Annotated in this window: 58 protein-coding genes and 1 riboswitch (1 of these 59 only partly in view); of the genes, 15 read left to right on the top strand and 43 right to left on the bottom strand. The window is 50.0% G+C overall.

From position 1 onward, the window contains the following. From ACR9FF_RS26765 to ACR9FF_RS26795, 7 genes are all read right to left on the bottom strand, one after another. Window positions 1–1290, bottom strand: the 5' portion of a protein-coding gene (locus tag ACR9FF_RS26765) for a spore germination protein (protein ID WP_435166683.1). The gene continues 261 nt to the left of window position 1, outside the view; the window shows 1290 of its 1551 coding nt (coding positions 1–1290); it begins with the start codon at window positions 1288–1290; the stop codon falls past the left edge of the window. Between the two features lie 175 nt (window positions 1291–1465). Beyond that, window positions 1466–1867 (bottom strand): hypothetical protein, encoded by a 402-nt coding sequence (locus tag ACR9FF_RS26770; RefSeq protein ID WP_435166686.1) that lies wholly within the window; start codon window positions 1865–1867, stop codon window positions 1466–1468. Between the two features lie 115 nt (window positions 1868–1982). After that, a complete protein-coding gene (locus ACR9FF_RS26775; RefSeq protein WP_435166689.1) occupies window positions 1983–2357 on the bottom strand; it encodes a VOC family protein in 375 nt (124 codons plus the stop codon). An 82-nt stretch (window positions 2358–2439) separates the two neighbouring features. After that, on the bottom strand, window positions 2440–2862 hold the full coding sequence (locus ACR9FF_RS26780; protein ID WP_435166692.1) for a YciI family protein: 423 nt from the start codon (window positions 2860–2862) through the stop codon (window positions 2440–2442). Then, window positions 2862–4130: an RNA polymerase sigma factor gene (locus ACR9FF_RS26785; RefSeq protein WP_435166694.1), complete on the bottom strand. Its 1269-nt coding sequence runs from the start codon at window positions 4128–4130 to the stop codon at window positions 2862–2864. The genes ACR9FF_RS26780 and ACR9FF_RS26785 overlap by 1 nt, the downstream gene beginning before the upstream one ends. Continuing rightward, window positions 4127–4561, bottom strand: coding sequence for a YciI family protein (locus tag ACR9FF_RS26790; protein WP_317981154.1), 435 nt, complete (start codon window positions 4559–4561; stop codon window positions 4127–4129). Before ACR9FF_RS26790 ends, ACR9FF_RS26785 begins: the two co-directional genes overlap by 4 nt. Before the next feature lie 71 nt (window positions 4562–4632). Beyond that, a complete protein-coding gene (locus tag ACR9FF_RS26795; protein ID WP_435166698.1) occupies window positions 4633–5439 on the bottom strand; it encodes an alpha/beta fold hydrolase in 807 nt (268 codons plus the stop codon). A gap of 150 nt (window positions 5440–5589) precedes the next feature. Between ACR9FF_RS26795 and ACR9FF_RS26800 the strand changes: the two genes are divergently transcribed. Continuing rightward, a complete protein-coding gene (locus ACR9FF_RS26800; protein WP_435166701.1) occupies window positions 5590–6009 on the top strand; it encodes a GNAT family N-acetyltransferase in 420 nt (139 codons plus the stop codon). A 3-nt stretch (window positions 6010–6012) separates the two neighbouring features. Here ACR9FF_RS26800 and ACR9FF_RS26805 read toward each other — a convergent pair whose 3' ends face one another. The 7 genes from ACR9FF_RS26805 to ACR9FF_RS26835 all read right to left on the bottom strand — a co-directional run bounded on the left by ACR9FF_RS26805 (window position 6013) and on the right by ACR9FF_RS26835 (window position 19713). After that, window positions 6013–6474: a hypothetical protein gene (locus ACR9FF_RS26805; protein ID WP_435166704.1), complete on the bottom strand. Its 462-nt coding sequence runs from the start codon at window positions 6472–6474 to the stop codon at window positions 6013–6015. A gap of 70 nt (window positions 6475–6544) precedes the next feature. After that, window positions 6545–7018 carry a Cys-tRNA(Pro) deacylase gene (gene ybaK / locus ACR9FF_RS26810; RefSeq protein ID WP_435166707.1) on the bottom strand — a complete coding sequence of 158 codons (474 nt, stop codon included), beginning with the start codon at window positions 7016–7018 and terminating at the stop codon, window positions 6545–6547. 518 nt (window positions 7019–7536) lie between these two features. Then, a complete protein-coding gene (locus ACR9FF_RS26815; protein ID WP_435166710.1) occupies window positions 7537–7794 on the bottom strand; it encodes a hypothetical protein in 258 nt (85 codons plus the stop codon). 373 nt (window positions 7795–8167) lie between these two features. Next, window positions 8168–8854, bottom strand: a complete 687-nt coding sequence (locus ACR9FF_RS26820; RefSeq protein ID WP_435166713.1) for a hypothetical protein — start codon at window positions 8852–8854, stop codon at window positions 8168–8170. Between the two features lie 88 nt (window positions 8855–8942). Next, on the bottom strand, window positions 8943–9392 hold the full coding sequence (locus tag ACR9FF_RS26825) for an SMI1/KNR4 family protein (RefSeq protein WP_435166716.1): 450 nt from the start codon (window positions 9390–9392) through the stop codon (window positions 8943–8945). Between the two features lie 9 nt (window positions 9393–9401). After that, the gene (locus ACR9FF_RS26830) at window positions 9402–17681 is read right to left on the bottom strand and encodes an RHS repeat-associated core domain-containing protein (protein WP_435166719.1); all 8280 of its coding nucleotides are present in this window, start codon (window positions 17679–17681) and stop codon (window positions 9402–9404) included. A 93-nt stretch (window positions 17682–17774) separates the two neighbouring features. Continuing rightward, window positions 17775–17850, bottom strand: a riboswitch (cyclic di-GMP riboswitch). A 210-nt stretch (window positions 17851–18060) separates the two neighbouring features. Then, a complete protein-coding gene (locus ACR9FF_RS26835) occupies window positions 18061–19713 on the bottom strand; it encodes a fibronectin type III domain-containing protein (RefSeq protein ID WP_435166722.1) in 1653 nt (550 codons plus the stop codon). Between the two features lie 333 nt (window positions 19714–20046). Between ACR9FF_RS26835 and ACR9FF_RS26840 the strand changes: the two genes are divergently transcribed. Genes ACR9FF_RS26840 through ACR9FF_RS26850 form a run of 3 tightly spaced genes read left to right on the top strand, consistent with a single transcriptional unit; the run spans window position 20047 to window position 22007 of the window. Further along, window positions 20047–20775, top strand: a complete 729-nt coding sequence (locus tag ACR9FF_RS26840) for a hypothetical protein (RefSeq protein WP_435166725.1) — start codon at window positions 20047–20049, stop codon at window positions 20773–20775. A gap of 3 nt (window positions 20776–20778) precedes the next feature. Further along, a complete protein-coding gene (locus ACR9FF_RS26845) occupies window positions 20779–21552 on the top strand; it encodes a hypothetical protein (protein WP_435166728.1) in 774 nt (257 codons plus the stop codon). After that, a complete protein-coding gene (locus ACR9FF_RS26850) occupies window positions 21549–22007 on the top strand; it encodes a hypothetical protein (protein ID WP_435166731.1) in 459 nt (152 codons plus the stop codon). Before ACR9FF_RS26845 ends, ACR9FF_RS26850 begins: the two co-directional genes overlap by 4 nt. A gap of 50 nt (window positions 22008–22057) precedes the next feature. Here ACR9FF_RS26850 and ACR9FF_RS26855 read toward each other — a convergent pair whose 3' ends face one another. Continuing rightward, window positions 22058–23842 (bottom strand): ABC transporter substrate-binding protein, encoded by a 1785-nt coding sequence (locus tag ACR9FF_RS26855; protein WP_435166734.1) that lies wholly within the window; start codon window positions 23840–23842, stop codon window positions 22058–22060. 123 nt (window positions 23843–23965) lie between these two features. Here ACR9FF_RS26855 and ACR9FF_RS26860 point away from each other — a divergent pair, with 123 nt between their 5' ends. Beyond that, window positions 23966–24154 (top strand): hypothetical protein, encoded by a 189-nt coding sequence (locus ACR9FF_RS26860; protein WP_435166737.1) that lies wholly within the window; start codon window positions 23966–23968, stop codon window positions 24152–24154. 29 nt (window positions 24155–24183) lie between these two features. Here the strand turns inward: ACR9FF_RS26860 and ACR9FF_RS26865 are convergent, their stop codons facing one another. Further along, window positions 24184–24891 (bottom strand): phosphatase PAP2 family protein, encoded by a 708-nt coding sequence (locus ACR9FF_RS26865; RefSeq protein ID WP_435166740.1) that lies wholly within the window; start codon window positions 24889–24891, stop codon window positions 24184–24186. Window positions 24892–24999: 108 nt separating this feature from the next. Further along, entirely contained in the window at window positions 25000–25419 is a 420-nt protein-coding gene (locus ACR9FF_RS26870; protein WP_435166743.1) for a hypothetical protein, read from the bottom strand. 159 nt (window positions 25420–25578) lie between these two features. Here ACR9FF_RS26870 and ACR9FF_RS26875 point away from each other — a divergent pair, with 159 nt between their 5' ends. The 3 genes from ACR9FF_RS26875 (at window position 25579) to ACR9FF_RS26885 (ending at window position 26995) form a co-directional block, all read left to right on the top strand. Further along, on the top strand, window positions 25579–25959 hold the full coding sequence (locus ACR9FF_RS26875; protein WP_127492598.1) for an ArsR/SmtB family transcription factor: 381 nt from the start codon (window positions 25579–25581) through the stop codon (window positions 25957–25959). Continuing rightward, window positions 25956–26471, top strand: a complete 516-nt coding sequence (locus ACR9FF_RS26880) for an SRPBCC domain-containing protein (RefSeq protein WP_201007774.1) — start codon at window positions 25956–25958, stop codon at window positions 26469–26471. The genes ACR9FF_RS26875 and ACR9FF_RS26880 overlap by 4 nt, the downstream gene beginning before the upstream one ends. Before the next feature lie 140 nt (window positions 26472–26611). Continuing rightward, the gene (locus ACR9FF_RS26885) at window positions 26612–26995 is read left to right on the top strand and encodes a hypothetical protein (RefSeq protein ID WP_435166748.1); all 384 of its coding nucleotides are present in this window, start codon (window positions 26612–26614) and stop codon (window positions 26993–26995) included. A gap of 325 nt (window positions 26996–27320) precedes the next feature. On the opposite strand, the gene ACR9FF_RS26890 is transcribed toward ACR9FF_RS26885, so the two are convergent. Beyond that, on the bottom strand, window positions 27321–27740 hold the full coding sequence (locus tag ACR9FF_RS26890) for an organic hydroperoxide resistance protein (RefSeq protein WP_435166751.1): 420 nt from the start codon (window positions 27738–27740) through the stop codon (window positions 27321–27323). A 143-nt stretch (window positions 27741–27883) separates the two neighbouring features. Here ACR9FF_RS26890 and ACR9FF_RS26895 point away from each other — a divergent pair, with 143 nt between their 5' ends. Together ACR9FF_RS26895 and ACR9FF_RS26900 are read left to right on the top strand one after the other, a co-directional pair. Further along, window positions 27884–29098 (top strand): low temperature requirement protein A, encoded by a 1215-nt coding sequence (locus ACR9FF_RS26895; protein WP_435166754.1) that lies wholly within the window; start codon window positions 27884–27886, stop codon window positions 29096–29098. A 429-nt stretch (window positions 29099–29527) separates the two neighbouring features. Continuing rightward, the gene (locus ACR9FF_RS26900; protein WP_435166757.1) at window positions 29528–30322 is read left to right on the top strand and encodes a hypothetical protein; all 795 of its coding nucleotides are present in this window, start codon (window positions 29528–29530) and stop codon (window positions 30320–30322) included. A 59-nt stretch (window positions 30323–30381) separates the two neighbouring features. Here the strand turns inward: ACR9FF_RS26900 and ACR9FF_RS26905 are convergent, their stop codons facing one another. Further along, window positions 30382–30831, bottom strand: coding sequence for a YdeI/OmpD-associated family protein (locus tag ACR9FF_RS26905; protein ID WP_435166760.1), 450 nt, complete (start codon window positions 30829–30831; stop codon window positions 30382–30384). Between the two features lie 5 nt (window positions 30832–30836). Continuing rightward, window positions 30837–31223: a hypothetical protein gene (locus ACR9FF_RS26910; RefSeq protein WP_317981372.1), complete on the bottom strand. Its 387-nt coding sequence runs from the start codon at window positions 31221–31223 to the stop codon at window positions 30837–30839. Window positions 31224–31422: 199 nt separating this feature from the next. On the opposite strand from ACR9FF_RS26910, the gene ACR9FF_RS26915 reads away from it, so the two are divergent. Next, window positions 31423–32585, top strand: a protein-coding gene (locus ACR9FF_RS26915; protein WP_435166763.1) for an IS3 family transposase whose coding sequence is annotated in 2 segments (ribosomal slippage) — window positions 31423–31699 and window positions 31699–32585 — 1164 coding nt in all. Because the reading frame shifts where the segments join, the coding sequence is not laid out codon by codon here. 73 nt (window positions 32586–32658) lie between these two features. On the opposite strand, the gene ACR9FF_RS26920 is transcribed toward ACR9FF_RS26915, so the two are convergent. The 6 genes from ACR9FF_RS26920 to ACR9FF_RS26945 all read right to left on the bottom strand — a co-directional run bounded on the left by ACR9FF_RS26920 (window position 32659) and on the right by ACR9FF_RS26945 (window position 37596). Then, window positions 32659–32892, bottom strand: coding sequence for a helix-turn-helix domain-containing protein (locus tag ACR9FF_RS26920; protein ID WP_201007781.1), 234 nt, complete (start codon window positions 32890–32892; stop codon window positions 32659–32661). A gap of 11 nt (window positions 32893–32903) precedes the next feature. Continuing rightward, a complete protein-coding gene (locus ACR9FF_RS26925) occupies window positions 32904–33380 on the bottom strand; it encodes a DUF2975 domain-containing protein (protein ID WP_201007782.1) in 477 nt (158 codons plus the stop codon). Between the two features lie 169 nt (window positions 33381–33549). Beyond that, complete coding sequence (locus tag ACR9FF_RS26930; RefSeq protein WP_435166767.1) at window positions 33550–34662, bottom strand: WG repeat-containing protein; 1113 nt, start codon at window positions 34660–34662, stop codon at window positions 33550–33552. Window positions 34663–34785: 123 nt separating this feature from the next. Continuing rightward, complete coding sequence (locus tag ACR9FF_RS26935; RefSeq protein ID WP_201007783.1) at window positions 34786–34989, bottom strand: zinc ribbon domain-containing protein; 204 nt, start codon at window positions 34987–34989, stop codon at window positions 34786–34788. Between the two features lie 347 nt (window positions 34990–35336). Next, entirely contained in the window at window positions 35337–36761 is a 1425-nt protein-coding gene (locus ACR9FF_RS26940) for an aldehyde dehydrogenase family protein (protein ID WP_435166770.1), read from the bottom strand. A gap of 25 nt (window positions 36762–36786) precedes the next feature. Further along, the gene (locus ACR9FF_RS26945; RefSeq protein WP_435166773.1) at window positions 36787–37596 is read right to left on the bottom strand and encodes an AraC family transcriptional regulator; all 810 of its coding nucleotides are present in this window, start codon (window positions 37594–37596) and stop codon (window positions 36787–36789) included. 123 nt (window positions 37597–37719) lie between these two features. Between ACR9FF_RS26945 and ACR9FF_RS26950 the strand changes: the two genes are divergently transcribed. Further along, window positions 37720–38169, top strand: a complete 450-nt coding sequence (locus tag ACR9FF_RS26950) for an SRPBCC family protein (RefSeq protein WP_435166776.1) — start codon at window positions 37720–37722, stop codon at window positions 38167–38169. 94 nt (window positions 38170–38263) lie between these two features. Here the strand turns inward: ACR9FF_RS26950 and ACR9FF_RS26955 are convergent, their stop codons facing one another. From ACR9FF_RS26955 to ACR9FF_RS26975, 5 genes are all read right to left on the bottom strand, one after another. Further along, entirely contained in the window at window positions 38264–38647 is a 384-nt protein-coding gene (locus tag ACR9FF_RS26955; protein ID WP_435166779.1) for a rhodanese-like domain-containing protein, read from the bottom strand. Next, window positions 38647–38958, bottom strand: a complete 312-nt coding sequence (locus tag ACR9FF_RS26960) for a rhodanese-like domain-containing protein (RefSeq protein ID WP_435166782.1) — start codon at window positions 38956–38958, stop codon at window positions 38647–38649. Before ACR9FF_RS26960 ends, ACR9FF_RS26955 begins: the two co-directional genes overlap by 1 nt. A gap of 36 nt (window positions 38959–38994) precedes the next feature. Then, the gene (locus ACR9FF_RS26965) at window positions 38995–39264 is read right to left on the bottom strand and encodes a metal-sensitive transcriptional regulator (RefSeq protein WP_127492559.1); all 270 of its coding nucleotides are present in this window, start codon (window positions 39262–39264) and stop codon (window positions 38995–38997) included. Between the two features lie 71 nt (window positions 39265–39335). After that, complete coding sequence (locus tag ACR9FF_RS26970; RefSeq protein WP_127492556.1) at window positions 39336–39809, bottom strand: DsrE/DsrF/DrsH-like family protein; 474 nt, start codon at window positions 39807–39809, stop codon at window positions 39336–39338. A gap of 120 nt (window positions 39810–39929) precedes the next feature. After that, window positions 39930–40718, bottom strand: coding sequence for a sulfite exporter TauE/SafE family protein (locus tag ACR9FF_RS26975; protein WP_435166786.1), 789 nt, complete (start codon window positions 40716–40718; stop codon window positions 39930–39932). A gap of 106 nt (window positions 40719–40824) precedes the next feature. On the opposite strand from ACR9FF_RS26975, the gene ACR9FF_RS26980 reads away from it, so the two are divergent. Next, on the top strand, window positions 40825–40998 hold the full coding sequence (locus tag ACR9FF_RS26980) for a hypothetical protein (protein WP_317981363.1): 174 nt from the start codon (window positions 40825–40827) through the stop codon (window positions 40996–40998). A gap of 38 nt (window positions 40999–41036) precedes the next feature. Here the strand turns inward: ACR9FF_RS26980 and ACR9FF_RS26985 are convergent, their stop codons facing one another. The 5 genes from ACR9FF_RS26985 to ACR9FF_RS27005 all read right to left on the bottom strand — a co-directional run bounded on the left by ACR9FF_RS26985 (window position 41037) and on the right by ACR9FF_RS27005 (window position 44714). Continuing rightward, window positions 41037–41264, bottom strand: coding sequence for a sulfurtransferase TusA family protein (locus ACR9FF_RS26985; protein ID WP_201007791.1), 228 nt, complete (start codon window positions 41262–41264; stop codon window positions 41037–41039). A gap of 35 nt (window positions 41265–41299) precedes the next feature. After that, window positions 41300–42445: an MBL fold metallo-hydrolase gene (locus ACR9FF_RS26990; RefSeq protein ID WP_435166790.1), complete on the bottom strand. Its 1146-nt coding sequence runs from the start codon at window positions 42443–42445 to the stop codon at window positions 41300–41302. 42 nt (window positions 42446–42487) lie between these two features. Continuing rightward, window positions 42488–42883 carry a DsrE/DsrF/DrsH-like family protein gene (locus ACR9FF_RS26995; protein WP_127492548.1) on the bottom strand — a complete coding sequence of 132 codons (396 nt, stop codon included), beginning with the start codon at window positions 42881–42883 and terminating at the stop codon, window positions 42488–42490. A 49-nt stretch (window positions 42884–42932) separates the two neighbouring features. Continuing rightward, entirely contained in the window at window positions 42933–43505 is a 573-nt protein-coding gene (locus tag ACR9FF_RS27000) for a sulfurtransferase TusA family protein (RefSeq protein WP_435166794.1), read from the bottom strand. Between the two features lie 264 nt (window positions 43506–43769). Next, complete coding sequence (locus ACR9FF_RS27005) at window positions 43770–44714, bottom strand: hypothetical protein (RefSeq protein WP_435166797.1); 945 nt, start codon at window positions 44712–44714, stop codon at window positions 43770–43772. Window positions 44715–44955: 241 nt separating this feature from the next. On the opposite strand from ACR9FF_RS27005, the gene ACR9FF_RS27010 reads away from it, so the two are divergent. Next, the gene (locus tag ACR9FF_RS27010) at window positions 44956–48738 is read left to right on the top strand and encodes a stalk domain-containing protein (protein WP_435166800.1); all 3783 of its coding nucleotides are present in this window, start codon (window positions 44956–44958) and stop codon (window positions 48736–48738) included. A 54-nt stretch (window positions 48739–48792) separates the two neighbouring features. Here the strand turns inward: ACR9FF_RS27010 and ACR9FF_RS27015 are convergent, their stop codons facing one another. The 4 genes from ACR9FF_RS27015 to ACR9FF_RS27030 form a co-directional block, all read right to left on the bottom strand. Further along, window positions 48793–49011 carry a hypothetical protein gene (locus ACR9FF_RS27015; protein ID WP_317981358.1) on the bottom strand — a complete coding sequence of 73 codons (219 nt, stop codon included), beginning with the start codon at window positions 49009–49011 and terminating at the stop codon, window positions 48793–48795. A gap of 316 nt (window positions 49012–49327) precedes the next feature. Continuing rightward, window positions 49328–49975, bottom strand: a complete 648-nt coding sequence (locus tag ACR9FF_RS27020) for a carbohydrate-binding family 9-like protein (protein WP_201007796.1) — start codon at window positions 49973–49975, stop codon at window positions 49328–49330. A 14-nt stretch (window positions 49976–49989) separates the two neighbouring features. Further along, window positions 49990–51012, bottom strand: coding sequence for a Gfo/Idh/MocA family protein (locus ACR9FF_RS27025; protein ID WP_435166804.1), 1023 nt, complete (start codon window positions 51010–51012; stop codon window positions 49990–49992). Beyond that, window positions 51012–51860 carry a sugar phosphate isomerase/epimerase family protein gene (locus ACR9FF_RS27030; protein WP_435166807.1) on the bottom strand — a complete coding sequence of 283 codons (849 nt, stop codon included), beginning with the start codon at window positions 51858–51860 and terminating at the stop codon, window positions 51012–51014. The genes ACR9FF_RS27025 and ACR9FF_RS27030 overlap by 1 nt, the downstream gene beginning before the upstream one ends. 145 nt (window positions 51861–52005) lie before the next feature. On the opposite strand from ACR9FF_RS27030, the gene ACR9FF_RS27035 reads away from it, so the two are divergent. Continuing rightward, complete coding sequence (locus tag ACR9FF_RS27035) at window positions 52006–52905, top strand: AraC family transcriptional regulator (RefSeq protein ID WP_201007799.1); 900 nt, start codon at window positions 52006–52008, stop codon at window positions 52903–52905. 349 nt (window positions 52906–53254) lie between these two features. Here the strand turns inward: ACR9FF_RS27035 and ACR9FF_RS27040 are convergent, their stop codons facing one another. From ACR9FF_RS27040 to ACR9FF_RS27050, 3 genes are all read right to left on the bottom strand, one after another. Next, a complete protein-coding gene (locus ACR9FF_RS27040; RefSeq protein ID WP_127492534.1) occupies window positions 53255–54304 on the bottom strand; it encodes a LacI family DNA-binding transcriptional regulator in 1050 nt (349 codons plus the stop codon). 196 nt (window positions 54305–54500) lie between these two features. Then, window positions 54501–55874, bottom strand: a complete 1374-nt coding sequence (locus ACR9FF_RS27045; RefSeq protein ID WP_201007800.1) for an ABC transporter substrate-binding protein — start codon at window positions 55872–55874, stop codon at window positions 54501–54503. Window positions 55875–55954: 80 nt separating this feature from the next. Then, on the bottom strand, window positions 55955–56794 hold the full coding sequence (locus tag ACR9FF_RS27050) for a carbohydrate ABC transporter permease (RefSeq protein WP_127492530.1): 840 nt from the start codon (window positions 56792–56794) through the stop codon (window positions 55955–55957). Window positions 56795–56800: the final 6 nt, after the last annotated feature.

Raw genomic sequence — 56800 nt, forward strand, 5'->3', positions numbered from 1 at the left:
CATGCTGTAGGCCGGAAGCGTAAACGTGGAGATTGCTGTAATAGACACCACGATAACCATTGCCGCGGACACGATTCCCGCCTCTACCGCCGCCTGGCCGATTACAAGCGTACCCACGACAGATACGGCTTGACCAATCGCGCGCGGCATTCGAAGACCCGCTTCCCGCAGAATCTCGAACGTAATTTCCATAATCAGCGCTTCGAAAAAGGCCGGAAACGGTACGCCTTCCCGTTGCGCCGCTAGAGAAATAAGAAGCGACGCGGGCAGCATATCCCGGTGAAACGTCGTAATGGCGATATACAGAGACGGGAAAAGAAGCGAGATAAAGACGCTTCCGAACCGCAAGATACGCAATAAGCTGGCATAGAAGGTACGCTGGTAATAGTCCTCCGTCGATTGAAAAAAAGTAACCATTTGGGTAGGCGCAATCAGAACGTTAGGCGTCCCCTCTACAAGAATGGCTACTCTCCCTTCCAACAGCTGGCCCGCCACATTATCCGGCAGCTCGGTATTAAATATCGTAGGGAACAAGGACCATTTGTTATCCTCAATTAGTTCCTCGATATAGCCGCTGTCGAGAATGCCGTCGATTTTGATTGCGCTCAGCCGATCGCGAACCAACTGAAGAACATCCGGCTTCGCAAGCCCATTTATATACATAAGAGTCACATCGGTTTTGGTCATATGACCAATGGTGACCGTCTCCATCCATAAACGCGGGTCCTTGATCTTCCGCCGAATGAGCGAAGTATTGGTTCGGAGCGTCTCGGTAAAGCTTTCCCGTGGCCCCCGAATAGACGTCTGGTTTGTGGATTCCGTAACTTCTCGGCCCTTCCACTCCCGGATGTCCGCACAGTAAGCATACTGATGCCCTCGCAGCATTATGATGGCTTGGCCGGACAACAAATTTTTGTAAAGGGAGCCAAGGTCGGTTACGGTTCGGACCGGCCCCATGCCGTTCAGCAGCTTTTTCGCAAGAGAACCCGCATCCAGCGTCATCATGTCCTCCCCGTCATAGCGGGGCAAGGAATAGTCCAGCACATCAAATATATATTGGTTAATGGCCATCGCGTTTGACAGTCCGTCGATATAGACGACCGCCGCAGCCGCCGTTTTTATCCCTTCATTGTGGATCTGCCGCATAATGAGATCATCGCTGCCGCCCATATCGCGTTTAAGCCGTACTAAATTATTTTCAACCGAAGGATCGATCGGTATATTGGCGTACTCGGGGAGCATTTGGTTGTCATTGGAGCTCGAACGATTCGTGAACAGTTGCCGATGCATAAGCGAGCTACCTCCAGGATGAAAAGTCTGTTCTTCCCATTATGACCATCCGCGGAGGGTGGTTAAACTTGGACACGGGCAGAAAAAAAGAGCAGGAAAAGCGATCAGCTTTTCTTGCTCCAACTATTTTTATACAGTCCCGTGACCGTCAGCTCTACCGTCCCGGTCTCCCTACTCATTCTAAACGGCTTCCTCCCAATATCTCTTCCACGGGTACGGCTTTGACGTATTGACCGGGCCTCATCTCAACGGCAATGCCGGACTCTACGGGAACCCCCGTAATCCGATAGAGCGCGGTCCCTTTTTTGTAATAGTTGGAGGATTCGCCTGGCTCATTAAACTTTTCTTCAGTCAGATAATGTTTAATTTCTCCCAACTTCCCGTCTACCGACTCTACCTTCTCTTCCGTGCCAACATATATGCCTTCCTGAATTTTTATCATCCGGTCCGCCACCCAGCTAGCCGAGCTTACCGTTTTCTCTTCCGGAGGAGTACTCCCTCTATTGTTTCCGTTTCCGTTCCCGCAGCCCCCTAGCAATAAAACAACCGCCAGCATAAGAGTTATGCCTAATTTCACTAGAAATTCCTCCCTTATCCACTTATACCTACAACGTGACCAGGGATTGAGAAGTTGCTTATTCCCGCAAAATAAAAGCCCTGATGATCGAAGACCACCAAGGCGGGCATATCGTTTATTTCCGTTCCATTACCGAAAAATAATTGTCTTCTTCATCCGCGAAGTTAAATACCCGGCCGAAAGGCAGCTCAACAAGCTCGCCTACCGTTACATTCTTGTTCTTGAATTCGCTGTACAGCTCATCCAGCTTGTCGGAGAAGAACATTAACGATGGCGTGCCGAGGTTTACTCCAAGCGACATTTTGGCAACTACTTCTTTATCATGCAGAATAATGGAGGTCTGCGCGCCTTCCGGAGCAAGCTCTATCCACTTCTGGCCCATGGCTTCTTCCTCGGCTATTACTTTAAAACCAGCTTTTTCCGTCCAAAATACCCGCGCTTTTTCCTGATCGTTCACGTACAGCATCACTTGTCCAAGCTGATTAATCATTGATTTCTACACTCCTTAGAGTAGAGTAATTGCCAAGCCTTATATTACCACAAACGACGGTCCGCTAACATGCCGGCAGGTCCTACAGCTGCAAGTAATTTTTCAGTTCCAGCTCCATGGCAGCCTGTCTTGCATCGCGTGGTTGCTCTAGCCGCTCTTCAAGCCTGCGAAGCTCAATGCCATAGGCGCCTTGCCCCGCCGGAACCGGCATGCGCAGCGCCCACTGCAGAGCCTCTTCTTCCGTATCGACATCCATTAAGATATACCCCGCAAGAAGACCCTGGTCTATTGAAAAAGGACCCGGCCAGACCTCCGCCTCGCCGCCGCCTGTCGGATAGTCGACTCTTAAACCGGCCGAGCTTGGCTGCAGCTCTTCATGAGCAAGAAATACGCCGGCTTGTTTAAGCTCGTGCCGGTATAACCGCATTTTTGCCGCGTATTCCCTGCTTGTACCAATACCCGCTTCGGTAAACCCGGACGCCTTCACCATCATTAAATAACGCATTATACCTGCCCTCCTTCCTGCCTGCATGCTGCCGCCCGCTTCAGCAATAACGCCTGCTCCTTTTCATTGCGGGTCATCGCGACCGCGCGTTCAAACTCAACCGCGGCTTCTTCATAACGGCCAAGCTTCTCGAGCAGATCCCCCCGAACGCTAGGCAGCAAGTGGTATCCCGCTAGCGAAGGCTCGGCGTAAAGGGCATCTACAAGCTGCAGGCCATAGGCCGGGCCAAAAGCCATTCCGATCGCAACGGCGCGGTTCAATTCCACAATTGGAGACGGCATCTGTCTCGAGAGCGCTTCGTAAAGCGCGGCAATCCGAATCCAATTGGTATCCTCCGGCGTACGCGCCACCGCATGACAAGCCGTGATTGCGGCCTGGAGCGCATACGGACCAAGTGTTCTGCCCAGCTTTTGCGCCCGTTCCAACGCAGTAAGCCCGCGGCGGATCAGCAGCTGATCCCATAACGCACGGTTTTGATCCATTAGAAGGATAGGCTCACCTTGTGCATTCACGCGGGTTTTGAGTCTTGAGGATTGAAGCTCCATCAAGGCGACCAGCCCATGGACCTCCGGTTCTCCCGGTACAATGGCGGCAAGTACTCTTCCGAGCCTAAGCGCTTCCTGGCATAAAAGCGGGCGCGTCCAGTTCTGTCCGGAGGTAGCCGAATACCCCTCGTTAAACATCAGGTAGATCACTTCAAGAACAGCGGATAACCGCTCTTCAAGCTCTTTGCCGACCGGCACCTCGAACGGGACCTTCTCCGCATTCAGCGTACGCTTCGCCCGGACGATCCGCTGGGCAACCGTAGACTCCGCGATAAGAAAGGAACGGGCAATTTCATCGGTTGTGAGGCCGCATAATAAACGCAGCGTCAGCGCGACTCTTGCGTCCTGCGACAATACCGGATGGCAGGTCATAAAGATGAGCCGCAGCAGATCGTCTTCAATCTCCCCGTCCAGAGCCCGATCAACATCGTCCTCGGTAAAGAGTTCTATTTCCCGGGCTATTTCGACGTATTTCTGATCCTGCAGCTTGTTGCGCCGCAGCAGATCCAACGCCCGGCGCTTCGCCGTAGTCATGAGCCAGGCACCCGGTTTCTCCGGAATGCCCGTTTCGGGCCAGCGATCGAGCGCGATGACAAGCGCATCCTGGGCAATATCCTCGGCTAGCCCGACGTCACGAACGATCCGCGTTACGCCTGCGATTATCTTAGGCGACTCCATTCGCCATATCGTTTCGATGGTGCGATGCGTTTGGGAGACGCTCACGCGTTTCTTGTCTCCTCGATCTGCTTGCGAAGCGCTTCCTCTCTTGCAATCGATTCCGGATCCCCCATCAGCTCTTCAAGCTCAAATACTTGGCGAAGCTCAATCTCGCCTTGGCCGTAGCCATGCGGATCCGGCATGCGGAGTGCCCACTCGACAGCCTCCTCTCTTGATTTCACTTCGATTAACGTGTAACCGGCGATCATTTCTTTTGCCTCCGTAAAAGGACCGTCGACTACCTTCGGCTTGCCCCCTGGCTCCGGATAAGAAATCCGGATGGCACTTGCACTGGAATGCAGTCCGTCGGCGGCGAGCAATACGCCTGCTTTTACAAGCTCCTCGTTGTACTTTTGCATAGCGTCAATCAGCTCCTGGCTTGGCAGAACGCCTGCTTCCGAATCCGTGGTTGCTTTTACGATCATCATAAATCTCATTGTAATTCCCTCCTGGTATTGGTATTGTTCTTATCTCTTCTCTTGCCTTATTGCCATTACCTGCCTGAAAACTAAACCGCAAAGAAAGAAGTAAGCTCTTGCGCGATTTTGTCCGTGTGCAGCTTTTTCGTGTGTCCAAGACCTTTCTTGCTGATCAGCTTCGCGTTAGGCAATACCTGTGCCGTCTGCTGCGCCGCGTGTCGCAAGGATAAAGGGCTTTCCGTACCTTCCAGCACGACGGTTGGAACAGCAACGCCTCGCCATTTGTCTCGCGGCAGCGATTGACCGTTCATATAGCTCTTGAGCAAAGCCGCGTCGTAAGGAAGCGTGTGCGCAACCGCCATCAGCCTCGACCATACGCCGGGCATCATTCTCATCATCGGGATAACGAAGGAAGGGGCCCCCATGCCTTTAGTCATAAAATATTTGATCGCCTCCGCGCGCCGATCGGCTTTAATCAGCTTGCCAACCTGCTCGGTAAAATCGCTTGGCGGCTTCCGGTCCTCCGCTTTCACGATAAACGGCGGTTCATGCAGCGCCAGCCTTGTAATGCTGGAGCCGCTTGCTGCCGCTTCGAGCGCAAGCACCGCTCCTGAGGATAATCCCCATACATAAGCGGAACCGCCTGCTGCTTCAATAATCGCGTTCAAATCCTCGATCTCCCGTTCGATCGCATAAGAGGAAGCATCTCCGCTGTCGCCGCGGCCGCGCCGGTCATAATTGTAGACGGTGTAACGGCCGGACAACGCATTCGCAAGCTCCACCTGCCCCGGGAACTTCCGGTAGCTGAACGCCCCCGCTACCAATACGAGCGCCGGGCCGCTCCCTGTTTTATCGTAAGCAATTTTGGTGCCGTCCTTCGAGATCACTGTGTTCATGTCATTCTCTCCTAACCATTGTTTTTGTGCTTCTTACTATAACGACGAACGCCAGACGGGGTAATCGACATCGGTTATAAAAAATTTGAAAAAGTTTTTCGGCAGGGAAATTGAGGCCGTTAACGAATCGTTCTCATGAGGTGATTGAGGATGAGCGAATTAACAATACGGATAGGCTGTGAAGCGGATTTGGAGCTGCTTGCCGGGCTGAACAAACAGCTTATCGAAGATGAACGTCATGATAATGCCATGACCGTAAGCGAGCTTCTGGAGCGAATGAGGCATTTCATGAGGACCGCATACAAGGCTTACCTGTTTGAGCAGGGTAATGCGCTTATCGGTTATGCTCTCGTTGACCATACAAGGCAGCCCTTGTATGTACGGCAGTTCTTTATCTGCCGGGACCAGAGGCGGAACGGCTTTGGGAAATTGTTGTTCGGGAAGCTGGCCGCTCTATTAGACGCGGACCAGCTTGATATAGAAGTGATGTACGGGAACGAAGCCGCTTATGCGTTCTCGCGGTCGCTTGGCTTCAAGGAGAGAAGCATCTATATGAGGCTGGAGCGTTAGCTCTTAGAAGGAGTCGCTTCCGCAAACCACAAGGTTAAATGAGCCTAATTGCGGCATCACGGTCCGTTCCTCGCGGTTGGTCAACGCGCAAACTTGCCCCGGCTTATAACCTTCCCGTAGCACGAAAACAGCTGGTACCGTAATCGGCGGGCCATCCGCCTGAAACGTAAGCTCCGCGTGACCGCCGCATACGCAGCCATCGTCGTATTCGGCTTTGACCCGGGTATATTTCACTAACCGAAAAGGCTGGAGCTTCCGCAGACTCTCTTGGTCAAGGGGCTCTCCGAATAATCGGACTGCTTCATCGTATCGTTGATACTGGACAGCCTTGAAAAAACGCGCGGTACTAAGCTCCGCTTTCCATTTCTGCAACTCTACCTTTCCGTAATAACCGAGTAACAGCACGATCCAAGTCAATAAAATGAACAACACAATAAAACTGCCAAGCCTTCCAATTATCTTCATCCTGGGTCACCATCCATTATCCGACAAGTATAGTCCTAGACTTGCCGGATTAAAGGACATTCATCCCGCCTTAGTGCGCGATATCAACCAGCTTGCCTTCAGAAGCTGCGGCCAGATCGGCACCGCTCAGGAAGATCTGCAATCCGCGTTTTCCCGCGCTAATACTAATGAGCTCCATACCCATCACGGTTTCGTGCAAATAAAACGGGTAGCTCTTCTTCATTCCAAGCGGAGATACGCCGCCTCGGATATACCCCGTTAGGCCTTGAATTTCTTTTACCGCGACCATCTCTACTTTCTTATTGCCACTCACTTGAGCCAGGCTTTTCAAATTCAGCTCCTTATCTCCCGGGATGCAGGCCGCAATAACGCCGGTCTTATCTCCCCTCAGCACGAGGGTCTTGTAAAGCTGGTTAGAAGGAAGACCAACCTTTTCCGCAACGGTATCGACGTCCAGATGCTCCTCGTCCCACTCGTATTCGTGGAGCGTGTACTTAATATGTAAAGAGTCCAGCTTGCGGCAGGCATTTGTTTTGTTCGACATGATAAAAAACCTCAATTTCTTCATATAGTCATAGATTGACTATACCAAGGAATTGAGGTGGAAACCAAGCCTATTCGGCTGTTCCCTTTCACTCAGACAGCCGTCATGCTAACGAAACGTCATAACGTTATTTCACGCCAAATAGCTGTTTTCGAGATCTAACGAAACGTCGTAACGTTATTTCACTGGTTTAGGCTCAAACTAGCCATATTTGTCACAAATAGCGTGTCTGTGTTTCGTTAGAATTGCAGAAGGTAAGATTTCGAGCAAATAAGGTGTCTGAGTTTCGTTAGCGAACAAGCCAGGACAGGAGGTTCAGTTTCCGGAGCCGCTGAGCTTCTCCTTCAGCCGCCGGGCAAGCTCTTTGTCTTGCAGAAGATTGCGGTGGGTATTTTCCAGGTATTTCTGATGCTATGCACCATATCCGCCGTTTCTATGAAGTAAATGCTCAAAATCACATGATGCCCCGGCTGTGTATCCGAAGCCCATAGACCCTCCAACAGTCTGCTGATTTGCGATTAATATGCGTTAGATTCATTTATATTAGGATCTGTCTCAAGTTTAAACCTGGAGAATAAGAAGCCATCAGCAGGATTCAGCAATCGAATCGGATCGTATTCATCGTTTTTAGCTATCCCTATCAAACAAGCGGTACTTGTCACACTCCGAAACTCAACATTTCCCGTTGTTAACTCAGCTACTTTATTAATCAATACTTCTATTTTGACGGCAGCATCCGTAAAAATTGAACAATATAAATCGTTAATGTCTACCATGGGGTACATTCAATCTCCTTTACATGCCTGTGAGTGTTGCCGATCTCCTCCATAAGGAAACTACCAAAATTATTCCATGCAAGCTTCGGCTCCCCTTCTCCTTCAATATACTGATAAATGGGAGGGTCCATACCAAGTCTAAAATAAATTGACCTTATTCTACTCATTCCATGTAACATCTTCGGAAAAACCTCGGTATGATAGGGTCCATTATCATCACGCATCACTTAAACGATCATAACTATTTCTAATGTCTAATAATTTTCCCAATAAATCTTGTGACCCATTTGTATCTAAAAACAAATGATAGCGATCCAGTATATAATGCGTTCTTTGCTCAATGTTTAGATTATAAGCTTCTAATCCCCAAGCTTTAAGTTCCGATGCCTTCGCGGACACGTTCCCCTAAGCCGTTGTACATACGGGTGACAAGACCCCATGCATCGTACTCGTAACGAGCTGCTACTTTTCCGTTCTTGTCCGCCAGTGCCGTAACGTCGCCGTGTCCGTTGTACACGTACCAGAACGTCTGGCCTTCCATCGTAATAGTCAAAGGCCGATCATTCGCGTCATACGTATACGACTTCGTTACTTGACCGCTGCCGTCTCGCTCTTCGGTAATCGCCCACGTATCGCCTTTGTACGTGTAAGAGGTAACTTCCTGCGTTTCTCCCTTATGGTTGAAATCCGTTTTGCTGATCCGGCGTCCCAGCATATCGTAGGTGTATTTCTCGCCAAAACCATCCGGGAACGTTACCTTTGTCAACTGGCCAAGCGCGTTCCAATCGTATTTGCTGCGTTCGTCCGTCAGCAGGTTGCCTGCTTCGTCATAGGAATAGTCGTAATCCTCGTAACGGATCAGATTCTCGCGATGGACTAGCTGGTTACGGGCGTTATACGAATAATTCGTGCCGATTACCGTATATCCTTTACCAACCTGACGAATACGTTCGAACAGCTTTGTCTGTTCGCCCGGAGGAAGGTTGACTTCACCGTTAACAATGTTGTCGATGGCTGCCAAGAGATGGAATTTGAAAGAAGGGATAAAAGAAAACCACATCGAGCAAGTTCACTCGCATGTGGTTCCTTATTAGTTAATTACAACTCAAATTTGAAAACTGCACCAAGCTCAGTTTACATAAATAGCTTTATTTTTTAAGATTATTGTTTATTTCTTCTAAAAGAAAACTTTTGAAATCATGCCACACAATTCTCGGTTCTCCTTCTCCTTCAATATACTGATAAATTGGCGGCTCCTTACCTTCACTAAATCTGAAATAATTAAATTCATACCCTTGATGCATGCAAAATACAAAAGCATCTTCTGGTAAAGTAAAAGATTCCTCGTTATCTCTCAATAATTCCGTAGCTTCTTTAGTTAATTCCTTAATATTTTTGAAATAAATATCAGTACCTCTAAATAGCAATCCTGCGCCATGTCCTGCTATTTGTAAAAATTCTCTATAGTCTGGAGGGAATATGTGATTTATTTTAATTTCTAATTCTTTAATTTCGGACTCACTGCATCCTTTAATCTCGTGTAATTTTGCTATTCGAGATTCTAGTAGTACATTCACAAAATTAAAATCGTTTTTCATTTTTATTCCTCACCTTCCTGGCCCATGATCTACTACTATCTTTATTTTAGGGTACATATTCTTAAACTGTTGTATAACTCCCGAGCACGAAACACAAAAAGGTAATTCAGAGAACAAATAGATCTTACCGGTAGTATTCTTTTGTAATCTTGAAGCCAGATTCTCCAATATCTTAACCTCTGAATCTAAAGTACGCGAGTTATTTCCAGTAGAAATAGTAGTAAATATTCGTTGTTTTGGCACACCGACTGTTCCTGCTCTTTCTGCGTTGCCGCTAATTCCAATCAATTCTCCCTTGATGCCACTAAATTCATATTCAGCAAATGCAATATTCCTCTTACTACTAACATTATATATTTGCCTAATCTGATTTATTTTTTTTAATGATTCTTCAGTTGTTCGAATAACTGAGGTGGTCTTTGGCGTGCCTATAACCAAATTCTTAGCCCATGTCCAAGCTTTCTTAAACCCGCTGCCAGTGGTCTTTACAAGACTTGGAGTCTTAACCGCAACCCCACTAATACCAAAGGTTACAAAATTGAAACAATTGCTATCATAGTAACAACCAATGGTAGCATCTGAGATTCCTGAATGATCCCATGGAAGATAAAAAGCATTTTTAGGATACCATCTTCCTGTTTCTTTTCCAGCGTTATATGTCATTCTTCCAAAATTCAATGCATTGTTATCTGCCAAGTAGTATTGATTTCCTCCACGACCACTGCAATATCCAGGATGGGAGTAGAACTTACCCTTTACAGTAGCAGTGCACCATCTTCCAGTTGGATCACTATTAATCGCTGGATTATTCTCCACATACACATATTGATTCAAGCTCTGCGGCTGCTCTACTTCCCCTTCATACGTATCCTCAGAAATAAACCGTGCCAAGCGAGGATCATAGTATCGCGCTTGCAGGTAGTAATATTGCGTCTTCCTATCCCAATAGTAACCTGCGTAGCGGTAAGGGTTCTCTTTGACCAAGTCCGTTGTAATATCATCCGTTGGTTCGGTCTCTACAGTAGATAGTTCGGCTGACAGATCTACGCTTACTGTATCAGCAGCTGTATCAGCTTGTTCAGTGACGGTTGCTTCCGTTACAGCTTGAGTAGATGTAGCTTCCTGCACCGCCTTATCCTTTTTCGCTGCACCTTTACCATTGCCGTTCCCGTTGTTGTTACCATTACCCGGATGATAATCCGGCTCGGTGTTTCCACTCTCGTCCTCCGGACCTTGTACGGAGCCTGGGCTGCCGTTGCCGGTGCCAAGGTCGCCAATCCAGCCGATGCCTTCGCGGACACGTTCCCCTAAGCCGTTGTACATACGGGTGACAAGACCCCATGCATCGTACTCGTAACGAACTGCTACTTTTCCGTTCTTGTCCGTCAGTGCCGTAACGTCGCCGTGTCCGTTGTACACGTACCAGAACGTCTGGCCTTCCATCGTAATAGTCAAAGGCCGATCATTCGCGTCATACGTATACGACTTCGTTATTTGACCGCTGCCGTCGCGCTCTTCGGTAATCGCCCACGTATCGCCTTTGTACGTGTAAGAGGTAACTTCCTGCGTTTCTCCCTTATGGTTGAAATCTGTCTTGCTGATCCGGCGTCCCAGCATATCGTAGGTGTATTTCTCGCCAAAACCATCCGGGAATGTTACCTTCGTCAACTGTCCAAGCGCATTCCATTCGTATTTGCTGCGCCCGTCCGTCAGCAGGTTGCCTGCTTCGTCATAGGAATAGTCGTAATCCTCGTAACGGATCAGATTCTCGCGATGGACTAGCTGGTTACGGGCGTTATACGAATAATTCGTGCCGATTACCGTATACCCTTTACCAACCTGACGAATACGTTCGAACAGCTTAGTCTGCTCGCCCGGAGGAAGGTTGACTTCACCGTTAACAATGTTGTCGATGGCTGCCAAGAGATGCTCGATTTGACCTGTCTCGAACATCGTCGCCACTTCCGGAGTTATGGTTCCATCTTCCGCTGCTCCGAATGCAGCACCAAGCTTCTTGTAAAGGCCCAACTTCTTGCCGTTGCCATTCTCCAGCGCCTTCAACCAGCCACAGCCACCGCCGTTGTTGCCATTGTTATTGCCGTTTCCGTTGCCATTTCCATTACTATTGCCATGGCCATTTCCATTACTATTGCCATGACCATTCCCGTTTCCATTGCCGTTACCATTATTACCATTGCCATTTCCATTACCGTTGCCGTTGCCATTTCCATTTCCATTTCCATTACTGTTACCACTATTACCGTTACCATTGCCGTTGCCGTTGCCGTTGCCGTTGCCGTTGCCGTTGCCGTTGCCGTTGCCGTTGCCGGTATTACCATTACTGTTTCCGTTGCTGTTTCCGTTGCTGTTTCCGTTACCGTTGCCGGTATTGCCGTTGCTGTTTCCGTTTCCGTTGCCTTTGTCCGCTCCGCCGGAATTATCGTTCTTTGCAGCGTATTGACTTGGGCCGCTCGATAGACTCATTTGGCTCATGGAAGACAAGCTTGTCTTCTTCCCGTTGCCATTGCCATTCCCACTATTACCATTGCCGTTTCCGTTACCATTCCCGCTATTACCATTACCATTGCCGTTGCCGTTGCCGTTGCCGTTCGGCTCGCAAATGCCCGGGTTTCCTGCGTCGGGATTGGAAGGGTTGGAAGGCTTGGTATCCTTGCTTGGCTTCATGCCATACGATTCAAGAACCATCTGGACAAGCTCATCCGTTGTAATAACCTTGTTCTTGTCTTCTGCTGCACCTTGAATGATCGCTTTGCGGATGGTACGGTTGCCCGCTCCGTCATATTGATAGACAATGACATCGCCATCCGGAGTTTCTACCCGCTCCAGCTGTTCTCTGTTGTTATACGTATATCGGCTGTTATCGCCTTGCTCTTTAACGCCGGTAATGAACTCGCGAGCGTTATACGCATACTGGCTGTCGTGCAAGGATGCGCCTGCGCTTGTCGTGTTCTGCGAACCGATCAGATGACCCGGCTTGTAATCGGTAGCGGTAACGGTGCCGTTCGGATATTTCACCGAGGTGACGTAACCATCCGCATCGAATTGGTATTCATATTTGTACCCTTTGCTATCGGTATAACCTGTCGGGTATCCTCCTGCATCGTACGTATACTCGGTACGGACACCGTTAACGATTTCTGCTTCCTTCTCGCCGTTGGCATTATACTCGTATACGACATGGTCGCCATTCGGGTATACCGTTTCTTTCAGCTGGTTGTTGTCGTAATAGCTGTAAGTGATCGTTCCGTTCTTATCGGTACGGGTCAGCATATTGTCTGCTTTATCATAGGTGTAGGCGTACCAGGTACCATCGCTGTACTCTTCCCGAATCTTGCGGTTCATGAAGTCATATTGATACTTCGTCGTCAGGCCGCCCGGCTTCTTCTCCTCAAGCAGGTTGCCATTCGGGTCATATTGATATTCGAAAACATCCTTGCCGTCCTCCGAACGGACAACGACCTTCTGCAGACGTCTGCCAAGCTCGTCATAGTTGTAAGTCGTCAGCTGGCTGTTGCCATCCTGCTGACTGGTCCGGTTCAGCTCCGCATCATACGTGTAGGAGGTTTTTAGACTGCCTGATCCGGATTGCGGCTCCTCGATGGATGTCAGGCTGTCCCGCTCATCATAATCGTAGTGAACCGTACCATATACCGGGCGAACCTCTTCCAGCTTGTTGCCGGCGGAGTCATACCGATAGCTGAACGGACCGCCGCTAGGCGATTGCTCTGCCGTTAAGCGTCCTTCGGTATCGTAATCATATTTGGTCGCTTCGCCGAGACGATTGTATTCGGTCTCCGTCCGGCCATCCAGATCCAGCTTGAAGCGCTGCGTACGCCCAAGCGCATCCTTCTCCTCGAGCAGGTTGCCGCGATAATCGTACTTCCACTCCGTATCCCGGCCAAGCGGACGGCGCTCTGCCGTAACAAATCCGGCAGGGCTATATTCCGCTTTGGTCCACTGGCCGACCGCATCCTTCTCCAGCACCTGCTGACCCTCTGCATCATAAGCATAGGTTGTCGGATGACCATTGCCGTCGATGGAAGCAATCATTAGGCCTCGAGGATCGTAGCTAAACGTACTCTCGATCGACTCTCCAGTCATCGACCCGCCATCGTAGTGAATCTCTTTGCTCAGCATTCCGTTCTTGTCATAGATCGAACGGATCAGATTGCCGTTAGGATCCTTTTCCAATACGACATTACCGGCCCCGTCATACACATACTGGCTGACTGCCGAAATATTCGCTTCATTAAGAGCCGTCGTTCCTGCTTTATAAGCAATGGATGCAACAAGGCGGCCTCCGGCATCATAGCGGCTCTCTTCGATATTGTTCAGACCATCGATCGACAGAACCGCCTGACCGGCTGTATTATAGACCGTCTGCGTCTGACTGCCGTCCGGCTGTTCCGTCTTCGTCTGTCTGCCCATTGCATCGTACGTATAAGATGTTGTCCGGTTTTCTACCGAACCACCGGCCTTGTTCTGCTCAACGCTATCCTTCATACGTCCGTGTTCGTCATAGCTGTACGTGGTAACAAGCCCCTCCGGTGAGGTCTCCTTGAGCAAATCCCCTTCCGGTGTATAGCTGTATAGAGTTGTTGCCCACTCGCTGCCATTTAACTGGCGCCGCTCTTCCTTTACATTACCCCACGCGTCATTCTTGAACGTAAATTTCTGAACGCTGCCTGAATCCGCATCAACTTCTTCCGTGCGTGCGGATTCACGGCCATAGACATCGACGGTGGAGACAATCTTCTGCCCTTCCTCATTCACGGACTCCGCAACATGGCCAAAAGCGTCATACCGGCTTGTCATAACATCGCCGGCCTCGGAGACGGATCGCACAACCTGTCCGGTCGTGTCGTATACCTCGGTACGCTCGTAACGGACTGCCTTACCGTTCTCATCAAGCGCAGGAGTGCTTGTCTTAACGGTCCGGCCCGAATAATGATACTCCGTTTTATTGCCGTTGCTGTCCGTCTCGCTCAACACCCGGCCAAGCTTGTCAAAGGCATATTGCCTTGTCTGAAGCACCTCATGCCCCGGATACAGGCTGTCCGACAGGCCTGCCGCAAGCATCGTCCCGTTCCACTCGGGAACGGGTCCGCCTGCCGTCACTTCTGCCGGCTGACCGTTCCCGTCATACACGGTTCGTGCCCATGATCCGTTCGGGTCCTTCCGCTCGATCTGGCGTCCGGCCGAATCGTACCGGTATGTCGTTACGACCTCTTGCATGCTCGAAGAGCTGGAGCGCGCAACGGACATATTGCCGGGGAACAGCGTCTGAATAAGCTGCTTCTCTTCGACAACCTGGTCCCAGCTGTCATACTTGTATTCCGTTCTTCCTCCGTCTGCCGCAACAACCGCGGACATACGTCCTGCCGCATCATATTCGGTTGTTGTGGTTTCGTTGCCCGGCGATACAACCGTACGCACCGGATCTCCAGCAACGTTATACGCCGTTTCGGTTGCTTCGCCGCGGGAATCCGTATGCTTGATCTCTAATCCCCGGCTATCGTACACATAGGATTCGGTAATGGTTCCTTCCGTTCCGTCAAGTGCCGTAATCTTGGACGTCAGCTGTCTGCCCATTCCATCATAGGTGTAGGCTGTAGACGTTAAGCCGTCCGATTGCTCAATAAGGTTGCCGCCGTCATCGTAAAGGTAGGTCGTTGTGAGCGTCTTCGACGTATCGCCTAGGTCACGCTGTACCTGCTTGGTCATCCGTCCCCACGGATCGTATTCGAAATCCTCTGATAGACCTTCCGGCGTCTCCCGATGCTTCAGCCAGCCTACGGCATTAAACACTTGGGTCGTTACCGCCTCATCTTCCGTTCCCGCATCCGTAATAATAAATTTATGATTGCCGTTCTGGTCATTCTCATAAGAGGTTGTTGTACCGTCGCTTGTTGCGAACCCATTGTCGTCATAGGTATAGTTAAAAACATTGCCGTTGCCGTCCGTTCTCTTAACCAATTCACCCTTGGCATTATACGTTTCAACGGTGCTGATGCTGGCCTCATCATTAACGCCAGCCGGATCAATGGCAGCCTGCGTTGTAGTACGGGTCAATATTTTCCGGTTATCCTTCTTATAGCTGATCACAATCCGGTGCCCGTTAGGTCCCGTCTCGCCTGTAGGATCCAGATCCTCATCGTAGGAGTAATTCACAATGCGGCCTGAAGGACTCTGCTCCGCCACGACCATATCCGCATCATTGTACCGGTAACGCGTTACGCGGTTCATCGGATCGGTCACGCGGATCAGATTGTTGCCGCTATAGGCATAAGACGTAGTTGCTTGTCTGTCTCCATCAACCGTCTTCACCGTCTCGACCATCTGCGTCGGATGGAGATACCGGTCCCAGCTCAGCTTATAGCTGCCGGATGGCTGCTGCACGGTTGCTTCATTCGCTCCATACGATACGCCGAGGAACTCCTCCGCCTGGTCCTGACTGCGGGTCATGCTGATGCGCTCAACCCGGTTCAACGCGCCGTATTTCCATGCGGTTGTAACGGATTCCTCCGTTGCCCCTTCTTCCTCGCGTATGTTATTGCCGTTATCGATCACTTTGACAACGCGGTGCAGGTCATCGTAGACGAAACGCGTAATCGTCTGGGAAGGCGCACGATAACCAACAAATTCGCCGGCTTTATTGTACATGAAGTAGAACTTGCGCTTCTCGCTGTCGATCTCATTGCCCAAACCGTCAATGTCGGCAATAATCGTCGAGCTCAGCGTATCCTTGCCCTTCTCGTAGTTGAAGGTCACAACGTCCTTTTGCTCGATATCGAATACTTTCTTGATCCGGTAATCGCTGCCGTAAGCCGTCGACACCTCTTCCCATTCGAAGGACATCTCCGTCGTATAGCGGTCCTGGATCAGCCAGAAGCGCCCGTCGTTATGGAAGCGGTAGCGCAGTTGGTCCGGCCATTCCATGATATAGGCGTCCTTGTCCGCGGAGCTTGAATCCGGATCAAACGTCAAGCTTGGAAAATGCTGCTTCTGTCCATTCGCATACGTGACATATTGGTTATTTCCGGCAGGCTCGAACCAATAGACGGTCCCGTCGAAGCCTGTCCATGTGATATTGCCTTTGTCCGGCCATTTGGTCAGCCGGGAATCCAGACTGAAGCTCCAGCCATAGCCCAGCTTTCCCTTGATCCGGTTCTGATGGTTATAGGTCAGATAGAAATTAAGATCCGTACCTGGGCGCTCCTGCGTGAACCCGTCAAAGCTCTGCAAGCCGTTGCCCGATGCCAGGTTAATCCGTACATTCTGTCCGGCTACCTGAGACTCTGCATAAGGAATGCTGTCCGCATCACCCGTACCGGTGACGAACGGATACAGCGGCAGCTCATCCTCGGTTACATTGCCCGCTGCATCCTCGACTTTAATATGAATCGTCTCGCCGCTTCCTGCCGTAATCGGCACCGCCGTTCCAAGAGGGAGCTCATCGCCAGTCCACTCCTTCGTCAGCTGCGCAGCGCCCGTAACCGACAGCTTCTTCACGCCGCTTACGGCATCTCTTACTTCTACCGCAACCTTCTGGCCGCCAAGCGGATGAATGGCGGCTATCTCCGGACCATTGCGGTCCAGGCGGATCATCTGCTTCTCCATCGAGTAGGCAGGCGCCTTCACGGGCTTCAGGACCGGTTCGCCGCCTTCTTCGGCCGGGGGCAGTTTAAAGGTTACCGTTGGCACGGTATCTGCCTTAAGCGTCCAGTAATAAACGCCGTCAGGAAGCAGGTTGCCGTCCGCATCCTTCCCGTTCCATACGATGCTGTTCTCGCCGCTTGTATCCTTCTTGCCGCCGGCGAGCGTATAGCTCTTCTTCGTTGCCAAATCTTCTACGGTTATCGTGACTTGATAACCGGCAGGAGGACTTTGCGGCTCGCCTTCCTGCGAGTCTATCCAACTGCTCAGGCTGTCTTTCCAGCTGAGCGTAATTTGTCCGGCTTGCTCATCAAACATCGCTTTCGTATCATTCATCTTTAGGCTCGAACCGCCCGATCCCGTGTGGTCTTCCCCAAGATCAGTCATGGCTTGTAATACCTGCTCGTTATTAAACGAATAATACAGCGGATTTTCCGTCTTGTTTGGCCCATCCGTCCAAGCCTGGCCGGAGTCATCGGCGCTTGTCCCTGTTGGAATCAGATCCGCCGCGAACTGACTTGTTACCTTCGCAGCTTCTCCCCATACGGTTGCCGGAGCCATCCCCAGCAATAAGGACACAATCAATACAATCGATATTCCCCGAACCTTCATTCTCTCTTCTCTCCCCGTCTAGTTGTCGACACGAAAAAAAGCCGCAACGCCAAAATAGGCGTGCGGCTATAAGCATAGATCGGACACGGCGATTTCGGCGGTCTGGCGATCCTACGGGGGACCCATGACTTTGCGTCCCAGCCTTGCGGCTGGTTTGCCTTTTTCGGTTCATAGAAATATGCAAGATATGATAATCTTGGATTCTGCTCTGTATAATATAGTAAATTATGCATGGTTGTAAATTCATTTTCAGGAAAATAGTCTTATAGAACTACTAGATTAATAGAAGATTAGTCCTGCGACCAAACGATTAAAAAATAACAAAAAAAAAAAAAAAAAAGCGGAACACCATCAGGTGTCCGCTCTGTTTAATAGCTATTTAGCTCACCGGTACGGCGGCCGTTCCGCCAAGTCCGGTTGGCGCCGTGCTCGACTTCGACAGGTAGATTTTATCTGCCTTCGCGCCGTCTTCCCTAACTTTAATATAAAGCGTATGCGTGCCGTTTGCGATTGAAATTGAACTGCTTGGTTTTTTCCAGGCCCATGTGCCGTTTGAAGTTGTTGTCAACTGCGAGCCTGAGGTGCTGTCAATCGCTACCGTAAAGCTGTCCGAGCTGGTGTCGACGCCGCTGCTCAGCACATGCACGTAGAAGGAGCCGCCGTTCGTCACGTTAATCGTGTACGCGATATAGTTCGTATTGCTGTCGCCGGAGCCGTTAGGCGTCTCCATGTTTAAGCCATTCGAGCAGGCCGAACAAGCCGCACTGACGAAAGTACCGTTTTTCGCCGTGTAATTCTCCGCCTCGATGTAAGTACCCGTGCTGCCGTTCACATTATATGCACCGCCTGTTGAACCGCCGTTGCCGGCTGCCAGCGTTGTTGCGCTGACCGTGCCGCTTGCCGCGGATTCATTGCCCGCCGCATCCTTCGCCTTCACCGTATAGGAATAGCTAGTGGAAGCAGATAGTCCAGTGTCGCTATACGTAGTGCCGGTTGTCGAACCGGCCAGCACTCCATTGCGGTAAACGTTATAGCCGATTACGCCGGCGTTGTCCGTCGAAGCGGTCCAGCTCAGATTGATCTGACTGCTCGACACGGACGTTGCCGCAGCATTCGTTGGAGTTGACGGAGCCGTTGTATCCGGTACGGCAGGAGCTGGTGCGTAACGCTCAATAATCTGGCTCGTCCGGAGCAAATCCTGCGGAATCAGCCAGCCTTTGCTATTCAGCTCGTTAATAAGTGCCGTTCGGGTTGAGCTTGCTTCGCTGTAGCTGTCGGTCTTAAAGGAGGCTTCTACCCAATACTCGTTGCCCGTCTTGGCTTCATTCATTACCGTCCACACCTCGATGTCCAGATCGAGATCGTCAAACGTACCCTCGTAACGTTTGAAATCAACCGGGCCGTACACCAACGCGTTGTTCAGCTGCGCCGTACCCCAGCCCGTGCTTGTCCAGTTCGCAAACTTGCTTGGTTCGTTAGATACCGATACCGTGCGCGATGTCGATTCGTTTGGCATTTTGAGACCGCTGCCGCTGGAGCCCGAGATCGTCACATCCTTTTCGTAATCAATGCTGAGCGTTTGCTTGGAGTAGCCCCAATCGACCTGGAAGTCAAAGCCGGAAGACGAATCAAGCCCCTCGCTTGCGGCTTGCGTCAAAGCCGCGTTAATATTGCCGTTTACTACATCATAACGCTTCTTGTATTGAATCTCATGGTTGCTCTGATCGTCCCGCTTGCGGATCCGTTCGCTCCAGCCTTGACCTTGCAGGCTTTGTGCTGCCGTGTCCATGTACTGCACTTTGTAGGATTTGTACGAGCTCCCCGTGTCGAATTCGCTGCGGACGGAGTTGACTAGATTATGGCTCGAATCCAGCACAAGAGCCGGATCGAGGGTCAGCTTCACCTCATAGTTAGGCGTGCCAACCGCGGCAAAAGCCGACTGCGAATACAGGAACGGAGCCGCAAGCAGAGCCGCTGCCATCGTTCCGGCTACAGCTGTTTTCACCATTCGTTTCATTGGTGACGCGTACATGAATTCACTCTCCCATTTAGGTGAAATGTGGTACAAGACCTATTTTATTGATGAACATTAAGGGAGTGTTCCGTACAATTGAAGGTTTGATGTAAAAGCCTTTATTCCATCTTTACCGGCAAAGATATTATCAATGGAATAAATTAGAATAAAATTGGAAAAATAATTCCAGTCCCTACATTCTGCCGACCCGGAGATGATTTTATTCCATCGTTTGTCCCGTATTTGCTCCTTATTATTGCTAGTTTAGTGTTTATCGCGCTCTCCTGGTTCAGAACAAAAAGCTTAAAGATCATTCCCTTCTATATTTGCATAGCCGGGGCGGTCTACATCTTGGAGCTTGTCATCTTTGTACTTCTTAACAGCTACAGCTATAAGCCCGGGATACTGCGTAATTCGTTCTATGACAGCGCGATAGGCTCTATTGTATCGAACGGGTTTATCGTGCCGTCTATCTGCACCTTAATTGCCGCTTTCGGCATTCGCTTTCGGTGGGTTTTGCTTATTGCCGTGGGGTTTATGGGAATTGAACAAACCTTTATCTATTTAGGGGTTTTCGAGCATCGTTGGTGGAAACTCATCTATACGGGAATAGGTTTAATTTTGCTGCCCATTATGGGGAACTGGCTCTGGAAAAGGCTAAGCCAAGGGAATCAGCCCTACCTGTTCCGTCTGATTATGCTTTATATCATTAATGTATCCCTGCAAGGAACATTCATGTCCGGCTTTCTGCTTCTTTTTCACCAAATTGGCTTCAGACCCGGATGGTTTGAGGATCCCGCAAGAGATAACCTGGCTTTCGCTACCTTAATTGTCCATATCGATTCCGTCTTGTTTGCCTTGTTAATTTCCTTGCGGAGCCATTGGATCTGGAAAGCAATCGTCATTGGTTTGCTCGGCTGCGGCTACTGGTGGCTTAGCCGGCGGGAAATTTTATATACATCCGGCATGGGACTGGTTGTCCTTATGCTCATGCTGCAAATTCTAGTTATTCAGCTGCTTGGAGGACTTCACCGGATTATTGCCGAGAAATCCTCCATGCGATTTCGAAGGGAGAACTGATCATTGAACCCCTCACGTAGGCCAATTGCCAAGCTAAGCCCGTTTGGCATTACTTCCATACATTCCTGCAATCCCTATATGGTCTGGTGGTGGTCGGCGGCTTTTCCCGGCTTCGGACATTTTTTGCTGAACCAATATTTAAGAGGAACCTTCCTTACGTTATCGGAAGTGATATTCAACACGCTTGGCCATGTCAACGATGCCATTGTCTATACGTTATGCGGGAATTTCGCGGAGGCTTCGGAGGTTCTGGAACCAAGGTATGTGATTGGGTATATCATTATTTATTTCGTCGCGATGTGGGATTGCTATTGCTCCGCGGTCTATCAGAACAAGCTCTACCGGATTGCCAAGCTAAAAGACGCGCCTCTGCCAAGCATGAAGCTGTTTACGTCCGAGGTTCAATATATCCAGCCTAAAAGTCCGTTAGCCGCAGCCGTCATTTCCCTGCTCTTTCCTGGCATGGGCCAGCTATATAATCATCGGATTGGCCTGGCCTTCTATGCGATGTTCTGGTGGTGGCTCTATGTTGTTTTGTCCCACGCGCATGAATCGCTGGTCTACCTCCTGACCGGCAGGCTTTCGGAGTCTATCGCCGTTTTGCGGGCGCACTGGCTGTTGTTTATGCCTTCCGTTATTGGCGGTTCCGTCTATCATGCCTTTATAAAAGCTAAAGAGCATAATAAGCTTTTCAGCCTGGAGCAGCGCCAGCATCTGGCAGAACGTTACCGCTCCTCTGCTGTACAATTTTTTGGCAAGCCAGGTGAAACCAGATGATTATTATTGGCACCTTCAAGCATTCTATAGAGCTTGAGCAAGCACTGACCAAATTGGAAAGTTTAGGCCTATCCAAGGAACGACTGCTAGTCGTATGCATGGACAAGGAATCCAAGACTTTTCAATTCGATAAGCCAAATAAGGAGAGTTCGCTCTCGACAGGAATCGAGATTGGCTTGGCCTTTGCTACGGGGTTGTCCGTTATTGGCACCAGCCTTGGATTTATATGGACATGGGGGCCGGTTATATGGGGACTAATCTTCGCCTTTATTGGCTTCTTCCTGGGATTCGGCATCAATGCCGTATTCGCGAAGAAACACCAAGAACACAACAGGCACAAAGCGGAGGTTACCGTCATCGTGCAATGCCAAGCCGCGCAAGCGGATGAGGTTCAACAGGTGATGTGGACGAACCGGGCTTTAACGGTTGGCCTTACGCAAGCCTCACCCGAATAGTACGCGCAAAAAACAGCCTGCCGGTGGCAGACCGTCAATCGCGTTAATAATTAGGTACGGAAAATATCCTTGAAATCGATCCACCCAAGCGAATTGATCCGGACACCTTTTAACGAAGGATGGTAATCGGTATGAAATTTCATATGAAGGACAAAATGCACCTGTGCTTCGCCTTTAAGTCTCTCTTCAATAGCCGTGTAAATCGCCTTTCGACTTGCCGGATCTTCGCTTGCCAGCGCCTGATCGAAGCTTTCCATCGTCCAGATCGACAGCTCCGGGCTCATCAGCTCCTTCAGAAAGCTTCCCTCCTGCTCGCAGCCCTCAATGAGACTTACGTCCTCCTCCGGAAATACAAGCGCATGGAACAGCAGATCAATCTCATCCAGGACATGATGAATCGTATAAGGCGCCTCAATACGGACCTCTACGGGAATACCCGCGCGGCGGCAGCGATCCGCAATCCAGTTCACATCCTCGGCATGACCCGGATGAGAGCATAAGGACATCGGCGTCCCGTCATACCCTGCTTCAAGCAGCAGCCTGCTTGCTTCCTCCGGTCCCAGACTATTCGTTTCTGGTTCATGAGCGCCTAAGAGCTCGGGGAAAAATCCTCTTGCCGGAAAATCCCTATAACCGGACAATTCCCGAATCATGGCATGGCGGTCAATAAGCCGGTTAACGATACGGCGGAAAGTCTCGGACCTCTGCGGACCAGCCTTCTTCATATTCCAGCTTAACAGACTGGTGCATAAGCTCCTCGATTCGATTTGAATCCAGCCGTTCTCCGCCGTTACATCCCTAAGAGTGGGGTCGCAGATCAACTGCTGCCAGCTGGTCATTCCGGCTTTTATAGCTTCCGTCTGCGGCACATGAACGATCTCTACCTGATCCAGATGGGCACGGGATTGATAATAATGCGGATTTGCTCCCAGAAGCAGCCTGCCGTCCTTCCACTCGTCAATCTGGAACGGTCCGGTACCGGAAGGCAGCTGCCAGAACTGCTCTTCGCTTAACCCCAGCAGATTGACCGGCAGTATCGCCATCACATTCGAAGACGCGTATTTCAGAAACAGCCAGTTCGGCCTGATTAGATGAAACCTTACAATCCGCTCCGATACGGCTTCCACCCGCTCCAGGGAACGCATAATCCAGCTGTTGCGCTTGCCTCCGTTCCTCAGACGCTCCGCCGTAAATACAACATCCTCCACCGTAAGCTCATGTCCGCCATGAAAAAGGATTCCCTTCCGCAGATGGAAGGTCCATACGGTTGCGTCTTCATTATGCTCCCAATAGTGCGCGATAGCGGGCTTAATCTGTCCGGTCGATTCATCCAGCAGGACAAGCCGGTCGAAAATCTGCTGAATCATATGCGAGCATAAGGAATAGACAAAATCAGCCGGATCAAGCGTCATAATCGTCTTGAAAATCGGGAGACGGAGCACATCCGCTTCCTTCCCGGGCTGTCTTCGGAAGCCAAAGCTGCCGCTCATCCATTCCATAAACTTCTCGTTCGCTCCTGTCCCTTCTCCATAGGATTGGAGGAGATGGAACGCCTTATTGTATTCGCCGTCCTCCGCATACCGCCTCGACAGGTCAAGGAGCAGCTTCTCCCGATCTTCCCGAAACGTAATTTGCGAACGGTTGCCTCGGCCCCGTCCCGCCTGCCAATCGATCAGTCCTTCTTCCGTCAGCTTCCGGATTACCAGCTTGGCATTACGCTCCGTGCAAAATAAAGCTTCCGCCACCTGCTCCAGGGACGCCTCTGCTGTAGCGCCTGCTCCAGGCGCGCCGGCAAACCGGTTGTATAAGGTCAAATAACGTTCCAATGCCAGCACTATTCCTCACCTCGCTAAAAGGGGAAATCTATTGCAAATATTCTACACTTTTTACCTCTTTGTTTCACCTGCATAATGAAAACAAGAAAGCAAATACTTCAACCGTTTAAAGGGGATGTTGAAATGCCGTACAATTACAACGATTATCACACCGTCGACCAGCTGCATAAATTGCGCCAGGCTGAGCTCGACCACGCCATTCGCTCCGGACGTTACGTCAAATACGACAGCGATTTGAAAAAAGACCGCCGCAAAGGTTTCCTTACTCCGCTGCTGCATGTGATGAAGCCGCTCACCTGGAGGAAAAGATGATTCGCTGCCGCAAATGAAAAAGGACCATCCTATACTGAGGAGGGTCCTTCGCTTTTGCCGCCGCCAAGCCGAAACTTCCGGGAGAGCCATCGCTGCTCCAAAAATCGCTCGTATAACCCGATACTCATCATCAGCCACGCCGCGCTGACCAAATAACCGCCAACCACATCGCTTGGATAATGTACCCCAAGATAAATTCTGCTGATCCCGATCATGGCTATAATCACGATTCCAACCAAGATCACAACCGCCCGCATCCATCCATACTTCAAATGCTTCCACAGGAAATAAATCGTAATGCCGTATAACGTAAAAGCCGACATGGAATGCCCGCTTGGAAAGCTGAAGCCCGACGCTTCGATAATCCGGTTAATGTCCGGTCTTGCCCGATGAAAGATCGTCTTGAGCACCAGATTCAGCAATGCCGAGCTCACGATCACGCCTAAATAGAAGATAAGCTCTCTCCGGTAGCCGATAAACGCAAATAGCGACGAAAAGGCAATAACGATAAGGATGACCAGATATTCCGACCCGAGCTCGGTAAATACTCTCATAACGACCGTCATGGCATCGGAACGCACGCTTCGAATGGCGTCCGTCATTTTATTATCAAAAGCAGCAATCCTCTGTCCGCTCACAAGCTGTGCGATCCATCCGAACACGAACAGAATCAGAACCGTGAATATAAAAGACCTCAATAGTACCTTGTTCTGCTCCTTAATTGAACTTGAACTCATCCCAATCGCTCTGCTCCCTTCCCTTTTATTCCTAGTATACCCCTTATACGTCAGGATCAAGTGCCGGGTAGCGCGGTAAACCGTAAAAGTATGCCGGTCCGTTAGGTATCAGGGAGATTCCAGAATAGGCAGCAGTTTTTTCGTATTCTCCTTTGTCATTTTTCCGTATTTGGACTGCCCTTCAATTACTGCTTCTACGCGGTCCTTCTGCGGGGAAATCCATATCGCGTATGTAGCTTGCTCGTAACTGACGGTTGAATCCCTATTAATGGTTCGAATTTTGTAATCCGGCTGCCGGGACATGGATACTTCCGCGTTTTCCCAATCGACTTGAGATAAAAGATCCATCACCATCGTTACCGTTTCTTTATCTTCGATTTTCTTATAAAGCGAGTAGTCTTTTCCTTCCGATTTGCTGAGATGAAGAATCAGGTCAGGCTCTGCCGGTGCTTCGGTTACTTCTTTGTCCTGGCAAGCAGCTAAGATCGTCGTTACGAACAACAAGACAGCAAACAACAGCTTTTTCATAGCTTAACCTCCCTTTCGATGATGTTGACGGAGTCATCCGGAATGATGTTGCTGAACTTATTTCGAAAAAACCTTTAAATATTCCTTTACAGGAATATTCCTTTTGGTGTATATTTAAATCAACAACCGGAGAGACTGACGCATAAAGAGGTGAAAGGCATGTCAGGACATAATCCGGGCTTGGATATGACGACGTTAAGCGCATTAGCTGAACCAAATCGGAAGCTTATTGTCGAGCTGCTGCGTGACGGTCCCCTGACAGTAGGAGAAATCGCCGACAAGCTGAGGATCAGGCAGCCTCAAGCTTCGAAGCATCTGAAAGTGCTTAGCGAACACGGCATTGTAGAAGTGAAGGCGGAGGCAAACCGCAGGTTTTACAAGCTCCGGCCAGAGCCCTTCCACTCGCTCGATTCATGGGTGAACTCCTTCCGCCGGATCTGGGAAGAGCGTTACGATAACCTGGAGAACTACCTGCGGGAGCTGCAAAGCAAAGAACAGTTACCAAGTCCCAACAACCATATTGAGGAGGAATTAAAATGACAAATGCAATCGTATCAAGAGTAGAGAATGAAAATGTACTGGTGCTTGAGCGCGTATTCACAGCACCGCGCGAGCTGGTGTTCAAGATGTTCAAGGAACCGGAGCATCTGAAGCGCTGGTGGGGACCACGCGGCTGGGAAGTGCCTGTATGTACAATCGATTTCCGTCCGGGCGGCATTTGGCATTATTGCATGAAGTGCATGGATCAAAGCCAAGGCGATTTCTACGGCATGGAATCGTGGGGCAAAGGCGTATACAAAGAAATCGATGAGCCGAACAGCTTCAGCTACACGGATTATTTCTCCGATGCGGAAGGCAATATTAATGAAGAATTGCCTGCTACCGATATCGTTTTGGAATTTGTTGATCTGGGAGATGGCACAACAAAGCTGATCAACCGTGCCGTGTATGCTTCGGGCGACGCCCTGAAGACGGTTATGGACATGGGGATGCTGCAAGGCATTTCGGAAACTTGGGATCGTCTGGAAGAAGCATTGCAAGCAGCGAAATAAGCCGTATAGAGGAAAACGCGTTGAACCGTTGGTTCAGCGCTTTTTCGTTTAGGCTGAATGCCGCCCATACCCCGCCCTCCCCTCCTGCATAGGCTAATATCGGGGAAGTCATAAAGAGCTTGGGCGAGGTGAGATAATTCATGGGGAACAACAACGGTCAAAGGAGAAACAACGGAAACAGTAAAAGCAAAAGTAAGGGCAAAAGCAATAGTAATAGCAATAACAAAAGTACAAGCAATAACAATAACAACAATAACAGCGATAACAGCGATAGTAATAGCAATCCATCTAGTGACTACGTGGATCTTATCGCCGCCCGGCTTGGCTATATTGGCGCCATTATCGCAACCATTGGAGACGGTGTAGCCGCAATAGCAGCCGGCATTGCCCTTCGAAAGCTGGAAGAGGCAAGCCTCGCCGAATCACGTTCCGAGGTTGATCAGTTCAGACAAACCGAAAACATCCAGCAGCAGGTTGATTTCTATATCAATGAATTGATTCAGATTCGGAAAATGATTAAATGATATCCTAACGATCCATCTTCGATTTAATCTCTTCCATCATGCGTCCGGGCTCATCGGCCCTGAATATAATTGTTGTGACATATTTGCTTCTGCCATAGGAGGCTTTCATTAGCACCGGCTCTTTCAGAGTAAGCTCGACCTGAGGCGAATCAATCTTTAACAACGCGTAGCAGGTATCGATTCACGAAAAAAGCAGGGACAACCTATGTCCCTGCTTCCATAAAGATCTATGATGGTTAATCATTCATGCCGTTTACGAAAATTCCTTTTCGAAAAGGCCCGTCCAATATTATGATCGGATGGGCCCTTCGTCATCAAAGCAAGGTCAAATCACGTTGAGTTGAACATTAATGTTGCCGCGGGTTGCTCTCGAATACGGACACACTTGATGCGCTGCTTCGGCAAGCTCCTGAGCCTGGGCGCGTTCCACGCCAGCCAAGGTAATATCAAGCGTAACAGCAAGCTCGAAATTATCCTCCGCATCCTTGCCCAACGTCACATGCGCCGTTACGGATGTGCTGTCCGGCTTTATTTTTCTTTCACGGCATACCACATTCAGAGCACTCTCGAAGCATGCGGCATAACCGCCCGCAAACAGCTGCTCCGGATTGGTTGCTCCTCCCGGTCCTCCGAGCTCCTTCGGATGAAGCACGTTGACGGCCAGCAGACCATCATCCGATTCGAGACGGCCGTTACGGCCTCCAACCGCTTTTACGCTAGTTTTGTACAGCTCTTTTGATATCATTCGTATTCCCTCCTATCCATGCGGTAGTATTGCCTATTCAGAACAAATTTACCCAATTTCTTCATTGTTGTATCAAGACTTTTCAAGCCTACCGTGATACAATCTACGAAAACTATGGAAATACAGGACAAAGGAGAGAACGAATGAAGAGGTTGACAGCAGATTCGATGCTGTTCCGAAGCAGGGGCAGTATTGATTCCGGGAAAGTATCTTTTATCGAATTGTTTTTTGACTTGATTTTTGTCTTCGCCGTTACCCAGTTATCCCATTCCTTTCTGAAAAATTTCACTCTGGAAGGAGCCATTCATCTCGGTATTCTGACGATGGCGATCTGGTGGGTCTGGATTTTTACCGCTTGGGTCTTGAACTGGCTTAATCCGGAAACGAAACGCGTCCGGTTTATGCTTATTGCGCTTATGCTGGTGGGACTTATTATGTCGTCATCGCTGCCGGAAGCTTTTGAGGAAACGGGAATTTATTTTGCATGTGCCTATACCTTGTTCCAGGTGGGAAGAACCGCTTATACCGTCTGGGTTCTCCGGCATGGCTCAACCGAGCTTCGGATTAATTTTATCCGGATATTCAGCTGGCTGGCTTTTTCTGGAATTTTCTGGGTTGCCGGAGGAATTGCGCATGAAGAGAACCGACTTGCTTTGTGGTGCATCGCGTTATTCATTGAATATCTTTCTCCTTCGATGGGCTTCTGGACGCCGAAGCTTGGAAAAACCCCTACCACCGTCTGGGATGTGGAAGGCTCCCATATGGCCGAGCGATGCGGATTGTTTATTATTATCGCGCTTGGCGAATCCATTCTGGTTACGGGGGCAACCTTCGCCGAGCTCGAATGGGATATGCTCACGTTGGGGTCTTTTGCCGCAGCTTTTGTCAGCACGGTTACGATGTGGTGGATCTATTTCAACATGACGTCTAAGACTGGCCATCATTTTATTTCGCATTCCGAGGACCCGGGCAGAGTTGCCCGTTCGGCTTATACGTATACCCATCTGCTTCTGGTTGCGGGCATCATCCTGTCGGCCGTTGCGGACGAATTGGTGCTCGCGCATCCGACGGGACATATCGAGCTTAAGACAGCGCTTGTTATTATGGCGGGTCCCGCTCTCTATTTGCTTGGCAATATGCTGTTCATGCGGATCGCAGCCGGTGTTGTATCGGCATCGTATACGGTTGGAATCATCGTACTCGTTGCTTTGTTCCTGCTCTACAGCTTCATTCCACCGTTGTTCTTATCTGTCCTTGCAACGCTTACGCTTGTTGGCGTCGCTGTATGGGGCTCCATCTTTACCAACCGGCTTTGCCAGGCGCCGCTTCCTGTACAGCATAAGAACGGGACGCGTTAAAACCCTAACGAAACTACATCACGCTAATTGCCCGAATTCGATGCGATTAAAAATGTAACGAATCCCTATATCGCTATTTGCTGCTTTGAAGCTAGTTTTAGCCTCGATATCGCTAAATAACGTTACCAGGTTTCGTTAGCCTTTAGAATCAGCGAATTATCGCGAAATAAGAATACTGCGTTTCGTTAGCGAAACAGCCGTCGGCAAACACAAAAAAAGGCCGCCCCATAAGTCATTTCTATGACTCATGGGGCGGCCTTTTGAGTTTAATCCAATTATTATATCTATTTTCTATTACCCTAACAACGGAGCAAGGAATTCATCATTTTACCTGTTGAAATTATTTAAATTCATTTCAGTTCCATTTAAGGTACCGTGTCCATAATGGGTCCTGTAAGACAACCTACAAGCCCTAAGGAGGCAATGGAAATGAACAAATACTTAAAGACAATCGGAATTACGGCTACTTTGGCGGTTATGGTTCCGCTAAGCGCATTTGCAGCATCAAGCACAACTTCGACCACAAGCCCTTCAAATACCGCGCAAGTTCAGACGGATACCACTAAGCAAATAGACGGCAAACATGGCCGCGGCGGTTTCGGAGGCAACTTCGTCTCCGACTCCGTACTTACTCTGCTTAAGCTTGATCGTGACACGCTTAATGAGAAGCTTGCTGCAGGCAGCACGCTTGCGGATATCGCCAAAGAGCAGGGCGTTTCCAATGATGATTTGAAAGCGGCGCTGACAACCGCCTTTGAACAACACCAGTCGGACGAAAAATCCAAGTTCACCGCAAATCTGGACAACCTGATTAACTCCGATCAAATTGCCCAAGGACGCGAAGGCCGCAGGGGAGGACGTGGTTTTGGACAGAACCTGGATACCGTTGCTACGGCATTAAATATGACGGAGGATGAACTGAAAACAGAGCTGCAGGCAGGCAAAACAATCGCCGATATCGCTGAAGCGAAAGGAGTTAGCACGGATTCCGTAGTTAACGCGCTCGAAACTGCGATTCATGCACAAATCGATCAAGCCGTCACCGACGGCAAGCTGACAGCCGATGAAGCCGCAACGAAAAAAGAAGGTACTGCCGCGCAGGCTCAAAGCATCGTAAACGGCGAGTTCCAGCCTAAAGGCGATGGCGGTCACCGCGGAGGTGCAGCAAAACCGAAGGATCAAGCAGGTACGGACAGCGCTACAACTTCGGATACCAACGCTTAATGAGCAAAAAGCCCCGCTATCATCGTAGATGATAACGGGGCTTTCACATTATTAACTTTTTATTGAATTCGCCCTTCGCTCAACAAGCTAATGGCTTTGTCCATGCGTCGCTGCCGCGTTTCAGCCGTCTTTGCTTCCTCAATGTTAAGAATGAAACGCCGCCTATTGCTGTACGACAATCCCTCAAAAAACCGCTTCGCTTCTAGCTGCTGTTCGAGTGCCCCGTAGAAATCCTCCGGAACAACAAGCTCTCTGGGCTCGTTATCCAACTCTATGTTCACTTCAACCTCTTCGCCTGCCGCAACCCCGGCTGCTGCTCTCACTTCTGCGCTGACCGGTATCATATATTTTCCGCCCATGGATCCTACCGTTGTACGGTAGGTATACTCGCCGAGCGTAACGCAAACAGCCGGACGCTTGCTTGAACCAAGACTCTCTATAACCTCCGCGGGAACTTCAATGCCCGTGGCTGTCTTTTTGCTTAGCTCGATCGTAGCGCGAAACTTCATGCTTTCTATTCCTCCTCGCCCTTCTTAACGACCTCCAAATCCTTAGCCACAATCCAACCATTCATTCCGTAAGAGGAGTAAAGATTAAAATATTTATATCCGCTCTCAGTCAGCTTTTGCTCCAGCTCGTCTAATGTTTCGTAAGCAGTTGGCCAACCGTGATTCTTGCCATTCTGCAGGATTTCAATGTTCCCTGCTATAAAACTGGAAATGTTAGATACGGTCATGGCAAGAACAATACTGCCTTTCAACTGGTGCTCAAAATGATGGCAACTTACTTCTTTTAATACAATATCAACTTCCTTTAAGGATGACTGGTCTCTTGTATGAATCACTATTTGTTCATTCTGCAGATCTACCGTATACGATAAAATGACATTGTCATGAATCAATAGATTCTCCTCCTTAAAACGGAAATTTACTTATCTATTTCTTCCATTCTTATGGCGTTTAATCCTCCTGCTGGTTGCATTACTTTTCGGGAGAAAAAACAAAAAGCCGCCTCAATGGTATTATCCCCTCACGGTAGACAACAAGAAAAAGACATCTGTTAAGATGAACTTACTAGTTGTTTGCCGGAGGGGATTTTTCATGGGGAAAATAGGTCGTACGAACAAAAGTTATCCTGAAGATTTAAAACTAGAAGCAGTGAGGCTGGTTACGGAGGACAACTTGGCGTACCGTGAGGTCGCGAAGCGTCTGGGAATACAAAACAAAACGCAGGTTGAGGTATGGGTCAAACGACATCGGGCAGGACAGCCCTTCGTACAAGAAGCTACGCGAAAGGGTAAACCGAAGACTAAGTTTAGCAGCGTAGAGGAAGAAATGGCTTACCTAAGAGCGGAGATTGAGTACTTAAAAAAGCGGTATCCAAATCTACACGGGGAGTGACTAGCAAAGCCATTCGTTTTGAGATCATTGAGGGAATGCGGCAAAAGTATCCGTTGCGTTGGCTTCTGAAATTTGCCGAGGTATCACGAGCAGGCTATTACAAGTGGCGGAAAAGGGTATCCGATCCAACCGCTCGTATACAGGAAGAGCGACTTCTAGAGAGGCATATCATGGCGATCCACCGACTACACCCTTACTTTGGTTACTTACGCATGAAAGTCGCCTTGAAACGCGAAGGACTGCATGTGAACCATAAACGTGTTTATCGGCTCATGAAGAAACTGGACATCCGCTCGGTGATCCGAAAGAAGCGGCGCTTCTTCGGAAAGCAGGTATCTGTTGTTTATCCCAATCGGTTGGAACGCCTGTTTTCTGCAGAGGCGCCACTGCTTAAACTCGTTACGGACATTACCTATATCCGGGTAGGAGAGCAATTTGCATACCTTTCAGCTATTCTGGATCTCTACAACAATGAGATTGTTGCCTGGCAGTTGGCCGAACGAAACGACCTTGCACTTGTTACCAAAACAGTCGACGCCCTAAGCGAGAGAGCAGATCTCACCGGTGTTCTCCTGCACTCCGATCAAGGATTCCAGTACACCTCTAACGCATATAACCGCAAACTTGAGAAGCTCGGGGTCATTGGCAGCCACTCTAGACGTGGAAACTGCTATGATAATGCCTGCATCGAGTCGTTCTTTTCACATCTTAAAACGGAAAAGATTTATCTTGTTCGTCCGCAAACGATGTCTGAATTGGAACAAGCGGTCGAAGAATACGTTTCGTTCTACAACAACGAACGCTTCCAGAAGAAGCTAAACGACCGTTCCCCGGTGGAATACCGTGAAACGGTCGCTGCATAGAGTTGTCTTTTTATAGATGTCTACTTGACGGGGTTATGACCACAATCCCGGCAGCTCAACTTCTTGTTGTGTTTTATTCCTCTTTATCTTCCGTGTCGTCTTCACTCATTCTATATTCCAGAACATCACCCGGCTGGCAATCCAGCGCCTTGCAAATGGCATTTAAGGTTGAAATCCGAATGGCTTTAGCCTTGCCGTTCTTCAGAATCGACAGGTTCGCCATCGTTATTCCAACCCGCTCCGAGAGCTCTGTCACGCTCATCTTCCTTTTGGCCAGCATTACGTCAACGTTAATTATGATCGCCATGTTATTCCACCTCAGATCGTTAAATCATTTTCTGATTTTATATCGATGGCATTTTTGAGAAGCTTCTGAAGAACAGCCGCAAAGACTGCAATTACGAGAGACGCGAAGATAATAACCAAACCGATAACGATCAGACCAGGAGCGTCGTCCATATCTGCAATGAGATAAACGAAAGGTTCAGCTGCCGCATACAAAATGCTAATCGCAATCGCGCAGTACTTAATATTTTTCAACGCCTTCACGGATAATTCGGAGAATGCCTGGTTCTTATCGATATAGCCGAGCAGCTTAAATGCCTGATACAAAGCCATATAAAAAGGTATCGCCGAAAGATACATCGCGATGATAATCGGATATACCCAACTGTCCGGCCAAGCTTCCCTAGCCTCTTTCATTATTGCAGGCAACCCTAAAATACACAATGCAAGAACCGGAAGCCCCATCAGAAACACGGTCACCTTCAAAAAGAGCGTTGTTCCCCGTTCCACAAACATGCACCTCACTTCATTATTGTCGTTCTGAATGTAACATATCATTTATCGTTTTACAATATATTTTACTCGTTTTGAAGAAAGTCATAATGCTTGCTTAGCGAGTTTCCGCACAAAAAAGCAGCCATCGGATTGATGGCCGCCTTAGCGAATCTTTCCCCATATATCACTTGCTTGGCTTCCAGACATATTTGCCTTGTTTGTTAATATAGCCATTACGGTAACTGGCATTTGCATAATTATCGGAGCCATCGTTAATTTGGACACTAGCTAATCCATTATGAAATGGCTCCGCATAATCAAATTGCGGTTTAATGACAAGCTTGCCCTGACTGTCGATAAATCCCCACTTGCCGCTGTAGCCTGCTTCTACCTCAATAGCTGCCAGACCCTCCGCAAAAGGTTCCGCATCGGTGTATTCAGCGGGAATAACTAGCCTCCCCTCCTTATTGATAAAACCCCATAGCGACTCCCCGTTCACCTCTTGCATCACGGGGGCAAGACCGTCATGGAACGAATTTGCTTCTGCGAACTGCGGCTGAATGACATACTTGCCAGTCGTATCAATAAATCCCCATTTACCATTCTCATCTTCAACCGCTGCGAGGCCCTCTTGAAACTGCAATGCCGTGTTAAAACGATAATTTATTTTTACATTTCCGTTCTTGTCAATAAAACCATAGGTTTCGTCTTTATTAACGGCCGCCAAGCCTTCTTGAAAGTACGACATGCCATCCGAGAAGTTATATTTGTACTGAGGTTGAACTGTAAATTTTCCCTCAGTGTCAATAAAGCCCAAACGCGGTTTTTCTTTGCCGAAACCAATATAGTTGGTGATAACAGCCGCTCTTCCCTCTGTAAAGCCATACGATAAAAAATCGCCAATGGAAAATAACTGTTTACCGGATTTATCAATGTATGAAGTATCAATGACGTCGTTCCCTTTGTATGTAACAACAGCTGCCTTCCCCTCAAGATAGTCCATTGCATAATCGTATTTTATAGGCACCACGACTTGGCCTTGAGTATTAATATAGCCGAATTTTGTTTGTCCTCCCTCTCCTTTCCTTACTAGCGCGCGGCCTTCAGAAAAGTCATGCGCATCATCGAACCGCGGCTTAATTTTAACCTTACCGTTTATGTCCATATACCCGAATTTTCCGTTTTGCTCGATTACAAACAATGGCTCGTTCTTAAAAGGAAAAGCCGCTGCCGTCAAAAAGGAAGTACAGCAGATTAGGCTTACACCTACTACCAATAAAGAAAAACTGTTCCTCACGTATACACGCTCCTGTTCATTAGTTACTCCAACACTAATTCGGGAACAGGTATTATTTTCCTGCAATTGAAAAACAGACTGTCCAATTAAGGACAGCCCGTCGATTTTTTTCCCTCTAACCCTCTACCCAAAAAACAAATCCAAAATGTTGGAGCCAGCTGAGGATTCCTTATTGTAAAATTCGGAGTATCCGCAATTTGCGCAGTACACAACGAGAAACTGGTTATGCTGGATATCGAACATTTTGGAGAAGCCGGTCCCGGTCATGGCTACTTCCTTCGTTCTTGCATTTTTGCTTCCGCATTTGACGCAACCTTTTTCAGTCATAAATAGTTCACTCCTTAAATAATATACTTCCTTTACGTTCCCAATACTTAGGAGGTTTCGCTATTAGATCCTAACGAAACTATATATCGCTATTTTCTCCAAAATAGCCACTTTGGATTTGTAACGAAACGTCATATCGCTATTCCCCGTATTTCCCCATCTTTTCGTCTCGAAACAACCAAATAACGATATGATGTTTCGTTAGATTCTTAACAAGGTCTTTTTCCGCTAAATAAGCATACACAGGTTCGTTAGAGCAGTAGCAGCAGCAATAGCAATAGCCGGACAGACAAAAAAAGACGCCGCCCTCCATCGAGAGGACAGCGCCCGGCAACACCAACCAACCGTTAACTGCGATTAAAGACGATCAGCTTCATCTCGGTCATATCTTCAATGGCGTACTTAATGCCTTCGCGGCCAAGGCCGCTTTGCTTAATGCCGCCGTACGGCATTTGGTCAACACGGAACGTCGGAATGTCGTTAATCATCACTCCGCCAACCTGCAGCTGCTCGGACAGATCTAGCGCCGTCTTCAGATCATTCGTATAGAGGCCGGCCTGCAGCCCGAATTCGGAATCGTTCACCTTCTCGACCGCTTCCTCCAGGGTATTCACTTTGTTCACAAGAACAACCGGGGCGAACACTTCCTTGCAGGATACCTGCGCATGGGGAGGAACGTTCAGCAATACGGTCGGCAGCACGATGCCGCCTTCCGCCTTACCGCCGCAAGCGACGGTTGCGCCAAGCTCACGCGCCTCCTCCATCCATTCGAGCGCACGCGTGACATCCCGCTCCGAGATCAATGCCGATACGTCGGTTGCCGGATCAAGCGGATCGCCGACTTGAAGCTTCCGCACCTCTGCCGTAAAACGTTCCACGAATTCTTCGAATACATCTGCCAACACATAGACTCGCTGCAATGAAATACATACCTGTCCCTGGTAGGAGAATGCGCCAACTGCGGCGCGGGCGGCTACGGCCTCGATAGGAACGCCCTTATCGATAATAACCGCGGAGTTCGAACCAAGCTCAAGCGTTACCCGCTTGATGCCAGCCATTGCGCGAATGCTTGCGCCAACCGCCGCGCTGCCCGTAAAGGTAACCATGTTCACCCTTGGATCCTTCACGATAGCTTCGCCCAGCAGACGGCCATCGCCGGTAATCACGTTAAGCGCTCCTTCCGGCAGACCCGCCTGCTCAAGCAGCTCCGCGATAAAATACGCGGACAGCGGCGTTTGCGGCGCGGGCTTCAGCACGATCGTATTCCCCGACGCAATCGCCGGCCCAAGCTTGTGGGCAACCAGATTGAGAGGAAAGTTGAATGGCGTTATGGCGCCAACGACTCCTATAGGCTCGCGAACGGTATACCCAAAGCGGCCTTCGCCGCCCGGCACCGCATCCATAGGAATCGTCTCTCCATGAATGCGCTTCGCTTCTTCGGCAGCGATTTGATAAGTCTGAATCGTACGGTCAACCTCCGCATATGCAGCCTTAAGCGGCTTTGCCGCCTCCAGCGCGACAAGCCGCGCCGCTTCTTCCCGGCGCTCGGCCAGCAGCCGCGCAAGCTTTTCCAGAATAGCGGCACGCTTGTGGGCCGGCATTTTACGCATAACTGCCTTGCCCTCTACCGCAGCTTCAATAGCCAGATTCGCCTCCGCCAATCCGGCGTCCGCAATCTCGGCAATCGCCTCCTTAGAATAAGGCGCATAAAGCGTCGTATAGGTTGCCGTCTCGATCTCTCGTCCGCCGATAAGCAGCTTTTGTCTCTTCATTGCCAGCACTCCTTTGCTCTAAACCTTACAGGATAACATTCGATAAATATTGCTCGGGTGATCGGCCTATCACGGCTTTGAAGTCTTTGCTGAAATGCGCCTGATCGTGATAACCCAACTCAACCGATAACCCGGCCAAATCCTGGGCTTGCCCAAGGTCCATCGCTTCCGCGGCATTTTGCAGCCGGAACAACCGGATCACCGACTTCGGATTTACTCCGACGTACTTGGCGAACAATCGCTGAAGCTTCCGGATGTTTATGTCAAAAAACTCGCAGACCTGCTCTACCTTGGTTATACCCTGGTTGCCGGCCGCATAATCGATAATCTGATTGACTAGCGTAATTTGCTCATCATAAGGCGGAAGCCTCTTTGTCAGAAGCCGCTCGACCACTTGAATCATCCGCTGGTCATGATCCTGCTCGGCGAGTACAAGCTCTTCAAGCTCCGAGCCTTGTATTCCAAGCACGGTCTCCACCTCTATGGGTCTTCCCGTCAACTCGGACAGCTCTCTATTCACAAACGGATAAAGTCCGCCCGGGCGGAACTTCACGCCAAAAACAATTCCGCTTCCGCTCAGCAGATAAGAGAACTTCTCTTTGCCTGGCCCGTAGAAAAAGGTTTTGCCCTGCTCTACCACCAGATTGGCACACGGATTCGGAACAACATGCTGCCAATAGGAATCATTCTGTTCCAGATTCCACTGAACCATCCAGTAATGCTTGATAAAAGGCGACAATACCTCCGAAGCCGGATAACGTTCCAGCCGGAATTGGTCCCCTGCTCCGTTTAATCCGAGAACGCCCATGCTGGGCCGGGTTTGCGGTTGGCTCATCCCTTCACTCCTGTTCCTGTCGCGTTTTTACAATACTTAGAAAAAGGCCTCATCTATAATGAGTTTACCACAAGCATAGAAGAACCTATTGTGGGAATTCTTTTTTAGGAGGATCACTTAAAGATGGAACTTAACTATGTATTCTATATTGACGCCTCGCCCGATCAGGTGTGGCAGACGCTTGTCAGTCCCGAAGGAACCCGGAGCACCTTTTTCGGAACTGTCCTGAACTCTGCCCTGGAGCCTGGCTCCTCCTTCGAATACGTTGGCCCCGGAGCGGACGGCGAGAATACGGTTCATGTATACGGTACGATACTGGAGGCGGACCCGAGCAAAGTGCTCAGCTATCTGGAACATCCGGGCCCTTCTTACAGGGACAATCATGCCGAGCTTGAATCGCGCGTGACCTTCACTCTGGAGACGGTAGGCTCTTGCACCAAGCTGACGCTCGTTAATGATCAATGGACACCGGATCACCCTTCCTTTGCGAATTCGAAAGAGCACTGGTGGATGATGCTCAGCAACATTAAGACGTACACGGAGACGGGTAAAACGCTCGACTTCGGCTGGTAATAAGCAAGCGTAAACGGCTGTATTCTTCAAAGCCGGCGAGAACAAGCATAGGACAAAAATAGGCTGTCGGGGAAACCCGACAGCCATTTCGCTATTATTTTGACAGCTTACCCTTCCATGTGCTAATGCCGCCTTGCAGGTGGGCAAGATCGCTGTATCCGTTTTTGCGCAGCACTGCGGCCGCGTTTTTGCTTCTCATCCCGCTACGGCAGTAGAGCAGCAGCGTTTTATCCCGCGGAATATCGCCAAGTCGGCGGGAGAGCTGAGACAAGGGAATGTTCCGTGCGCCCGGAATAAATCCGCCCTTGAATTCTCCGGGCTCCCGGACATCAATAATCATCGCTCCGTACTTAACGCTTTCTTCCTTAAACGCTTCGGCATTCAGGTTTCTCAAGCCTTTGGCCGGTTTCATGCGGGTATAGGCAAACCATGCGATCAGCACGATAATGACAATATTGATAAGGGTCCCCAAACTCATTAGACCAGCCCGCTTGTCCAGGCGTTTAATCCGCCCGTCATATTCACAACGTTAAAGCCCTTTTCGCTTAATAATTCGCAAGCTAGTCCGCTTCGGTTGCCGCTGCGGCAGATCATAATGATCTCCGCGGAAGAGTCGAGCTCATGCAGCCGTTCGCCAAGCTGGCCAAGAGGAATATGCTTTGCTCCTTCAACATGGCCTTCCGCCCACTCGTTAGGCTCGCGGACATCCACCATATACAATGGCTCACCTTGCTTAAGCTTCTCGGCCACTTCTGCCGGCGCAATCGTTTTAGTTACTTGAAATGCCATAACGATTCTCCTTTTCTCATATTCGATCGGAAAGCATCAGCGGCTCTTTACCAGCAGCTCTACCGCTTCCTGTACAATTTTACTCGTATCCTTATTGCCTGCGGCTTGCTCAGCGAGAATGCACTGCTGCAGGTTCTCCGCGACAATCTGTGCAATCGCCTTATCCGATGCGTTTCGTATCGCAGACAGCTGCGATACAACGTCCTTGCAGGATTTTCCTTCCTCCATCAGACGAAGCACGCCTCTGATTTGCCCTTCAATTCTTCTTAATCTGGTTTTCATCGCATCTGTATAGTTGTAATCCATTTTCAATCTTCCTCTCTATATCATACCGGTATAGGTATAGTATAGAGCAAATTTCTTCTATACTAACACCTTTAAATGAAAAGATTTACTTTCGCATCAACCGCATCTCCGAGATAAGCCGCTACGCCTGCGTATTCCAGTCCGTCAATAAGCTCTTCCTTTTGCAGACCGAGCAGGTCCATCGTCATCGTGCAGGCGACAAGCTTAACGCCTTGCTCTTGAGCCAGCTCAATTAGTTGCGGCAGAGATAAGGCATTATGCTTCTTCATCACATGCTTGATCATTTGCGGTCCAAGGCCGCCAAAATTCATTTTGGACAACCCCAGCTTCCGGGCGCCTCGCGGCATCATCCAGCCAAAGGCTTTTTCCAGAGGACCTTTGCGCGTCTTGACGACCTCGTCTTTCCGAAGCGTGTTTAGACCCCAGAACGTGAAAAAGATCGTAACCTCATGATCATAGGCCGCTGCCCCGTTCGCTATAATAAAAGCCGCAATCGCCTTATCCAAATCGCCGCTAAACAAAACAATCGTCGTTTTTTCTGCCATGTCCTGATTCAGACACCCTTTCGGTTTATTATTCTCTTATTATTCTCTCTGTATACCAATACCCCTATAGGTATTATAAATGTCAAAAAACCTCTTCTGCAATAGCTGCATTCGCTCCAATTACAGGATAGTCAACCACGTCTTCACAGCCGTAAACGCAATAAGCACGACCAAACCGTATCTCAACAATTTCACATTGATTTTGGAGCTCACCTTGGAACCAAGCGGCGCCCCGATCAGACTGCCGATTACGGTAAACACCGTAGGCCACAGAGGGATCCCTCCGCCGGTTAGTTTGCCGGCTACTCCCCCAATCGCCGAAATGAACACAATGGCAAGTGAGGACGCTATAGTGGTTCGCGTCGGTATCTTCAGCACCGTCAGCATGATCGGAATCAGAATAAATGCCCCGCCCGCTCCCACAATGCCGGACACAATCCCTACAAGGAATGAAGCTCCTACCGCGATAAACTTATTAAAGGACAGATCCCCCGCCTTTTCTTCCGTCCCTCTGCGGGGAATAAGCATAAGGATAATGGCAAGCACGGCAAGGATTCCGTAAATCAAATTAATCATGTTTCCGTCGAGCATTCCCGATAAGAAGCCGCCGATCAAGCTTCCTGCGAGAATGCTGCTCCCCATATAAGCAACAAGCCCTTTATGGAGAACCGCTTGCGCGCCGCCGCCCTTCTTGCGAAAGGCGAGTACGCCGGCAAGCGAGGCGAAAAACACCTGAAACATACTTATTGAAGAAACCTCATGGGCCGAAAAGGATGCGGCACCAAACAGAGGCGGCACATATAATAACAGCGGAAAATTAATGATCGCGCCGCCGATACCAAGCAAACCTGAAAAGAAGGAGCCAATAAGCCCAAGGGCTGCCATGATGATGTAGAGCAGAGTATCCATTGTTCCCCTCCTTCCAAGACAACATTTTATGCACAAAAAACCTGTATACGCAGCGTACAAAAGAAGCTATACTAAAACCGAGTAATTTTATATGAAATGAGGTATAATGATGCTCGGCAAAATAAAAGGCTGGTTTGAAGATAAATGCCCTGTTTGCGACGATAAGCTTCAAGCTGTGTCGAATACGGCCTGCACAACTAAATCCTGCCCGCAGGGACACTACAAAGAAGAAACCTACTGCACGCTTGGCGTTACCATCGTCTATGACGGCTTGAAATAAGCGAATGCGCAAAGGCGTATTCGCTTATTTCCTATGATTTAAATTTTTCGAACGTAAAATTTATAAATGCCGTTGTCTTCCTCGTAGCTGAGCAGCTCATGCTTCGTTTGCTTTACCCACGCTTGAAAATCGTTTACCGAGCCCTTGTCCGTAGACAGAACCTCCATAACCTGGCCTGCCTGCAGACTATCCAATGCTTTTTTCGCTTTTACGATCGGCATCGGACATGCCATACCCTTTGTATCTACCGTAAGATCTGTTTTCATGTTTATATCCTCCTAGAATGAATGATTATCCCTTATTATTTATCATGAACGGCGCAGCGGTTAGGGCCAATTTCCATATCGCGCTGCTCGTCCTCGCTTGGATTTATTTTCCCCATATTCGTTTGACGGATTTGCTGATAAGCATTAGGCTGCGGAGGCAGATTCTCCGTTACCGTACGGCGGAATTCCGTTTCTTCCGCAATGTTGAGACCGGGGTTGCTAAGGTACAAATCGGACAGCTTCGCCATGACTCTTCCGCCTTCTCCAAGCTCCGTGATCTTGCCGAAATGGGCAGGCAGAACCAGCAGATTCTCCGACAAGGATTTATAACGATTGTAAAGCGTCTCCCGCAAATCGCTCACCCAATCCTCAGCTTGGCCAGCCAAATCGGGTCTGCCGATCGATTCGATGAACAAGATGTCTCCGGTTAACAGATACTGATCGTCAATGATAAAGGACGTACTGCCAATCGTATGGCCAGGGGAATAGACCGGCTGAATCCGGATTGTTGTGTTTCCGACCGTCATATCGCGGCCCTCTTCCAGCTTCTCGTAGCCGAAAGTTACCTCTTCCGCATCCTTTGGCGGCAGCCAATACGTAGCGCCCGTCGTCTCGGCCAGCTTCCGGCCTCCGGATATATGATCGGCATGCAGATGCGTATCCAGCGTATGCTTGATTACCGCGCCCTTCTCCTTAGCGAATTGCTCGAAAACGTCCGTCATTCGCAGCGCATCGACCACCGCGGCTTCCCCGTTCGATACAGCCATATAAGACAAGCAGCCCTTGCCAATCCGCACGAACTGGTACAGCTCGCCGCCGTCCTTCAGCTCGCCGATCTTTACCGGCTCCAGGTATTCGCTCCACGATTTCATGCCGCCTTCGAGGTAAAATACGTCGCCGCGGCCTGCTTCCGCCAGCTGTTCAGCCACAAATTTCGAAGAGCCTTCCTTCGCGCAGACAACAAGAACCTTTTTGCCTTCCGGAATGCGATGAAGAATATCGTCAACGCCTTCCAGCAATTCGAAATAAGGAATATTGATGATTTCAATGCTGTCGCCTTCGATTTTCCAATCGTTGAAATCCGTTTCGTTGCGCACATCGAGAATAAACAAATCCTGCTTATCGAGAACCATGCGGGTAAGCTCTTTCGCTGTCATTTTTTCAATTGTTGTATCCGTCATTATTGAAGCCTCCTTAGGAGAATATAAAATTAGGATTATGGTTTAGAAAGTCAAAGAAACGTTAGCGTCCTTGGCAAAGTCGAGGAAGGTAACGGCTCCTCCGACTTCGATTCCGTCTACAAAATCTTCTTTTTTCAAATTCATGACATCCATCGTCATTTGGCAGGCAATGATTTTTACGCCCATTTCCATCGCCATTGCAAGCAGCTCCGGAATAGCCGGAACATTGGCTTGCTTGAAGCCTTCCGCAAAATGCTCCGCTCCTGCCGGAAGCGGCAGCTGGCGATGCATCTCCTTGTGAATCAGGTTCAAGCCTTCGAAGGTGAAGAAAATAGCCACCTCTGCGTCCGTTGCCGCAGATGCCGTTGCAATGTTAAAAACCTTGTATGCGTCAAACATTCCGCCGTTGCTTGCGATAATCGCTACTTTAGTGCTCATATTAGATAACCTCCGTTTTTTGGGTTTGTTTGTTTATTTGGTTGTTTGTTTACAGCTTTTCCGTTGGTCCCGTCCATTCCGACATGCCCGGTATCACATTCTTTACTTGCTTGAAGCCTTTGCTTGCGAGCAGCTGACAGGCCAAATCGCTTCTGGCGCCCGTTCTGCAAACGACATACAGCTCATCCTCCAGCTTCAGTTCACCTAGTCTATTTTCCAGCTCGCCAAGCGGAATAGATACGGCACCGGGTATGCGATTAAACGAATATTCGGCGGACTCCCGCACATCGAGAATCGTTATGTTCTCTGCCGCTTGCAGCCTCTTCAAAAGTTCTTCGTTGGACGCCGTTAGAGGATGCTTTTTCTCTTCCTTCACTTCATTAGGACTCGATTTACGGAGATAATGCTTAAGCAAATCTCCCTCTTCGACAGTTCCCAAATATTGATGGCCCGTGTTTCTCGCCCAGCCTTGAATATCGGCAAGCGAACCTTTGTCCGTTGCCTGAACCTCTATCACTTGACCGGATTCAAGCTGATCCATCGCTTTCTTTGTTTTGACAATCGGCATCGGACATGCCAAGCCTTTGCAATCCAGCACCTGATTTACTTTAATATCAAGCAATGTTGTAGCCTCCTCAAAATGTAGGTTTTTTGCCACTATGAAAAATAAATATTGATTTGCTTTGCCCGCCGGGATGTGAGTTCGAGTGTAATACGTATACCCCTATAGGTATATTACGTTCGGGATGGTTTCTTGTCAACCGCTCGTAAGTATACTTATTTTCCCAGACTAATTAGCGGATAGATCATGTATCGCCTAGGTACTATATGAAAAAAGGTTATGTATTGAAAAAAGCAGCCTTTCGGCTGCTCTACAACAAAATGGTTATGAAGGCGACCAATACCTTCCGCCCTTAAGATCCGTATCCTCCAGTGCACCGTCCGCTTCCTGCAAGACAAACAAGTTCTCGCCTTCGGCACCCGCCCAAGCGATCCCCAGCAGCACCCCTTCATCCGAGTGGGCCAGGAACAGTACTTCGAACCTTCCAGGGTCGTCGCCGCCGTCTACCCGCCAAGTACCGGATTCGTTATAGGTTGCGGGGAAATCCTTGAACAGCACCTTGTCGTCATTGATGTAAGCGATGCTTGCCAGCATGTCGTCTCCGTCACGCTCGAATACAAACAAGGCTACCTTCTCTTGATCCGATTCGGAGAGTATGCTGCTCGACGTCACTTTTCTGCCCTTTAATCCTTCCACGCGGGCTATCGTGTCGGAATCGGCTTGTTCGTATTGCCCGTCTTCGGCGCTGGTTATGTCAACGAGGGAATCTTGGCTGACGACGCCTTCCTTGGCGAGCAGATACGATTTATTCGGCAGAAGTATCCCTTCGCCTTTTATCTTATAGATATCCCCCGCCATATTGTTGAAGTTGTCGATCGACTGTCTATTGGTATCCTGATCATTGGCCTCTTGTCGGCGGACATACTCGATCTCAACGCGGTCCCCGCCGTTTCCGACAGCCGTGACAAACTGCTCGGGATCCTCGACTTCGTCCCCGTTTTCGCTTGGAATCGTAATCAGCTGCTGCCCCGTTTCGTCCGCGAACGCAAATACGTTCTCCAGACGGCTCAGCTCCAATTGTCCGTTAACCGATCCGTCATCCGTTTCTACTGGCGTTTCTATGCTTGGCACCGGCGTTTCAGCAAGTTCACTAACCGCTGGTGTTGGTGTTAGTGTTGGCGTGGGTTCGTTTGACTCCGAATTCGTGCATCCGGCAAGCAGCAGCAAGCCTATAGCCCCACCAATCCACATGCCCTTCTTTCTCATCATTTCCCTCCTGTTCAATAATGACCCCGTTCTTATGATTACCTTACCACACCTTGGAAAATATAGAAAACGGCCGTCCCATTATTGCTAAGGGCGGCCGCGTCGGATAACGAAACATAGTCAACGTAAAATAATTTATCCGTACCCAAAAAATTCATTAGCCACCTAAGCATTAAAACCTATTAAATATAGTAGTTTATGGTAGAATTAATATGGATTTTCATATTGAATCGGGGGGATATTCGTGTATAAAAGGCAACTTGTCATTATTGCCGTTATTATTCTACTAATTGGAAATATGTTTACGGGCATAGGCTTTGCCAAGGAAGCTACTGCAGCAGAAAGAATGAACGGAAACGGACTGCCGCTGGGCGATACGAAATCGCTGGCCGGCGGACCTGACCGGATCGCACTCGCGGAACTGGATGATGCATACCGCCAGCCAAGCAGCATTGCGCAGTTGAAGGATGGATCTATATTGGCAGCGGATACTGCTAATCATGTCATTCGCCGCATTGCCGGCGGCCATAGCGAGATTTATGCCGGCGCTTCCTTGTCCGATAAGCGTGCGGACACCGGCCTTCCCGCTGGCGGTTTACTGGACGGACAAGCCAAGCTGGCGTTCTTTAACCAGCCTGCGGGACTTGCCGTTAATGCGGCCGGGGATGTATTCGTAGCCGACGCGGGCAATCATGCCATTCGAAAAATTGATGCAGCCGGCAACGTAACCACGATTGCGGGCAATGGTGTTCAAGGCTTGAAGGATGGCAAAGGCGGCGCGGCCTTCTTTAATCATCCGCAGGATGTGGTTGTTGCCGCGGACGGTACGCTGTATGTAGCGGATACGCTGAATCATGTTATCCGACGGATCAGCCCGCAAGGCGATGTGACCACAATCGGCGCGGCCTCTTCGCGCGCTGTAGAGCTTCGTTCCGGCGTTGCCTCGTTTGCCGGAAGCTACAAGAATGGCTCACTGGCTGAAGCCCAGTTCAATGAGCCGGCAGGACTGGCGCTTGATGGGAAAGGCAATTTGTATGTCAGCGACTCCGGCAATCAAGCGATTCGTTATATTGATTTCTCAAAAGGAACCGTAACAACGGCAGCGGGTCCGAGGCCTTCGGCTTCCGCTTACCAGCCAGGAGCGCTTTATGCCGACTACGGCTTTGCGGATGGGTCGGCTTCAGCAGCGCGTTTCCATTCCCCACGGGGTCTTGCATGGTCCAAAGACTCCGGCCTTATCATTGCGGATGCGCTTAATCACGCGGTCCGCCAACTGAAGGATGGCCAAGTGACAACGGTTGCCGGTTCATTAAGCGGACAAGCCGGTTTCTCCGACGGCATTGAGAGCGAGGCTCTTTTCAACACGCCGTCGGATGCGGCCATTACGGCAAGCGGTAAGCTGTTGATTGCGGACACCAACAATTCGGCAGTCCGGGAGTGGACCAGCTATTCCCCTCCCTCTTCGTGGAAGAAAGGTTCGATTGCCGTCGCTTACGGCAATAAGCTGCTTGCCTCGGACGTTGCTCCGCAGGTCAAGCATGGAAGAGTCATGCTGCCGCTGCGGGCAGTTGGCGAGTTTCTTGGTTTCACCCTTGCTCCAAGCGATAACGGCAGAATTCAAATGAAAAAGGATAACCGGACCGTGTGGCTTACCCCCGGAGACCGGAACGTTGTGATTGAAACGTCCGGAAGCGATAAGCGCGTTTTGACCGCGGAGGTTGCGCCGTATATCGTGAAGAACAGAGTTATTGCTCCGCTTCGTCTTATGGCTGAAATCATGGGCAAGGATGTGCAATGGGCTGGCAGCGACAAGCTCGTCATCATCCGGGATCTGAAGCATGCGGCCGAATCCGGCGCAGCTTCAACAGCCGATGCGGCGTACACTCCTCGCTTTTTCGAAATTACCGCCCTCCGGGGCGTGTCGAAGGTGAGCTTTGGCGGCCTGCTTACCGTTGATGCTTACGTAGGCATGAAGCTTGGGGAAGGCGCCGTACTCTCAACGGAGGCAAAAGCGACAGCCGAGCTGCGCACGCCGGATAAAGGGGATGCAATTACCGTTGGATCGGGTACCGTGCTGGCCGCAACCGAGCTTAGGGGCGCAAACGGAATTAATACCACTCGTCTAAACCTGCTTGCCGGACATATTTTCTCGCATGTAGCGACCCTGACTCATTCTTCTGACCGTTTCGAGGTACAGACCGGGCTGGTAACAAACGCGGTTAGAGGCACTCAGTTCTATACTTCCGTTAATCCCGTAACCGGTATTTTGGAGGTTGTTCTTGCGAGCGGTAAAATAGAATCGGCTGGAAACTTTTCGGCAACGCAATTTACGATGCCGCAATCGTCGATACCAACGTTAATCCTGCCTGCCCAGCAAATTACGCTTAGCGCGCTTCCTCCTGCAGGTTCTTTTAATCAGAATGTTAGCCAAGTGAATTTAAACGATCTGATACAAAATGCCTCTCCTGACGTTATTGCAGCCATCATTAAGAACAAGGCCGCAATTGACGAAGAGAATGCTCAATACTTGGAAGAGTTGAAAAAGCTGCTTGCCACCAGTTCAACTACCCCAAGCACTCCAAGCGTGACGAACCAAGAGGCGCTGGATAAGATCAAGAACAACTTAGACCAGCTGCTCGGCAATATCGCCAAGGTTGCGCAGAATCAAAGCAAGCTACCCAACGACGAGTTAACCAAACTAATTGAAGAGGCTAACAAAAAGTCTGGCGACAGCGGCAACAAGCTGGATCTTGGCACCGTGAAACCAATGGATCCAACAGCGGGTCTCGACCCTTCTCTGGAAGCAGAACGCCAGAAGGCGCTTCAGAAAATTCAGGAGGAACAGAAAGCAAAGCTTGAGGAGCAGCAAAAGCGCCAGGAGCAGCTTCAGTCTCAACTGGAGGACATAAAAAAACAGTATGAAGAAACCCGCAAAAAACTAGAGGAAGCGAACAAACAAGCGATGGAAAAGGCAAAGAAATTGGCGGAAGCCGCTTTGCAGAATACGCTTTCGGACTTGCAGCAGACGGAATTTCAGAGAGCTCAACAGCAAGCGGAACTGCTCATGAAGATGCTGCAAGCCGGGCAGCTTGTAACCAATGAAACAGAGCCCGTAGTCACACCTGTATCACCGGTCGTCACTCCGCCTGCCACGCCGGAACCACCCGCAACGCCAAAGGTTGCGATCCATTACAGCGATGACGCGTCTACGGAGCTTCGCGCGGGCAGCGATAATTATGTCCAATCGCTTTATTTCACAACAGAAAATATTGATCCGGATACCATGGTTCAGGTTAAAGTCACGATGCAAAAGGATGGTGAGCCGGTAACCGGACTACCGGTGCAATTTAACGATTCGGTCGTTGAATCGAACTATGAAGGAAGCTTTATTTTACGCAAATCCTATGACGAGAACTATACGCTTGCCGAGCTGCTAGATCGGGAAGACAGCTTGATCAGCTACAGATCGTCATTAAAGGACGCCGGACAATATACCGAGAAGACCGAATTACTGAAGGTAATCGATGGAGATCCGGTTGTTCTCGGCAGCTTTACCCGTACGCTTACCGTTATTCCGGATGCCGCGTATGCTTTCAACTATGAGCAAGTGGAATTCTATCAGAATGTCGAAGGACTGTGGAGGTTCCAATCAAACGCATACGGTCTTGCGGATGAAGCTGAAGTCGGCTATCGGTTTTCCTTTACGGGACCGGATAACGAACCGGTTGCAGGCCAGGGGATGCGTATCTACGTTGGCCCGCATGTTGCGGAGGGAGAGCCTCAGCATGGAGATCCGGTTCTAATCGAAACAAACAACGAGGGATCAGCCCTGCTGCGATTATCCGATACGGGCACGGGTACGGCAGGCGGTTGGGATCTGGCAGGCCGCGGAATCGATATTTCGCTAATCAGCACGTTGACCGTTGAAGGCAATTATCAGATGTCCGTTCAGCTTGTTCAATTAAACGATAACTCGAGCATTGGCGATCCCTTGTTGTGGAGCTTCAACGTTTATCCTACTTCGTAAATCACATGCAAAAAAAGCAGCCGACTCGGCTGCTTTTTTCCTATTTTGCAAGCATTAATCGAGAATAGCGCCTCGCTCTCTCAGCCTTGCCTGCAGCTCCGGAATACCAGCCTCCTGCGGGGTAATTCCTTGCAGGAATGCCCCGCAAATATGCAAATAGGTCATAATGCCGCTGATCAGAAAAGGCGCTGTAATCAGCCCGCAGAGCAGGATGACAAACTTAAGCCTTATTGGAAAAAACAGTTTTCTCCTCCCACTACCGGTCCTCCCCATGGTTCAACACGTTCGTTTGGGTTGATGCCCCCTATTGTAGACGCTTTCTTTTTGAGGCGGAAGTGATAAATTAAGGGGCTTAATAATTAATCACGTGTGGATAAAACGACCTGTGGATATGTGGATGAAAGCTGTTGAAAGTCTAATTTTCCCGTGTAATCAGCCCGTTGATATGTGTGTAACTATGTGAATAACTTTACGAAAATTTAATGAACCTAATTCGGCAGGTCGTGTATATTTAACTAGACATGAACGGAAATCTTCCGAGAAAACACAAAAAAACAGCGGTGCAAGGCACCGCTGTTTTTAAACGTTCTTATCTAAATACCAGCGTTCCAAAGCTGTCGCTGCGATGAAAATTAGGGGTATCCGACTGAACCGGCGACCAGCTCAAGTAATGAGGGGCCGGCGTCAGATCGCCGCATTTATAGAAATTGCCCTTCATCACGGCACCGGGCTCCGCCCGGAAATCCGGAAACCAATATTTAAGGAAAGCAAACGGGATACGCAGGTTAAGCTCCCAGTACATTCTCCGGCATTCGGGATTCCATAAGCCAAGGACCGTACGTATGCCGAACTGGCTTGCGGCTTCCGGCAGTATCCGCTTGCGTTTCGAGCCGCCGTTCTCCCCTATCTCCAAGAGCAGCACACCGGCGGCGTTCAGCTCGAAGTTGAGATAACGCGAATCCCTGGCGGGCAGCGGTTGAACGAAAAACTCCACGCAGCTGTCCTGATAGACCGGATCGCCATGCTGTCTATGCCGCATGACCGGCGATTCCTCGTAAACCCTGAACTGCAGATGCAGCGCCTCTTCATCGTATACGCCGCGGACCTCCGTCTCGGGTGGCTGCTCTATATGAAGCCACTGCTGATAAGCAACCTCGGCGGGTGGCAGCGCCCGCCATTCTTTATCCGTATAGCCGGCAGCGCCGGCTGCAAATGAAAACTCATGCTGTTTGCTCATGGCATGGCGATCCTTTACGGTACGGCAATCCAAGCGCCGCGTTGATCCGCCGATTCCCGCTCCGCCGTTACGATCTCGATGCTGCCCTTTGTGCTCTCCGGAGTAGCCGTATCCAGCGGCAAGCCTTGAATAAGCGCTTCGATGAAATATTTTTGCTGATAGTAATAGCCCTGATCAGCCGGCAGCTCGGCCGTGAAGCCTGCTCCGTCATTCGGATTTACTTTGACGGAAGCGCCGTCGAACTGCACGTTGCCGTGCTCAAAGTTAACCTTGTAGCCCATCTCAAAGCCGAAGTCGCCATTTAACGTCCAGTCCACTTGGGCGGATACAATCTTGTTATCCGCATAACGGTAATGCGTGGAGACGATATCGTAGCCGCTTCCCGCGATCACGTTTCTGCCGTAGCACGATACCGCTTCCGGTTTCCCGAACAGCCAATTCACGACATCCGTGTCATGCACGTGCATATCGAGCAAAGCGCCGCCGCCCTTTTCGTTCACCAGTACCCAAGGTCCCCAGGATGGCGTGCCGCCGCCGCGGTAGAAGTACGCGCTAGTTACATCGCCGAACCTTTTGCTGCTGACGAGCTCCTGCAGGTAGACATAAGCCGGCCAGAAGCGCAGGCATTGTCCGATCATCAGCTGCTTACCGCTTTCTTCCGCAGCCGCAATCATGACGTCACACTCTTCCGCATTCATAGCCATCGGCTTCTCGCAGAGCACATGAACGCCGCTGCTTAAGCATTGGGTAGTGACATCGCGGTGCAGGAAGGTAGGCAGCGTTATATCCACCGCATCAAGCTGCTCGCTCTCCAGCATCGCTTGAACCGACGTATATTTGTTGAAACGGCCGTAATCGATCGCGTTCTCCGAGGAAGTATCGATATTGCCGCCGCTGCCGCCGCCGTTCAGCTTCACTTCGTCCACGTCGCAAAGCGCTACGACGCGAATCGGCGCTCCTTCTCTTTCAAGGCGCAGGTAGTTCTCCAGGTGGGTCTTGCCCATAAAACCAAGTCCAATCAGTCCGATTTTAAGCATTAGCGATCCGTCCTCCCCAAAATGGCATCCATTGCAGCCGAAGTGTTATACACGATTTGTTTCGTATGATGGGTGTATGGCGGGATCATCTCCGCCGTTACGTAATCGTTATAGCCGATCGCTTCCAGCGCTTGAATCACGACCGGATAGTCCACATCACCCGCAAGCAGATCCACAAAGCCGTGAAGTCCGCCCGCTTGTCTGCGGTAATCCTTGAAATGCACCTTTTTGATCCGTTTGTTCAGGATCGAGATCCAATGCTCCGGGTAGCCGGAATAAACAACATTGCCTACGTCGAAGTAAGAACCAACGTACTCGGAGCCAACCGCGTCGATAAATCCGCGCATTTCAAGCGGCGACAGCAGGAACTTGTTCCATACGTTTTCGATGCCGACGGCTACCTTCACCGCTTCCGCTTCCTTCGCCAGCTTCGTGAAGAAAGCCAGCGCATTGTCGTACGCCCGGTCATAAGGAACGACCGGCGCATTCGGGATAAAATCAACGCCGACCGCTCCAGGCACAATTAGCACCGAATCCACGCCCAGCGCAGCCGCGTGTTCAAGCTGCTTTCTTGCAACGTCAAACGCTTTCGAGCTCACTTGCTCATTCTCGCTGGTCGGCGGGTAGTCCCAATACAAGCCGCTTGCCAGGCTCGACAGCTCGATACCGGTGTTATCCGCAAATTGACGGATTGCGCGTACTTCTTCCGTTGTACTTTCCAGGCTCAGCGGGCCTGTCTCGTTCAGCGACAGCTCGATGCCGTCAAAGCCCGCATCCTTCGCCAGTTCAATACTTTCCTCTATGCTCATGCCTGCCGGAAATGACCAAATATTAATCCCTTTTTTCAAGTTGGGCAGCCTCCTTTAGCTCTTTATATTGCCATTATAAAGCCCGCCGCCAGGCCCTTCTTTAGCAAATCAGCCGGACCTTTTGCACAGGGCGAAAAGGATTTATAATTAGTGCAAACGGACATGAAAAGGGAGAGAGCCGAAGGTGGAATTCACTCGCCATACGCTGAAAGAAATGCTTGCGGTACGCAAGCTGATTTCGTTCCATTACTTTGAATTTGCGAAAGGCTACGTGTTCGAGGGAGAGCAGCACGACTTCTGGGAGCTGCTTTACGTGGACAAGGGAACCGTCGAGGTAAGAGCCGATGAGCAGACGCATCAGCTCGAGCAAGGCATGATCATCTTCCATAAGCCCGGAGAATTCCATACGGTGAAGGTCGGCAGCCAGCATAAGCCGCCTAATCTGTTCGTTCTATCATTCGAGTGCGCTTCCCCGTGCATGGAAAGCTTCGAGAACCGGATCTTGCAGCTGGGGACAAAAGATCGGAATCTGCTCTCATTACTTATGCAGGAAGGCTTTTATTCCTTTGAACCGCCTTACGACAAGTCGGATATTCACGAGCTTGTTACCCGGGAGGACGCCCCTTTCGCCAGCGAGCAGGCGATGCGCAATTACTTGGAGATCCTGCTCGTTCAGCTGATCAGGCAGCAAGAGGATGCCGACCGGCAATCCGCGCGCAAGCCTGCCTCCTTCCAGACGGAGAAAGCCGAGCAGCGGACGGCCGACCGGATTATCTCCTTCATGCGCGGACACTTGGGCGAGCAGTTGACCTTGGACAGGCTGTGCAAGGAGCTTCATTTGGGGAAAAGCCGGCTCAAGGAAGTATTCCACGCGCAGGCCGGCATTGGCCCGATGGACTACTTCAAGCAGCTCAAGATCGAGGAAGCAAAAACGATGATCCGCGAGCACCAATACAACATGACCGAGATTGCCGCCATGCTCGGCTATAGCAGCATTCATTATTTCTCGCGTGATTTCAAGAAGGCGACCGGCATGCCGCCGTCCGATTACGCCCGCACCGCCAAGGCCCGGGCGCAGGGGTGAGCAATCCCTTGGTTTATGTTGCACGATATGCAGTGTAATCGTACATTTGGAGCTCTCTAATAGCCATATCCTGCACGGAGTGCAGGATATCATGGGAAAAACGGTTTATCTGAGCTCCTTACGAACAATATACTGCATTCCATGCAGCCCATCTCATCAGCAGCCACTGTTTTGGGCCATTATCCTGCACTTCGTGCAACGTAACTCCGCGTTTGCAGCTATACCGTTACATGCGTAGTGTGCATAGGGCCAGGCGGAGCGCAGTTCTACTTGCAGAGTTCTATGCCATGCGCATAAAAAAAGGCGTCCCTTAAGCCATCAACGATGACTTTAGGACGCCTTTACTCTTTTATTGCACGCTGCTGACAGCCGGCTGCTGAGACTCGGAAGAGCGGCGGTAGACCATCCGGTAAGGAATCGTCATGCGCACCGGCAGCGAGTATTGATGATTTAAATAATCGAGCAGCAGCTTCACCGCGTACATCCCCATCTCAAGCTTGGGTACATGAATGGTTGTAAGCGGCGGCGAAGTGAACTCGGAAATTTCGATATTATCGACGCCGGCGACCGCAATATCCTCCGGGATGCGAAGACCGCGCTCCGAAGCGGCGCGCATTGCCGCAATCGCCATCATATCGCTGGCCGCGAATATGGCGGTTGGCGAATAGCCTTTTTTCTCGAATGCCTGCTTGGTCAGCTCGTAGCTGAGGGATACATCCCACTTCACGTCGATGATCCAATTGTCGTTCAGCTCCAGCCCCGCTTCGCGCATCGCGCTTTGGTAGCCGAGGAATCGCTTCTCCTGACGGAAAGGATCGTTCAGCTCCGGACCGCCAATATAGCCAATTTGCTTATGTCCCTGCTTAATCAGATGCTGCACGGCTTCCTTCGCAGCGGCTTCGCGGTCGTAACAGACGACCGGAATCGTTCTGTCCGCCAAATCCACGCCAACAACAGCCTTCACGTTCTGCTTGATCCACTGGTACGCATCCGCATCAATCCGCTCGACAATAATCATGCCGTCAATCCGGTGCTCCTTCACGAGGGACTGCAGCTGCTGGATATCCTGCTGATTCTCGATGCTGTATACAAAATCCAGCCGCAGGCCGGACTCCGTCAATGCTTTCTCGATACCCTCCAGAATAACGGAGAAGTAAGGATTATTATATTTGTTCTGAGGAATGGCAACGACACAGCCGATATGAACCATCAGCTTGTTATCGGATTTGCCCAGCTTCTCCGCACGGTTCGCCTTGTAGCCGAGCTTCTCCGCAACTTCCCAAATTTTCTTACGGGTCTCTTCGCTGACGGAACGGGTGGAGTCATTCTTCATGACCCGCGATACCGTCGAGATCGATACCCCGACCTGCTCTGCAATATCCTTCAACTTGGCCATCATACGTTCCTCTCTGTTCCTATATCGAATATATGCTCTCTATAATTGCGGCAACAACGCAAAAGTTGCGGCAAATTCTATTGTATAGCCCTATTCATCAATAGTCAAGAAACACCGTCATTTCAGGCTTTCAGGCCTAAGCAAAAAAGGGAAAAGAAGCGACCAAACGCCTCTTTCCCCCGCTTTTTCCTTAACCCTCTTATTTCAGCTTGGATTCCAGATCCTTAATGGCCGCATCCACGTCGCCGTCGCCGGCAAGCGGATTCTTAAGCGATTGCTCGCCGTATGTCCATACCAGATCCGTCTTCTTCACCGTGAACGGCGAGATGATGCCGAACTGCTGCGCGTCGAGGAAGATTTTATTCGCTTCGCCTGCGGTTGCGATATAAGCGTCTGATGCCGCTTTATTCGCCGGAATCGAGTAGCCTTGCTTCGCCAGCTCGGTTTGACCTTCAGGACCTGCCAGCCATGCCAGCAGCTTGTAAGCTGCCTCTTCATGCTTCGTGTTGCTCGAAATCGCGATACCGGCCGGTTGTACAACCGTTTTGTTTTCTTTGAATTTCGGGAGGTACGTAATGCCGTAATCTACCTTAGCTTCCTTGAAGTTGGTTGTATTCCAGTTGCCGCCCGGGTTCATCGCAACCTTGCCGGTTGTAATGCCGAGGTTCACCTGGCCGCCAAGACCTTCGATTTGCGCAGGCGTTGTATTGATTTTTTTCTTCGTTGCGTCAATAAAGAAGTCCAGTACTTCACGTGCTTCAGGGGTATTCAGGGCAAGCGATCCGTCATCGTTCACAAGCTTCGCGCCGTTGGACCACAGCTCCGGCTCCAGGAACCAATCCATGGAGGAACCAGGCGATACGGACATGCCCCATTGCACGATGTTGTTGCCGTCAAAGCCGGCTTCGCCAGGGTTCTTGCCGTTCTTGTCGAGCGTCAGCTTAGTTGCGATGTCGATAATCTCATCCCATGTTGGTTCAAGGGAAGGAACGGGCGCGTTCTTCGGATTTTTCTTCGGATCCGCAAAGATCGCTTTGTCGTAATACCAGACGATAACGTTCGCGTCGATCGGAAGCGATACCTGCTTGCCGTTGTATTTATGTAGACCGAGCAGGCTTGGGTCAATATTGTTCAAGTCGAAGCCGTTGTCCGCAAGCGGACCGTCCAGTTCTTTGAAGATGCCAAGCTCGGCATATTTCTCAATAAAGGCGTAGCTGGTTTTGAATACGTCGGGAAGCGTGCCGCCAGCGGCGTTAGCCGTCAGACCGTCCCAATAGCTGCCCCAGTCCTTGCCTTCCAGCTTAACGGTAATGCTCGGATTGGCTTCCATGAATTTGTCCAGAAGCTCTTGCGTACGCTGCAGCTCTTCCGCCGTTCCCCATTGCGAATACGTAATCGTAACCGGCTCGGCTGGCTTCTCTGTCTGCTCGGCACTGCCGTTATCGCTTTGCCCGCCGTTTGCCGCGGTGTTCGAACCGCCATTATTGTTGCTGCTGCCGCAGCCGGAGATAATAATCGTCATGGATAATACCAGCGTAAAAAGACCCAATAACCACTTTCTGTTTGTTTTCATATCCAGTTCCCCTTTAGATTATTTTGAAAACAGCAGTATTGAAAATCTTATGCCTGCCCGTGTTGTTCTCCCTATCGTCCTTACCCCTTCGAACCCGTGAGCACCACCCCCTCAACGATATAGCGTTGCGCGAACAGGAACAGCAGACCGATTGGCACAATGCTGATAAAAGCGCCGGCGGCAAGCGCCGGGAAATCCTGACTCGTCTGGCCGATGAGCAGCTGCAGACCAACGCTGAGGGTAAACATGTTGTTGCTCTTGATGTAAAGGAATGGTCCCAGGAAATCGAGCCATGAGTTCACGAAAGCAAAGATTACGGTCGTGACGACAATCGGTTTGGACAGCGGCATGATAACCTTCGTAAACACGGTCCACCGGTTCCCTCCGTCGAGATAAGTCGCTTCGTCAAGCTCTTGAGGGATCGTCATGAAAAATTGCCGGAACAAGAAGATGTAGTACGCGCCGCCAAGCCATGCCGGAACGATGAGCGGCAGCCACGTATCCACCCAGTGCAGCTTCGTAAAGAGCACGTAGGACGGGATCATCAGAATGGACGGCGGGATCATCAGCGTCATCAGGACGATCGGGAACAGCCGGTCCTTGTATTTGGTTGAAAAACGCGAGAAGCCGTAAGCTACGATCGAGCTGGACAATACCGCGCCAAGCACCACAAGCGCGGAGATGGCGAAGGAGTTCTGGATCCACCTCCACATCAGCGGCTGTACATCAAACAGCCTGTTGAACGCTTCGAAGTTGAGCGATTCCGGCAGCAACGTCGGAGGAACCTTGTACGTTTCGGCTTTTGTCTTGAGCATCGTCGACAGCATCCATACGAGCGGTCCCGCGAACAGCACCAGCGCGGCTGTCAGAAGCGCGTATTTGCCGGTTTGCTTCATCACGCGTCTGTTAGACGTAGTCATCTTGTA

The sequence above is a fragment of the Paenibacillus glycanilyticus genome (genome assembly GCF_051200795.1).
Classification (GTDB): domain Bacteria; phylum Bacillota; class Bacilli; order Paenibacillales; family Paenibacillaceae; genus Pristimantibacillus; species Pristimantibacillus glycanilyticus.

What these genes read in the sequence shown, in the direction of transcription:
- ACR9FF_RS26775 (WP_435166689.1), bottom strand. Translation starts at nt 2,357, where the DNA reads ATGATTAATCAGCTTGGACAAGTGATGCTGTACGTGAACGATCAGGAA.
- ACR9FF_RS26780 (WP_435166692.1), bottom strand. Translation starts at nt 2,862, where the DNA reads ATGCGTTATTTAATGATGGTGAAGGCGTCCGGGTTTACCGAAGCGGGT.
- ACR9FF_RS26790 (WP_317981154.1), bottom strand. Translation starts at nt 4,561, where the DNA reads ATGAGATTTATGATGATCGTAAAAGCAACCACGGATTCGGAAGCAGGC.
- ACR9FF_RS26795 (WP_435166698.1), bottom strand. Translation starts at nt 5,439, where the DNA reads ATGAACACAGTGATCTCGAAGGACGGCACCAAAATTGCTTACGATAAA.
- ACR9FF_RS26800 (WP_435166701.1), top strand. Translation starts at nt 5,590, where the DNA reads ATGAGCGAATTAACAATACGGATAGGCTGTGAAGCGGATTTGGAGCTG.
- ACR9FF_RS26805 (WP_435166704.1), bottom strand. Translation starts at nt 6,474, where the DNA reads ATGAAGATAATTGGAAGGCTTGGCAGTTTTATTGTGTTGTTCATTTTA.
- ybaK (WP_435166707.1), bottom strand. Translation starts at nt 7,018, where the DNA reads ATGTCGAACAAAACAAATGCCTGCCGCAAGCTGGACTCTTTACATATT.
- ACR9FF_RS26815 (WP_435166710.1), bottom strand. Translation starts at nt 7,794, where the DNA reads ATGGTAGACATTAACGATTTATATTGTTCAATTTTTACGGATGCTGCC.
- ACR9FF_RS26820 (WP_435166713.1), bottom strand. Translation starts at nt 8,854, where the DNA reads ATGTGGTTTTCTTTTATCCCTTCTTTCAAATTCCATCTCTTGGCAGCC.
- ACR9FF_RS26825 (WP_435166716.1), bottom strand. Translation starts at nt 9,392, where the DNA reads ATGAAAAACGATTTTAATTTTGTGAATGTACTACTAGAATCTCGAATA.
- ACR9FF_RS26830 (WP_435166719.1), bottom strand. Translation starts at nt 17,681, where the DNA reads ATGAAGGTTCGGGGAATATCGATTGTATTGATTGTGTCCTTATTGCTG.
- ACR9FF_RS26835 (WP_435166722.1), bottom strand. Translation starts at nt 19,713, where the DNA reads ATGTACGCGTCACCAATGAAACGAATGGTGAAAACAGCTGTAGCCGGA.
- ACR9FF_RS26850 (WP_435166731.1), top strand. Translation starts at nt 21,549, where the DNA reads ATGATTATTATTGGCACCTTCAAGCATTCTATAGAGCTTGAGCAAGCA.
- ACR9FF_RS26860 (WP_435166737.1), top strand. Translation starts at nt 23,966, where the DNA reads ATGCCGTACAATTACAACGATTATCACACCGTCGACCAGCTGCATAAA.
- ACR9FF_RS26865 (WP_435166740.1), bottom strand. Translation starts at nt 24,891, where the DNA reads ATGAGTTCAAGTTCAATTAAGGAGCAGAACAAGGTACTATTGAGGTCT.
- ACR9FF_RS26870 (WP_435166743.1), bottom strand. Translation starts at nt 25,419, where the DNA reads ATGAAAAAGCTGTTGTTTGCTGTCTTGTTGTTCGTAACGACGATCTTA.
- ACR9FF_RS26875 (WP_127492598.1), top strand. Translation starts at nt 25,579, where the DNA reads ATGTCAGGACATAATCCGGGCTTGGATATGACGACGTTAAGCGCATTA.
- ACR9FF_RS26880 (WP_201007774.1), top strand. Translation starts at nt 25,956, where the DNA reads ATGACAAATGCAATCGTATCAAGAGTAGAGAATGAAAATGTACTGGTG.
- ACR9FF_RS26885 (WP_435166748.1), top strand. Translation starts at nt 26,612, where the DNA reads ATGGGGAACAACAACGGTCAAAGGAGAAACAACGGAAACAGTAAAAGC.
- ACR9FF_RS26890 (WP_435166751.1), bottom strand. Translation starts at nt 27,740, where the DNA reads ATGATATCAAAAGAGCTGTACAAAACTAGCGTAAAAGCGGTTGGAGGC.
- ACR9FF_RS26895 (WP_435166754.1), top strand. Translation starts at nt 27,884, where the DNA reads ATGAAGAGGTTGACAGCAGATTCGATGCTGTTCCGAAGCAGGGGCAGT.
- ACR9FF_RS26900 (WP_435166757.1), top strand. Translation starts at nt 29,528, where the DNA reads ATGAACAAATACTTAAAGACAATCGGAATTACGGCTACTTTGGCGGTT.
- ACR9FF_RS26905 (WP_435166760.1), bottom strand. Translation starts at nt 30,831, where the DNA reads ATGAAGTTTCGCGCTACGATCGAGCTAAGCAAAAAGACAGCCACGGGC.
- ACR9FF_RS26920 (WP_201007781.1), bottom strand. Translation starts at nt 32,892, where the DNA reads ATGGCGATCATAATTAACGTTGACGTAATGCTGGCCAAAAGGAAGATG.
- ACR9FF_RS26935 (WP_201007783.1), bottom strand. Translation starts at nt 34,989, where the DNA reads ATGACTGAAAAAGGTTGCGTCAAATGCGGAAGCAAAAATGCAAGAACG.
- ACR9FF_RS26940 (WP_435166770.1), bottom strand. Translation starts at nt 36,761, where the DNA reads ATGAAGAGACAAAAGCTGCTTATCGGCGGACGAGAGATCGAGACGGCA.
- ACR9FF_RS26945 (WP_435166773.1), bottom strand. Translation starts at nt 37,596, where the DNA reads ATGAGCCAACCGCAAACCCGGCCCAGCATGGGCGTTCTCGGATTAAAC.
- ACR9FF_RS26950 (WP_435166776.1), top strand. Translation starts at nt 37,720, where the DNA reads ATGGAACTTAACTATGTATTCTATATTGACGCCTCGCCCGATCAGGTG.
- ACR9FF_RS26955 (WP_435166779.1), bottom strand. Translation starts at nt 38,647, where the DNA reads ATGAGTTTGGGGACCCTTATCAATATTGTCATTATCGTGCTGATCGCA.
- ACR9FF_RS26960 (WP_435166782.1), bottom strand. Translation starts at nt 38,958, where the DNA reads ATGGCATTTCAAGTAACTAAAACGATTGCGCCGGCAGAAGTGGCCGAG.
- ACR9FF_RS26965 (WP_127492559.1), bottom strand. Translation starts at nt 39,264, where the DNA reads ATGGATTACAACTATACAGATGCGATGAAAACCAGATTAAGAAGAATT.
- ACR9FF_RS26970 (WP_127492556.1), bottom strand. Translation starts at nt 39,809, where the DNA reads ATGGCAGAAAAAACGACGATTGTTTTGTTTAGCGGCGATTTGGATAAG.
- ACR9FF_RS26975 (WP_435166786.1), bottom strand. Translation starts at nt 40,718, where the DNA reads ATGGATACTCTGCTCTACATCATCATGGCAGCCCTTGGGCTTATTGGC.
- ACR9FF_RS26980 (WP_317981363.1), top strand. Translation starts at nt 40,825, where the DNA reads ATGATGCTCGGCAAAATAAAAGGCTGGTTTGAAGATAAATGCCCTGTT.
- ACR9FF_RS26985 (WP_201007791.1), bottom strand. Translation starts at nt 41,264, where the DNA reads ATGAAAACAGATCTTACGGTAGATACAAAGGGTATGGCATGTCCGATG.
- ACR9FF_RS26990 (WP_435166790.1), bottom strand. Translation starts at nt 42,445, where the DNA reads ATGACGGATACAACAATTGAAAAAATGACAGCGAAAGAGCTTACCCGC.
- ACR9FF_RS26995 (WP_127492548.1), bottom strand. Translation starts at nt 42,883, where the DNA reads ATGAGCACTAAAGTAGCGATTATCGCAAGCAACGGCGGAATGTTTGAC.
- ACR9FF_RS27005 (WP_435166797.1), bottom strand. Translation starts at nt 44,714, where the DNA reads ATGATGAGAAAGAAGGGCATGTGGATTGGTGGGGCTATAGGCTTGCTG.
- ACR9FF_RS27015 (WP_317981358.1), bottom strand. Translation starts at nt 49,011, where the DNA reads ATGGGGAGGACCGGTAGTGGGAGGAGAAAACTGTTTTTTCCAATAAGG.
- ACR9FF_RS27020 (WP_201007796.1), bottom strand. Translation starts at nt 49,975, where the DNA reads ATGAGCAAACAGCATGAGTTTTCATTTGCAGCCGGCGCTGCCGGCTAT.
- ACR9FF_RS27025 (WP_435166804.1), bottom strand. Translation starts at nt 51,012, where the DNA reads ATGCTTAAAATCGGACTGATTGGACTTGGTTTTATGGGCAAGACCCAC.
- ACR9FF_RS27040 (WP_127492534.1), bottom strand. Translation starts at nt 54,304, where the DNA reads ATGATGGCCAAGTTGAAGGATATTGCAGAGCAGGTCGGGGTATCGATC.
- ACR9FF_RS27045 (WP_201007800.1), bottom strand. Translation starts at nt 55,874, where the DNA reads ATGAAAACAAACAGAAAGTGGTTATTGGGTCTTTTTACGCTGGTATTA.
- ACR9FF_RS27050 (WP_127492530.1), bottom strand. Translation starts at nt 56,794, where the DNA reads ATGACTACGTCTAACAGACGCGTGATGAAGCAAACCGGCAAATACGCG.